The 54,883-nt window shown below is 67.7% G+C and carries 53 protein-coding genes and 6 pseudogenes (1 of these 59 cut by a window edge); 30 read left to right on the top strand and 29 right to left on the bottom strand.

The window, feature by feature from the left end; translation table 11 throughout:
• Positions 1–867: enoyl-CoA hydratase/isomerase family protein (locus CLG85_RS14990; protein WP_260349492.1), on the bottom strand; the 867-nt coding region annotated here is incomplete at its 3' end.
• Between the two features lie 190 nt (positions 868–1,057).
• On the bottom strand, positions 1,058–1,270 hold the full coding sequence (locus CLG85_RS14995; RefSeq protein WP_095883958.1) for a hypothetical protein: 213 nt from the start codon (positions 1,268–1,270) through the stop codon (positions 1,058–1,060).
• A gap of 375 nt (positions 1,271–1,645) precedes the next feature.
• On the opposite strand from CLG85_RS14995, the gene CLG85_RS15000 reads away from it, so the two are divergent.
• From CLG85_RS15000 to CLG85_RS15025, 6 genes are all read left to right on the top strand, one after another.
• Entirely contained in the window at positions 1,646–2,509 is an 864-nt protein-coding gene (locus tag CLG85_RS15000; protein WP_095883964.1) for an MBL fold metallo-hydrolase, read from the top strand.
• A 117-nt stretch (positions 2,510–2,626) separates the two neighbouring features.
• Positions 2,627–3,055: a YeeE/YedE family protein gene (locus CLG85_RS15005; protein ID WP_095883959.1), complete on the top strand. Its 429-nt coding sequence runs from the start codon at positions 2,627–2,629 to the stop codon at positions 3,053–3,055.
• Between the two features lies 1 nt (position 3,056).
• Complete coding sequence (locus CLG85_RS15010; RefSeq protein ID WP_095883960.1) at positions 3,057–3,509, top strand: DUF6691 family protein; 453 nt, start codon at positions 3,057–3,059, stop codon at positions 3,507–3,509.
• A 10-nt stretch (positions 3,510–3,519) separates the two neighbouring features.
• Positions 3,520–3,948, top strand: coding sequence for a protein tyrosine phosphatase family protein (locus CLG85_RS15015; protein WP_095883965.1), 429 nt, complete (start codon positions 3,520–3,522; stop codon positions 3,946–3,948).
• 112 nt (positions 3,949–4,060) lie between these two features.
• Complete coding sequence (locus CLG85_RS15020; protein ID WP_095883961.1) at positions 4,061–4,399, top strand: YciI family protein; 339 nt, start codon at positions 4,061–4,063, stop codon at positions 4,397–4,399.
• A 131-nt stretch (positions 4,400–4,530) separates the two neighbouring features.
• The gene (locus CLG85_RS15025) at positions 4,531–5,712 is read left to right on the top strand and encodes a GAK system CofD-like protein (RefSeq protein ID WP_095883962.1); all 1,182 of its coding nucleotides are present in this window, start codon (positions 4,531–4,533) and stop codon (positions 5,710–5,712) included.
• 12 nt (positions 5,713–5,724) lie between these two features.
• Here CLG85_RS15025 and CLG85_RS15030 read toward each other — a convergent pair whose 3' ends face one another.
• The gene (locus CLG85_RS15030) at positions 5,725–7,182 is read right to left on the bottom strand and encodes a DUF2252 domain-containing protein (protein WP_095883963.1); all 1,458 of its coding nucleotides are present in this window, start codon (positions 7,180–7,182) and stop codon (positions 5,725–5,727) included.
• A gap of 717 nt (positions 7,183–7,899) precedes the next feature.
• Between CLG85_RS15030 and CLG85_RS15035 the strand changes: the two genes are divergently transcribed.
• The 6 genes and pseudogenes from CLG85_RS15035 to CLG85_RS15060 all read left to right on the top strand — a co-directional run bounded on the left by CLG85_RS15035 (position 7,900) and on the right by CLG85_RS15060 (position 12,626).
• On the top strand, positions 7,900–8,064 hold the full coding sequence (locus CLG85_RS15035) for a GlsB/YeaQ/YmgE family stress response membrane protein (RefSeq protein ID WP_260349517.1): 165 nt from the start codon (positions 7,900–7,902) through the stop codon (positions 8,062–8,064).
• Between the two features lie 106 nt (positions 8,065–8,170).
• Complete coding sequence (locus CLG85_RS15040; protein ID WP_095884369.1) at positions 8,171–8,482, top strand: hypothetical protein; 312 nt, start codon at positions 8,171–8,173, stop codon at positions 8,480–8,482.
• A gap of 39 nt (positions 8,483–8,521) precedes the next feature.
• Positions 8,522–8,788, top strand: a complete 267-nt coding sequence (locus CLG85_RS15045) for a hypothetical protein (RefSeq protein ID WP_095884370.1) — start codon at positions 8,522–8,524, stop codon at positions 8,786–8,788.
• A gap of 151 nt (positions 8,789–8,939) precedes the next feature.
• Positions 8,940–9,908, top strand: a pseudogene (locus tag CLG85_RS15050) (L,D-transpeptidase); the annotation flags it as partial.
• A 127-nt stretch (positions 9,909–10,035) separates the two neighbouring features.
• The gene (locus CLG85_RS15055; protein WP_260349495.1) at positions 10,036–10,539 is read left to right on the top strand and encodes an SH3 domain-containing protein; all 504 of its coding nucleotides are present in this window, start codon (positions 10,036–10,038) and stop codon (positions 10,537–10,539) included.
• 128 nt (positions 10,540–10,667) lie between these two features.
• Positions 10,668–12,626 (top strand): multiheme c-type cytochrome, encoded by a 1,959-nt coding sequence (locus CLG85_RS15060; RefSeq protein ID WP_260349497.1) that lies wholly within the window; start codon positions 10,668–10,670, stop codon positions 12,624–12,626.
• A gap of 155 nt (positions 12,627–12,781) precedes the next feature.
• On the opposite strand, the gene kduD is transcribed toward CLG85_RS15060, so the two are convergent.
• Entirely contained in the window at positions 12,782–13,525 is a 744-nt protein-coding gene (gene kduD / locus CLG85_RS15065; RefSeq protein WP_095880586.1) for a 2-dehydro-3-deoxy-D-gluconate 5-dehydrogenase KduD, read from the bottom strand.
• Entirely contained in the window at positions 13,525–14,349 is an 825-nt protein-coding gene (gene kduI, locus CLG85_RS15070; protein WP_095880585.1) for a 5-dehydro-4-deoxy-D-glucuronate isomerase, read from the bottom strand. The genes kduD and kduI overlap by 1 nt, the downstream gene beginning before the upstream one ends.
• A 337-nt stretch (positions 14,350–14,686) precedes the next feature.
• On the opposite strand from kduI, the gene CLG85_RS15075 reads away from it, so the two are divergent.
• On the top strand, positions 14,687–15,427 hold the full coding sequence (locus CLG85_RS15075; RefSeq protein WP_224844572.1) for a FadR/GntR family transcriptional regulator: 741 nt from the start codon (positions 14,687–14,689) through the stop codon (positions 15,425–15,427).
• An 18-nt stretch (positions 15,428–15,445) separates the two neighbouring features.
• Complete coding sequence (locus CLG85_RS15080) at positions 15,446–15,754, top strand: cupin domain-containing protein (protein ID WP_095880583.1); 309 nt, start codon at positions 15,446–15,448, stop codon at positions 15,752–15,754.
• 17 nt (positions 15,755–15,771) lie between these two features.
• Here CLG85_RS15080 and CLG85_RS15085 read toward each other — a convergent pair whose 3' ends face one another.
• Positions 15,772–16,680 carry an AraC family transcriptional regulator gene (locus CLG85_RS15085; RefSeq protein ID WP_095880614.1) on the bottom strand — a complete coding sequence of 303 codons (909 nt, stop codon included), beginning with the start codon at positions 16,678–16,680 and terminating at the stop codon, positions 15,772–15,774.
• Positions 16,681–16,892: 212 nt separating this feature from the next.
• Between CLG85_RS15085 and CLG85_RS15090 the strand changes: the two genes are divergently transcribed.
• The 6 genes from CLG85_RS15090 to CLG85_RS15115 all read left to right on the top strand — a co-directional run bounded on the left by CLG85_RS15090 (position 16,893) and on the right by CLG85_RS15115 (position 23,821).
• Positions 16,893–17,774, top strand: coding sequence for a carbohydrate ABC transporter permease (locus CLG85_RS15090; protein ID WP_095880582.1), 882 nt, complete (start codon positions 16,893–16,895; stop codon positions 17,772–17,774).
• 2 nt (positions 17,775–17,776) lie between these two features.
• Positions 17,777–18,700: a carbohydrate ABC transporter permease gene (locus tag CLG85_RS15095; RefSeq protein ID WP_095880581.1), complete on the top strand. Its 924-nt coding sequence runs from the start codon at positions 17,777–17,779 to the stop codon at positions 18,698–18,700.
• 4 nt (positions 18,701–18,704) lie between these two features.
• Positions 18,705–19,811: an ABC transporter ATP-binding protein gene (locus CLG85_RS15100; RefSeq protein WP_095880580.1), complete on the top strand. Its 1,107-nt coding sequence runs from the start codon at positions 18,705–18,707 to the stop codon at positions 19,809–19,811.
• Between the two features lie 27 nt (positions 19,812–19,838).
• Positions 19,839–21,104 (top strand): ABC transporter substrate-binding protein, encoded by a 1,266-nt coding sequence (locus tag CLG85_RS15105; RefSeq protein ID WP_095880579.1) that lies wholly within the window; start codon positions 19,839–19,841, stop codon positions 21,102–21,104.
• Between the two features lie 84 nt (positions 21,105–21,188).
• Positions 21,189–22,745, top strand: a complete 1,557-nt coding sequence (gene pglA / locus CLG85_RS15110; RefSeq protein ID WP_260349500.1) for a polygalacturonase PglA — start codon at positions 21,189–21,191, stop codon at positions 22,743–22,745.
• A complete protein-coding gene (locus CLG85_RS15115) occupies positions 22,742–23,821 on the top strand; it encodes a glycoside hydrolase family 88/105 protein (protein ID WP_095881494.1) in 1,080 nt (359 codons plus the stop codon). The genes pglA and CLG85_RS15115 overlap by 4 nt, the downstream gene beginning before the upstream one ends.
• Positions 23,822–23,910: 89 nt before the next feature.
• Here the strand turns inward: CLG85_RS15115 and CLG85_RS15120 are convergent, their stop codons facing one another.
• The 7 genes and pseudogenes from CLG85_RS15120 to CLG85_RS15150 all read right to left on the bottom strand — a co-directional run bounded on the left by CLG85_RS15120 (position 23,911) and on the right by CLG85_RS15150 (position 30,636).
• Positions 23,911–24,774: an amidohydrolase family protein gene (locus CLG85_RS15120; RefSeq protein ID WP_095881493.1), complete on the bottom strand. Its 864-nt coding sequence runs from the start codon at positions 24,772–24,774 to the stop codon at positions 23,911–23,913.
• 119 nt (positions 24,775–24,893) lie between these two features.
• The gene (locus CLG85_RS15125) at positions 24,894–26,027 is read right to left on the bottom strand and encodes a mandelate racemase/muconate lactonizing enzyme family protein (protein WP_095881492.1); all 1,134 of its coding nucleotides are present in this window, start codon (positions 26,025–26,027) and stop codon (positions 24,894–24,896) included.
• Positions 26,028–26,043: 16 nt separating this feature from the next.
• A pseudogene (gene kdgD / locus CLG85_RS15130) lies at positions 26,044–26,947 on the bottom strand (5-dehydro-4-deoxyglucarate dehydratase).
• Between the two features lie 61 nt (positions 26,948–27,008).
• The gene (locus tag CLG85_RS15135) at positions 27,009–27,806 is read right to left on the bottom strand and encodes an NAD-dependent epimerase/dehydratase family protein (protein WP_095881490.1); all 798 of its coding nucleotides are present in this window, start codon (positions 27,804–27,806) and stop codon (positions 27,009–27,011) included.
• A 5-nt stretch (positions 27,807–27,811) separates the two neighbouring features.
• Positions 27,812–29,089, bottom strand: coding sequence for a TRAP transporter large permease (locus CLG85_RS15140; RefSeq protein ID WP_095881489.1), 1,278 nt, complete (start codon positions 29,087–29,089; stop codon positions 27,812–27,814).
• A gap of 1 nt (position 29,090) precedes the next feature.
• On the bottom strand, positions 29,091–29,594 hold the full coding sequence (locus tag CLG85_RS15145) for a TRAP transporter small permease (RefSeq protein ID WP_095881488.1): 504 nt from the start codon (positions 29,592–29,594) through the stop codon (positions 29,091–29,093).
• Between the two features lie 55 nt (positions 29,595–29,649).
• Positions 29,650–30,636 (bottom strand): TRAP transporter substrate-binding protein, encoded by a 987-nt coding sequence (locus CLG85_RS15150; RefSeq protein WP_095881487.1) that lies wholly within the window; start codon positions 30,634–30,636, stop codon positions 29,650–29,652.
• Positions 30,637–30,898: 262 nt separating this feature from the next.
• On the opposite strand from CLG85_RS15150, the gene CLG85_RS15155 reads away from it, so the two are divergent.
• Complete coding sequence (locus CLG85_RS15155) at positions 30,899–32,050, top strand: efflux RND transporter periplasmic adaptor subunit (protein WP_095881486.1); 1,152 nt, start codon at positions 30,899–30,901, stop codon at positions 32,048–32,050.
• 21 nt (positions 32,051–32,071) lie between these two features.
• On the top strand, positions 32,072–35,206 hold the full coding sequence (locus CLG85_RS15160; RefSeq protein ID WP_095881485.1) for an efflux RND transporter permease subunit: 3,135 nt from the start codon (positions 32,072–32,074) through the stop codon (positions 35,204–35,206).
• A 97-nt stretch (positions 35,207–35,303) separates the two neighbouring features.
• Here the strand turns inward: CLG85_RS15160 and arsJ are convergent, their stop codons facing one another.
• From arsJ to CLG85_RS15175, 3 genes and pseudogenes are all read right to left on the bottom strand, one after another.
• Positions 35,304–36,560: an organoarsenical effux MFS transporter ArsJ gene (arsJ, locus tag CLG85_RS15165; RefSeq protein WP_260349518.1), complete on the bottom strand. Its 1,257-nt coding sequence runs from the start codon at positions 36,558–36,560 to the stop codon at positions 35,304–35,306.
• Positions 36,561–36,590: 30 nt separating this feature from the next.
• Positions 36,591–37,577 (bottom strand): annotated as a pseudogene (locus CLG85_RS15170) (ArsJ-associated glyceraldehyde-3-phosphate dehydrogenase); the annotation flags it as partial.
• Complete coding sequence (locus CLG85_RS15175; protein ID WP_095881483.1) at positions 37,574–38,446, bottom strand: arsenate reductase/protein-tyrosine-phosphatase family protein; 873 nt, start codon at positions 38,444–38,446, stop codon at positions 37,574–37,576. The gene CLG85_RS15175 and the pseudogene CLG85_RS15170, both read right to left, overlap by 4 nt.
• 172 nt (positions 38,447–38,618) lie before the next feature.
• Here CLG85_RS15175 and CLG85_RS15180 point away from each other — a divergent pair, with 172 nt between their 5' ends.
• Both CLG85_RS15180 and CLG85_RS15185 read left to right on the top strand, forming a co-directional pair.
• Complete coding sequence (locus CLG85_RS15180) at positions 38,619–39,161, top strand: PadR family transcriptional regulator (RefSeq protein ID WP_095881482.1); 543 nt, start codon at positions 38,619–38,621, stop codon at positions 39,159–39,161.
• Positions 39,162–39,183: 22 nt separating this feature from the next.
• Complete coding sequence (locus CLG85_RS15185; RefSeq protein WP_095881481.1) at positions 39,184–39,930, top strand: siderophore-interacting protein; 747 nt, start codon at positions 39,184–39,186, stop codon at positions 39,928–39,930.
• Positions 39,931–40,021: 91 nt separating this feature from the next.
• Here the strand turns inward: CLG85_RS15185 and CLG85_RS15190 are convergent, their stop codons facing one another.
• From CLG85_RS15190 to CLG85_RS15205, 4 genes are all read right to left on the bottom strand, one after another.
• A complete protein-coding gene (locus CLG85_RS15190) occupies positions 40,022–40,198 on the bottom strand; it encodes a hypothetical protein (RefSeq protein ID WP_176476524.1) in 177 nt (58 codons plus the stop codon).
• A gap of 200 nt (positions 40,199–40,398) precedes the next feature.
• On the bottom strand, positions 40,399–41,937 hold the full coding sequence (locus tag CLG85_RS15195; RefSeq protein WP_095881480.1) for a tripartite tricarboxylate transporter permease: 1,539 nt from the start codon (positions 41,935–41,937) through the stop codon (positions 40,399–40,401).
• A 13-nt stretch (positions 41,938–41,950) separates the two neighbouring features.
• Positions 41,951–42,382, bottom strand: coding sequence for a tripartite tricarboxylate transporter TctB family protein (locus tag CLG85_RS15200; RefSeq protein WP_095881479.1), 432 nt, complete (start codon positions 42,380–42,382; stop codon positions 41,951–41,953).
• A gap of 89 nt (positions 42,383–42,471) precedes the next feature.
• Positions 42,472–43,461: a Bug family tripartite tricarboxylate transporter substrate binding protein gene (locus CLG85_RS15205; RefSeq protein ID WP_095881478.1), complete on the bottom strand. Its 990-nt coding sequence runs from the start codon at positions 43,459–43,461 to the stop codon at positions 42,472–42,474.
• Positions 43,462–43,667: 206 nt separating this feature from the next.
• Here CLG85_RS15205 and CLG85_RS15210 point away from each other — a divergent pair, with 206 nt between their 5' ends.
• From CLG85_RS15210 to CLG85_RS15235, 6 genes and pseudogenes are all read left to right on the top strand, one after another.
• Positions 43,668–44,339: a response regulator transcription factor gene (locus CLG85_RS15210; RefSeq protein WP_095881477.1), complete on the top strand. Its 672-nt coding sequence runs from the start codon at positions 43,668–43,670 to the stop codon at positions 44,337–44,339.
• Positions 44,332–44,637: pseudogene (locus CLG85_RS28085) on the top strand (sensor histidine kinase N-terminal domain-containing protein); the annotation flags it as partial. The gene CLG85_RS15210 and the pseudogene CLG85_RS28085, both read left to right, overlap by 8 nt.
• Positions 44,638–44,758: 121 nt before the next feature.
• A pseudogene (locus CLG85_RS28090) lies at positions 44,759–45,031 on the top strand (sensor histidine kinase); the annotation flags it as partial.
• A gap of 33 nt (positions 45,032–45,064) precedes the next feature.
• Positions 45,065–45,778 (top strand): sensor histidine kinase, encoded by a 714-nt coding sequence (locus tag CLG85_RS27765; protein ID WP_512699374.1) that lies wholly within the window; start codon positions 45,065–45,067, stop codon positions 45,776–45,778.
• Positions 45,779–45,969: 191 nt separating this feature from the next.
• Positions 45,970–46,818 (top strand): annotated as a pseudogene (locus CLG85_RS15230) (ABC transporter substrate-binding protein); the annotation flags it as partial.
• Positions 46,819–46,882: 64 nt separating this feature from the next.
• Positions 46,883–47,047 (top strand): hypothetical protein, encoded by a 165-nt coding sequence (locus tag CLG85_RS15235; protein WP_224844618.1) that lies wholly within the window; start codon positions 46,883–46,885, stop codon positions 47,045–47,047.
• A gap of 148 nt (positions 47,048–47,195) precedes the next feature.
• On the opposite strand, the gene CLG85_RS15240 is transcribed toward CLG85_RS15235, so the two are convergent.
• From CLG85_RS15240 to CLG85_RS28095, 9 genes are all read right to left on the bottom strand, one after another.
• Entirely contained in the window at positions 47,196–48,359 is a 1,164-nt protein-coding gene (locus CLG85_RS15240) for a M20 aminoacylase family protein (RefSeq protein ID WP_095883485.1), read from the bottom strand.
• A 137-nt stretch (positions 48,360–48,496) separates the two neighbouring features.
• The gene (locus tag CLG85_RS15245; protein WP_260349507.1) at positions 48,497–49,846 is read right to left on the bottom strand and encodes an NAD(P)/FAD-dependent oxidoreductase; all 1,350 of its coding nucleotides are present in this window, start codon (positions 49,844–49,846) and stop codon (positions 48,497–48,499) included.
• A complete protein-coding gene (gene argE / locus CLG85_RS15250; RefSeq protein WP_224917218.1) occupies positions 49,843–51,009 on the bottom strand; it encodes an acetylornithine deacetylase in 1,167 nt (388 codons plus the stop codon). Before argE ends, CLG85_RS15245 begins: the two co-directional genes overlap by 4 nt.
• A gap of 117 nt (positions 51,010–51,126) precedes the next feature.
• Positions 51,127–52,401 carry an Hsp70 family protein gene (locus CLG85_RS15255; RefSeq protein WP_224844622.1) on the bottom strand — a complete coding sequence of 425 codons (1,275 nt, stop codon included), beginning with the start codon at positions 52,399–52,401 and terminating at the stop codon, positions 51,127–51,129.
• A 249-nt stretch (positions 52,402–52,650) separates the two neighbouring features.
• Positions 52,651–52,956 carry a cell division topological specificity factor MinE gene (minE, locus tag CLG85_RS15260; protein WP_095882784.1) on the bottom strand — a complete coding sequence of 102 codons (306 nt, stop codon included), beginning with the start codon at positions 52,954–52,956 and terminating at the stop codon, positions 52,651–52,653.
• On the bottom strand, positions 52,953–53,771 hold the full coding sequence (minD, locus tag CLG85_RS15265; protein ID WP_095882785.1) for a septum site-determining protein MinD: 819 nt from the start codon (positions 53,769–53,771) through the stop codon (positions 52,953–52,955). The genes minE and minD overlap by 4 nt, the downstream gene beginning before the upstream one ends.
• 25 nt (positions 53,772–53,796) lie before the next feature.
• Positions 53,797–54,282 (bottom strand): septum site-determining protein MinC, encoded by a 486-nt coding sequence (gene minC / locus CLG85_RS27440; RefSeq protein ID WP_311735000.1) that lies wholly within the window; start codon positions 54,280–54,282, stop codon positions 53,797–53,799.
• Positions 54,283–54,287: 5 nt separating this feature from the next.
• The gene (locus tag CLG85_RS27445) at positions 54,288–54,623 is read right to left on the bottom strand and encodes a hypothetical protein (RefSeq protein ID WP_311735001.1); all 336 of its coding nucleotides are present in this window, start codon (positions 54,621–54,623) and stop codon (positions 54,288–54,290) included.
• Positions 54,624–54,774: 151 nt separating this feature from the next.
• Positions 54,775–54,883 carry the 3' end of an oligopeptide/dipeptide ABC transporter ATP-binding protein gene (locus CLG85_RS28095; protein WP_512699373.1) on the bottom strand. 140 nt of this gene lie beyond the right edge of the window, so 109 of the gene's 249 nt are visible here — the last part of the coding sequence; its start codon lies beyond the right edge, outside the window — the gene reads right to left on this strand; the stop codon is at positions 54,775–54,777.

Here is a 54,883-nt window from a genome sequence, read left to right on the forward strand (position 1 = left end):
GCGCGCCGGCGTCATCGCGGATGCGGCGGCGCGCTCAGCTTTGGCCACGGCGCGCAGCGCGGCGCTGGCCTCGGTCTCGCGGCAGGTCTCGTAGGCATCGGCCTCGAACTCGAGCCCGCCCGCGAAGGGCAGCAGCTGCGCCGCCTCGACCGCTGCGACGATCTCGAGCGGGGCGGGGTTGCCGCTGCCTGCGACCTCGGCACGGCGCGCCGCGGCGGTCTGCTGGTAGGCAAGCGGCTCGGCAAATCCCTCGCGGCGCTGCGCGGCGGGACGCGGCCCCAGCCCCTCGGCACGCAGCTCCGCGCAGAAGGCGCGGGTCTCTTCCTCGAGCGGGCCCTGCGCGAGATGGTCCAGCAACCCCGCGGGCGCCGCTTCGAGCGCGAGGACCTGTCCCGAGAGCATCAGCTCCAGCGCCACCCCTGCCCCGGTCAGCCGCGGCAGCCGCTGGCTGGCCCCGGCGGCGGGCGTCAGCCCCAGCGCGACGTTGGGCAGCCCGAAGCGCGCGCCCGGCGCGGCAATCCGGTAGTGCGCCGCCAGCGCCAGCTCGGCGCCGGTGCCAAGTGCGGACCCGTGCAGCGCAGCGATCACCGGCTTGGCGCAGGCCTCGACCCGGCGGCAGAGAGTGGCGGGATCGGGAATGGCGTGCGGGCCTTCGAGTTCGGCGGGGTCGTCGCCCTCGGAGAAACAGAGCCCGGCGCCCTGCAGCACGATGCAGGCGACGGCGGGGTCGGCCTCGGCCCGGGAAAGCTCGGTCAGAAGCGCATCGCGCAGTGCGGGTGTCAGCCGGTTGGCCGCATCACCGGACATGATCAGCCAGGCGATCCCCTCGCCGATCCGCACCTCAACCGCGCCTGCCGCCTGCGCCATCTGCCCGCCTTTCCACTTGCCTGCGGGCGCAGACGCAAGCGCCCGGCAACCCGTTTCTTTCCTCATGCCTTGCGGCATCCCCGCGAGCTAGTGGGTTCCGAAAGGCGCGGCAAGACGAGAATCCGCCGCGCCGCCCCTTCCGGCCGCGCGGCGGTGGCGCCTGCAAGTGCAGCAGGCAGGGAACTGCCGATCAGATCGGCATGTTGTCGAAGCGCGCCTCGAGCTCGGCGTCGACCTCGCAGCGTAGCCGGTCGCGGACGTGGGAGGGCAATGCCACTCCCCGAACCCGCGCCTCGACCGCGAGGCGTTCAAGCTCTGCCAAGAGCGCGGCGTGTTCGGCGCCCTGCGCCTCGGCCAGAGCGCGTTCGACCGTATCGATGCGGCGTTTCAGTCTGTCGTCCATCACACGTCTCCTCCGTGTCGGGGTGCCCAGCCGGAGAGGCTCTCGGCAAGGGCCATGCCTGTGCCGGAACCGCAGAGCGGCTCCGGCCGCTGTCTTCCGATCCCGCCGAGTCGCGCCCGAAGGCGGCACACGACACGATCGCAGCCCCGCGGGAAACGGCGGCGCTCCCCGCGGAAGCCTTGAATTCGCTTGCAGTCCTCCCGCGTCGGCGCGTGTGGAAGACCCGGTCGGGGGGGCCACGACGGACCATGCCCGAACCTTGGGAATCCTGCACCAACACGCCGATGATGACCATGATATGCGTCAATCGCAACGAATCCTTGAACACACATTCAGTTTTATCTATATGAATGCCAAACGGAGGATCGTTCCATGATGACACCTGAGGTCACCGCCTTCTTTGACGAGGCCACCAACACCATCTCCTATGTCGTGCGTGACCCCGCCGGCAGCGCCTGCGCGATCGTCGACAGCGTGCTCGATTTCGACTACGCCTCGGGCCGCACCGACACCCGCTCGGCCGATGCCATCATCTCCTTCGTCAAGGAGAAGGGTTACAAGGTCGAGTGGCTGCTCGAGAGCCATGTGCATGCCGACCACCTTTCGGCCGCGCCCTACATCCAGCGCGAGCTGGGCGGCAAGATCGGCATCGGCGAGCGCATCACCGTGGTGCAGGACACCTTCGGCAAGGTGTTCAACGAGGGCACCGAGTTCCAGCGCGACGGCTCGCAGTTCGACCAGCTCTTCGAGGAGGGCGACAGCTTCCACATCGGACAGTTGCGCGGCGACGTGCTGCACACCCCGGGCCATACGCCGGCCTGCCTGACCTATGTGGTCGGCGATGCCGCCTTCGTCGGCGACACGCTCTTCATGCCCGACTTCGGCACCGCCCGCTGCGACTTCCCCGGCGGCTCGTCGGAAACGCTCTTCGCCTCGATCCAGAAGATCCTGGCGCTGCCGGACGAGACTCGCATCTTCGTCGGCCACGACTACAAGGCCCCCGGCCGTGACGACTATGCTTGGGAGACCACCGTGGGCGAGCAAAAGGCGCTCAACATCCATGTCGGCAGCGGCAAGTCCGCCGAGGAGTTCGTCAAGATGCGCGATGCGCGCGACGCGACCCTCGCCATGCCCAAGCTGATCATCCCGTCGCTGCAGGTGAACATGCGCGCCGGCCAGATGCCGCCCGCCGACGAGAAGGGCGACGTTTTCCTGAAGGTCCCGGTCAACAAGCTCTGACCCCGAAAGACCACCACTCACCCACAACAGCGCGTTCCGCTTCCGGGCGGGGCGCGTCCCTCTCATTCAGGACAGCGGCCACATTCAAGGACGGCCGCGCGACAAAGGAACGGGCAAATGCCAATTGATTGGATTTGGGGCCTGATCGGCGGGTTGCTGATCGGCACCGGCGGGGCGGTCTACCTGCTCATCAACGGGCGGATCATGGGGGCCTCGGGCATCATCGGCGCGCTGGTCGACGGCTCGGCCGGCGACAGCAAGTGGGAGCGTCTGAGCTTCCTTGCGGGGGTGATCCTGCTGCCGATCCTGCTGCTGCCGCTCTATGGCGGCGCGGTCGACACCCATATCACCGACAACATTCCCGTGCTGGTCGCCGCCGGCCTGCTGGTCGGCCTCGGCACGCGGCTGGCCAACGGCTGCACCTCGGGCCACGGTGTCTGCGGCATGTCGCGCCTGTCGCTGCGCGGCTTCGTCGCCACCTGCTGCTACATCCTCGCCGGCGGTGTCGGCGTGGTGATCTTCCGTCACCTGCTGGGAGTGATCTGACATGGGCAATTCCTCTCCGGCCCGCCTCTTCTTCGCCCTCGTCGCCGGCGGCTTCTTCGGTGCGGGCCTGTTCATCTCGGGCATGACCGATACCGCCAAGGTGCAGGGCTGGCTCGACGTCTTCGGCGCCTGGGATCCGACGCTGGCCTTCGTCATGGGCGGCGCGATGATTCCGATGGCGCTGGCCTGGCTCTTTGCCCGCGGCAGGACCCGCGCCGCGCTCGGCACGCCGCTGCCGCCGCAGCCGGGCACGCAGATCGACCGCAAGCTGGTGATCGGCTCGGTGCTTTTCGGCATCGGCTGGGGTCTCGCTGGGCTCTGCCCCGGCCCATCCATCGCTTCGCTGAGCTATGGCGGCACCGGGCTCTATGTCTTCGTCGCGGCGATGCTCACCGGCATGGTCGTGGCCCCGGCCCTGCGCAGGAGACTCGACAAGCCAGTGGCGGCGGAATAACCGTTTGGCCATGGATCTGAACCGCATCACCCCCCGCTACACCGTCTCGCCGCAGATTGCGGTGGAGGATGTTCCCGCCCTCGCCGAGGCCGGCTTCACCCTGGTCATCTGCAACCGGCCCGACGGCGAAGTGCCGCCCGAGCTGCAGGCCGAGACCATCGGCGCCGCAGTGCGCGCCGCCGGCATGGAGTTCGCCGTGCTGCCGGTCACCCACGACGGGCTGACGCTCGACCTCGTGGCCGAGCAGGCCGCGCTGATCGAGAACGCCCCCGGTCCGGTCTTCGCCTACTGCCGCTCGGGCACCCGCTGCGCCACGGTCTGGGCCATGGGCCAGGCGGGCAAGATGCCGACCGACGACATCCTGCTGGCCACCGCCAAGGCGGGCTACGCGCTCGACGGGATGCGCCCGACGCTGAACGCCATCGCCGAGCGCGGCTGACCCCTGGCCGACATGACCCGAAGGGCCGTCCCATGGGCGGCCTTTTGCGTATCCGCGCCTCGCGCCCAAGCCCGGCGCTTGCCAGCCCGCGGGCGCCAAGGCACCCTGCCTCATGACCAAGTTCCTGATCTCCTTCCCGGCCGAAGCCATGCAGATCACCGACGAGGAGTTCCCCGAGGTGGTGGCCGCCTCCCATGCGGTGATCGAGGCGGCCAAGGCGGCCGGGGTCTACGTCTTCGGCGGCGGCCTCGATGAGAGCGTCCCGCCGGTGCTGGTCTCCGCCGACGGCAGCGTGTCGCCCGAGATCTACCGGGGCAGCTTCCTGAACGGCGGCTTCACCGTGCTCGAGGTGCCGACGCGGTTGGAAGCGCTGGACTGGGCACGCAGGATCGCGCAGGCCTGCCGCTGCCCACAGGAGCTGCGCGAATTCATGTACGACCCGGCAAGCTGACCCCTCCGCAAACATCGACACCGGCAGGAAAAAATCCGCCGCCGCCGCCCGAAGGGCCTTCGCAGCGGCCTCGGGCTCTGGCAAGGTTCGCGGCGACGCGCGACAGGGCGGAGACCAGAGCGAGTGGCCGGATGACCAAGATCACCCTCCAGCGCAGCGCCGAGCTGCCGGATGACCTGCGCGTCGCGCGCTCACTCAGCGCACCGCACCTTGGCCCACGGCTGCTGTTCTTCAGTGGCGGCAGCGCGCTCAACAAGATCTCGCGGGCGCTGAAGCGCTATACCTACAACTCGGCGCATCTGATCACCCCCTTCGACAGCGGCGGCAGCAGCCAAGTCCTGCGCGAGGCCTTCGACATGCCCGCGGTGGGCGATCTGCGCAGCCGGCTCATGGCGCTGGCGGACGAGAGCGAGCTTGGCCAGCCCGACATCTACGCGCTCTTCAGCCACCGGATGCCCAAGGCAGTGCCGAACGCCCCGCTGCGCGCCGAGGTCGAGGCGATGGTCGCCGGAACCCACCCGCTGGTGAAGGCGGTCTCCAGCCCCATCGGCCTTCTGATCCGCGACTTCCTGCGCGCCTTCCTCGTCGCAGCGCCGATGGATTTCGACTTCCGCAATGCCAGCATCGGCAACCTCATCCTCGCCGGAGGCTACCTCGCCCACGGGCGGCTGCTGGAGCCGGTGCTGTTCCTCATGTCGAAGATGGTTGACGTGCGCGGCACGGTGCGCGGCGTGGTCGATTGCAACCTGCAGCTCGGCGTCGAATTGGCCGACGGCCGACAAATCCACGGCCAGCGCCAGATCAGCGGCAAGGAGGCACCGCCGATCGAAAGCCCCATCGTGCGGCTCTTTCTCAGCGAACACGGCAAGGAAGTGGTCTCGGGCTCGGTGCCCCTGCCCAAGCGCAATCGCAAGCTGATCCGGCAGGCCGACCTCATCTGCTACCCGCCGGGGAGCCTCTTTTCCTCGGTGATCGCCAACCTGCTGCCCGCTGGCGTCGGGCGCACTGTCGCGCGTTGCGAAGTGCCCAAGGTCTATGTTCCCAGCCTCGGCACGGACCCAGAAGCGCTGGGGCTCGGCCTTGCCGACCGGGTCGCCGCGCTCCTTGCGCCGCTGCGCGCCGATGCGGGTATGGAGGTGCCGAGCACGCGGCTGATGACCCATGTACTCTGCGACACCTCAGAGGATCCCGTTGCCTGCGCAGAAGTCACCGCGCGCCATGGCATCCCCTGCCACCGGCTGCCGCTGGTCAGCGACGAGCCCGAGCGCTACGACCGCGAGCTGGTCTGCGCCGCGCTGGTGTCGATGGTCTGAGGGTCTGTAGCCTCAGCGGTACCGCTTCTCGGTGACCTCGAAGGCCCCCAGCTTCAGGTCGCGCCGGAACATCGCGTGGTCGCGCCGCAAGCGCTCCACAGCTTCCTCGGCGAAGCAGAGGATGTCGTCGATGAAGAGCTTCGCCGGTTCCATCGCCTGAAGGATCGCCGGCTCGATGTCGTAATCGAGCTGGCCCAGATCGTCCGAGCGCGCATGCGCCTGCGCCAGCGCGTGCCCGCAGGCATAGGCGTAACGCTTCCACTCCTTCTTCGACAGATCATCGAGATCGGCGTCGTTGCGGAAGGGCGCGCGCTCGCGCGACATGAAACTTTCCCCCTCGATTTCGACGTTGCCGTAGAAGACGTCGCCCTGCGCAAGATGCACCGACTGACCATGGGCGATCCGGTCACCCTGATCCCCGGCATCGAAGTCATGCGCCGGCACCAGCCCCTCGAGCGCCGAGCGACGCGCTTTCTTGAACTCGATGATGATATCGTCCCGCGCATCGCCGGATGGCCCCTCGAGCAGCACGTAAAAGCGCGGCAGCCCCAGCGAGGCAGTCCCCTGCCCGTGCCGCATCGCCACGTCCTTGACCTTCAGCGGGCCGTGCCGTCCGCCTGCCTCGATGCCGTTCTGCCCGGCGAGCGCCTTGACCAGCTTCTGGAACTCCTCGGTGCGGCTGCTCACAGGGGTCAGCTCGTCATTGGCGCGAAAGCCGCGGCCGGTCTCGTCGAGGTAGCGCTTCCCGAGCCAACGCTCGCGCGAGCGCCCGGCCTTGCCGAAAAGCGGGCGGATGATGTCCGGACAATTGTCCTCGCGCATCTCGACATGCCGCTCGGTGTTGTGCTCGGCGAAGAAGGACATCCCGGCGCGGTAGCCTTTGAGGAAATGCCGGGCGATCTTGCGCTGCTTCTTGCGACTGAGCCCGCCTTCGACCTCGGCGGCGATCATGAAGCCCGCGGTGCCGCGCTTCAGATCCCAGACGAAGGGCCCATAGATCACGTCGTCGAAATCGTTGACCCCGAAGATCGGCACGTTGTCGGCATTGGGCATGACGCCGAAGTTACCCGGGTGCACGTCGCCGAGGCAGAGCACGGTGGGCATGCGGGCATCCTCCCCGGCCATGTCGCGGTGAAACAGCAGCGACGTGCCGCGGAAGAACGAGAAAAAGGACTCCGAGAGCACTCGGAATTTCTCGTCCGCCCCCGCCGCCTTCTGGTCAATGCGCACCATGTGATCCTCGATGATCGTGCTGCGCACGTGCAGCCGCCGCGCCTGCCCCGTCAGGTCGCGCGGGCGGAACACCGCGGCCTCGGCATCAGCGCGGCGCGCGAGCCGGGCGTAATCCTCGGTGCGCTGGCGCATCTCGCCAACTGGCTCCGCCGCGCCCGACTTCGGGGCCCCGCCTGATGCGGTCTTGGGTGTCTTCTTCGCAACGTCCTGCGGCTCGGTCTTCTGCGTCGTGGTCATCCTGCCCTCCGTGCGGCCTGGCTGAGCTTCCAACATGAAGCGCGCCGTCCGGGTTCCGAGCCGATCGGCCCGGCAGAGTTCCGCCGGAAAAAGATATTTCTCGAATGTATGATATCATTCCGGGCATTTCCGCTAACCTGATCCCGTTATCCGGTGTGAATTTCTTTCGAATCAAACGTTTTACCCAGTTGCCCGTTGCCGCAGCGCCCCAAGCCCGTGACCGATCCAGCCGTTTCCCCGCGCCGCTCCGGCACTGCCTCTAGAGTGCATGATTTCAAGGGTGGACTATGTTGACTGCAGCCCGATCCGACCTTTCCTGCCGCGCCCGGACGCGCCGTCCCGCGACTGCAGGGGTGTCGCCTGCCTTGGCAGCCGCCCGACCCGGCCCGCAGCCGGGCGTCCCTCCCCTCGCTCCTCTCCATGACCTTCGCCCCCGCCGGGGTCCGTCGCGCCGCGACCGGCCCCGAGGGCAGCCCCCGCGCAGCCCGCGCGCTCTCACGCAAGGAGACGACACCATGAGAAAATTCCACATCCTCGCCGCCGCCGCCCTGGCCGCGCCGCCTGCATGGGCACAGGAGACCACCGGCACCGCGACCGGAGACGCCATGGCCAGCGGCGGCAACGCACTGGTCGGGCTGCTCACCACCCTGATCATCGGCGCCATCGTCGGCTGGCTGGCCAGCGTCATCATGAAGGGGGGGCGGATCGGGCATCGTGATGGACATCATCCTCGGCATCGGCGGCGCACTTGTCGCGGGATGGCTCTTCCCGATGATCGGCGTCTCCTTCGGCGCCGGGCTGATCCCCTCGATCATCGCTGCGGTGATCGGCGCGATTATCCTCATCTTGATCGTCCGCCTGCTGCGCGGCGCGGCACGGTGAGACCTGCGGCCTTCCGCCCGCCGCGCGCGGGCGGGAGCGCTGTACCGCCCAGCCTCGGCCCAGGCAGCAGAGGCAGGGTCCTCGACACCAAGGGAGACTGACCGACATGAGACACCTCGACAGATTTGCCAGGGCCGCCTTCGGTATTGCCGTGCTCGCGGCGCTTGGCGCCTGCGGCGGCTCGGAGGAGCCTCCCGCCGGCATGCGTCCGGCAACCGAGGCCGAATCCGCCTGCCTGCGCGACATCGCCAAGGCCGCCGGGACCACGGACATCGCGCTGATCAGCTCCGAGAGCTCCGAGACCGGCACCATGGTGAAGGCCCGCGTCGGCGACGACCGCACCCATTGGGACTGCATCGCCTATCCCGACGGCACGACCGGCGAGATCATGGCCGAGCCCCATATGACCGAGGGCTGACCCGGCCGGCCGAGACAGTCGCAGCCGGAGAACTGAGCGATGCGGGCGCTGACGGGCGGTCTCTTCTGGGCCCTGGTGCTGGCGTACGTGGTGGCCCTCGGGGCCTACCTGCTCGGCCAGTTCGGCCTCTTCGGAACCCCGAAGGACCCGCTTGCCGGCGTCTTCCTCATTCCGCTCGGCCTGCCATGGAACCGGATGATCGATGTCTTCCCCGAGACGTCCTGGCCCTGGCTCGCGGCCCTTGCGCCGCTTCTCAACATCCTGCTCGTGGCGCTGCTGCGCCGCGGGCTCTCCCGATCCCGCTGACACCCCCATCCGCCCCCTACGAGTCCCCAGCCGATTGATGCCATACCGCCCGACGCCCTCCCCGCCTCCTCCGACGCCCCGCCGAGTTCCCCCATGCTGACCCGCCGCAGCCTGCTGCGCGCCGGGGGGCGCGGCGCTTGCGCTCGCCTCCCCGGCGCGGGCCCAGGAACTGCCGCTCGAGATCGACCGCATGGTTCCCGGCGAGTTCACCTGGCACCCCGAGCGGGCCCCGCAAGGGCCGGTGGCGGTGATCGTCTCGCTGCCCGAGCAGCGGGTGCACGTCTATCGCAACGGCCTTCGCATCGCGGTCTCGACCTGCACCACCGGCATGGCGGGGCACGAGACCCCGACCGGCGTCTTCACCATCCTGCAAAAGGACGTCGACCACCGCTCCTCGCTCTACAACGACGCGCCCATGCCCAACATGCAGCGGCTCACCTGGGACGGCATCGCGCTGCATGCGGGCAACCTGCCGGGCTACCCGGCCTCGCATGGCTGCGTGCGGCTGCCCACCGAATTTTCCCGACGGCTTTTCGAGGTCACCCATCTCGGCACGCCGGTCATCGTCTCGGGTCACAGCAGCGACCCGTGGGAGCTGATCCACCCCGGGTTCGTGCTGGCGCGGCTGAGCGAGGCCGAGCTTGACGGCGCGGTGCGCGATCTGGAAGTCCACCACCGCCCCTCGGACTGGCCGGAGGAGTGGGATCCGTCCGATCCCTTTCCGATCACCACCGCGCTCGTCACCTCCCCCGACCGGCGCATCACCCTGCTGCGCGACGGGCGCGAGGTGCTGACCGAGAGCTTCCTGCTCGAGGACGACCGCCCGCTCGGAGAACACGTGCTGGTGTTGAGCGCCGCCGAGCAGGGCCGGCTGCGCTGGCTCGGCGTCACCCACCAGCCCGACCCAGAGCGCCCTCTGCAACCCGAGACGAGCATCCTTGACCGGTTGGTGCTGACCTCGGTGACCCGCGAGCGGCTGCTGAGCTATGCTCACCCAGGGCTGACGCTGGTGATCTCCGACATCGCCGCCACCCCCGACCGCCGCTCGGAGCGCGGCTTCGTCATCATGGAAAGCGGGCTCCTGCGCTCGCCGGAACCAGAGGAAGCCCCCCGCCCATGAACCCCGCCTGCCCCCTGCGCGCCGCCCTGCTCCTCGTCCTGCCGCTGGCCGGCCCGCTGCAGGCGCAACCCACCCCGCCGCTGCCGCAGAGCGCCTTCGTCTATGTCACCGCGACGGCAGCCTGCGGATGCGCGGCGCCCCCACGACCGAGGCCCCGGTAGTCACCGAGCTCGACCCCGGCGCGCTTCTGCGCAACCTCGGCTGCGTCGCGGACCCGCAGCCCTGGTGCCAGTTGCAGAGCCTCGATGGGGCGCGCGCGGGCTGGGTCTCGGCGGTCTATCTCGCGCCCTTCGCCGGTGCCGATCCGGCGGCGCTGAGCAGCCCCTCCGTGGCCGCGACCGAGACAATGCAGCTCGAGCTGCGCGGTGGCCTCACCCAGGGCACGCTTGGCGCGGGCGGCATCCTCGACCTGATCACCAGCGCCCCGCCGGACCAGGCGGTGACGCTCTCGCTCGACGCGCCAGGCAACATCGGCATTGCCGCCTTCGTGCGCCCTGCCACGCTGCTCGCCCGCGGCGATGCAGGAGCCCCGATCACCCTGGTCCTGCCTGAGGGCGGAGACCTGCTGATCCGCCTCGCCGATCGCAGCGGCGCCGGCGGCAACTGGCAGCTCCTGATCAGCCTCGACTGACGCACATGACATCCCGAGAACCTCACCAAGGGTTGACGCCGCGACATCCCTCGGAAAGGATCGTCCGAGCGTCGCCGCGCGCCGCAAGTTGTTTTTCTGCCAGAAATTTTTGCTCCGGATTGCCCTCCATGCCGCACTGCCTCGCCGCCCTCCTGATGTCCCTCGCACTGGCCTTGAGCGCCTCGGCCGCGCTCGCGCAGGACTACCTCGGCTCAGAGCGCTGCATCACCTGCCACGAGGCCGCCGGGGAGGCCTGGGAGGGCTCGCATCACGCCCTCGCCTGGACCAAGCCGACCGCGGACAACATCCGCGCGAATTTCGACGGCACCGAGTTTACCCTCGGCGACATGCAGGCGCGCTTCAGCCTGAAGGAGGGCGGCACCCCGCATGTCAGCGTCACCGAGCGCGACGGGGTGACAACCGAGTACGACGTGCATTCGGTGATCGGCGTCGAGCCGCTGCAGCAATACATCCTCGAGACCGAGCCGGGCCGGCTGCAGAGCTTCGACGTGGTCTGGGACACCGAGAAGGGCGGCTGGTTCCACCTCTATCCGCAGCAGAACTACGCCCCCGACGACGGTCTGCACTGGACCGGCCCCTACAAGACCTGGAACAGCCGCTGCGCCGCCTGCCATGCGACGGGCTTCGAGGCCAATTACGATCCGCAGACCCGCAGCTTCGCCTCTAGCGAGGTCGAGATCGGTGTTGGCTGCGAAGCCTGCCACGGCCCCGGCTCGGCGCATGTGGACTGGGCGGAAACCTACAAGACCACGCAGGAGGCACCGCCACCCGCCCATGGTTTCACCGTCGACATGTCCGAGCCCGCGCAGATGATCGCGCAATGCGCCTCCTGCCACTCCCGCCGCGAGCCCTATACCGACGGCAACCCGGTCCCGGGCACGCCCTATCACGACACCTACAACCTCTCGCTACTGCGCGAGGGCGCTTATGAGGCCGACGGTCAGATCCTCGACGAGGTCTACGTCTACGGCTCTTTCCTGCAATCGAAGATGTACGCCAAGGGCGTAAGCTGCTCGAACTGCCACCTGCCGCATGAGGCCGAGCTGATCGCCGAAGGCAATGCCGTCTGCGCCCAATGCCACAGCCCGGCGGGCAACCCCGAGTTCCCCTCGCTGCCGCTCAAGGTCTTCGACGGGCCCGAGCACACCCACCATCCCGAGGGCTCGGCCGGGGCCGAGTGCAAGAATTGCCACATGGTCGAGCGCGTCTACATGGGCAACGACTGGCGGGCGGACCATTCCTTCCGCGTGCCGCGACCGGACCTCGATGCCGTGACCGGGGCCCCCGACGCCTGTACCACCTGCCACGAGGACGAAAGCCCCGAGTGGGCCGCCGCCAAGCTCGAGGACTGGTTCCCCGAAAGCACCCACCGCGGCCCCCATTACGGCGAGGTCCTCGCCCACGGCCGCCGCGACCCGCTCCGCGCCGCGCCCGAGCTGCGCAGCCTCTCGCAGGACAGCGACATGGCCGGCATCGTGCGCGCCACGGCGATCTACCTGCTGGAGCAGGCAGGCGACCCGGCCGAGGCCGCGGCGCTGGAGACGCTGCTCAAGGACCCCGACCCGCTGGTCCGCAGCGCCGCGGTGCGGCTGCAGCGCGCCGCCCCCGCCATGGAGCGCGCGCCGCGCATCATGAATTCGCTCAGCGATCCCTCGCGCTCGGTGCGCATGGCGGCGGCGCAGTCGATGCTCGACGCGCAGATCGCCCATATGCCCGGCCGCTACGAGCGGGCGCTGCGCGAGGCCTTCGGCGAATGGCAGGCTTCGATGGCCAGCCGCCTCGATTTCCCGGAAACCCACCTGCAGATGGGCGGCATGGCGCTGGTGATGCGCAACCTGCCCGCCGCCGCCAATGCCTTTGCCGAGGCGACGCGGCTCGACCCGCAGCTCGCCGACGCCTGGATCATGCAAGTCCGCATTGCCTTCGCCGCGGGCGACGAGACCGGCGGCCGCGCGGTGCTGGACGAGGCGCTCCAGAAGAACCCCGACAACGTGACCCTGCAGATGATGCGCCGCGAGCTGACCGGCGAGGAGATGGATTTGATGCCGCCGCCCTCGGCGGACTAGGCCGACCGTCGGGCAGAAGGGGGGGCTCCGCCCCCGCCGCTGCGCGGCTCCCCCGGGATATTTGGACCTAGAAGAAAGGGCGGGCGCAATCGGCGAAGGGGAGAGCGATGCCCTCCCCTTCTTCTCTTTCCAGATACGCCGGACGGAGGCCGCCCTCAGCGGGCCAGCCAGCCGCCGTCGACGTTGAGCACCGCGCCCGTCACGTAGCGCGCCGCGCGCGAGCAGAGGTAGGCGGCGGTGCCGCCGATGTCCTCGGGATCACCCCAGCGCCCGGCGGGAATGCGCTCGAGGATGGCCTTCGAGCGCTCGGCATCCTCGCGCAGTGCCTCGGTGTTGTTCGTGGCGATATAGCCCGGCGCGATGGCGTTGACCGTGATGCCGTGCCGCGCCCATTCGTTGGCGAGGATCTTGGTGATCCCCGCGACCCCATGCTTGGACGCGGTGTAGGCCGGCACCCTGATGCCGCCCTGGAAGGAGAGCAGCGAGGCGATGTTGACCACCGCGCCTTCCTGCCCCTTGGCGATCAACTCGCGGCCGAAAGCCTGGCAGGTGAAGAACAGCGCCTTCATGTTGACGTCGACCACCGCGTCCCAGTCTTCTTCGGAATAGTCGACGCTGTCGGCCCGGCGGATGATCCCGGCGTTGTTGACCAGAAGCGTGTAGCCGGCGCCCTTGAAGACCTCCTTCGCGGCCATCGGGTCGGCGAAGTCGAGCAGCAGGCTGTCCGCCGTGCCGCCCGCCGCCTCGATCCTCTCCACGGTCTCGTCGCAGGCCCGCCGTCCGACACAGGTGACCGCGGCCCCCTGCCCGGCGAGCGCCACGGCGATGGCCTGGCCGATGCCGGTGTTGGCGCCGGTGACCAGCGCGCGCTTGCTCGCGAGCGAGAAGAGCCCGGACATCAGCGCAGGTCCTTGGGCTGGATGAAATCCATGTCGGTGTAATCTACGTTGTCGCCCGCCATCGCCCAGATGAAGGTGTACTTGCCGATGCCCGCGCCCGAGTGGATCGACCAGCTGGGGCTGACCACGCCCTCCTCGTTGGCAACGAAGAGATGGCGGGTCTCGTCGGGCTCGCCCATCAGGTGCAGCACGCGGCTCTCCTCGTCCATGCCCCAGTAGAGATAGGCCTCCATCCGGCGGTCGTGGATGTGGCTGGGGATGGTGTTCCAGACCGAGCCTTCCTCGAGCGCCGTGTAGCCGAGGATCAGCTGGCAGCTCTCCATCACCTGCGGGTGGATGAACTGCTTGATGGTGCGCTTGTTGGAGGTCTCGGGCGCGCCCATCGTCACCTCCTTGCAATCCGCCAGGGTGACCAGCTTCGACGGATAGCTCTTATGCGCCGGGCAGGAGGTGATGTAGAAGCGCCCCGGCCCCGAGAAGGTCACCGCGCCTGTGCCCATGCCGAGGTAGAGCACGTCGCCGCGGCCCATCTCGTAGGTCTCGCCGCCGGCCTCGACGGTGCCCGCCGCGCCGATGTTGACGATGCCCATCTCGCGGCGATCGAGGAAGTTCGGGGTCCGGGTCTCTTCCACCACGTCGAGCGTCAGAGTCCCCGCGCCGGGCACCGCCCCACCCATGACGAAACGGTCGTAATGGGTGTAGACGAGGCGGATCTCGCCGTCGCGGAACATGCCCTGGGTGAGGAAATGCTCGCGCAGTTCCTCGGTCCACATGTCGCGGGCCTGGGTCGGGTGGATGGCGTGGCGGGTTTCGACGGTCAGCATGTGCTCTCTCCCAGAATCTCTCAGAATCTCTGCCTGCACGGCCGGGACCGGCCGGGCTGTCGCGGCCAAGGAACCACGGATGGGCCTCGCCTTCAAGATGTTATCATACAACATTGCAAGGCAGTCAGACTTCAGGGCACGATCGGGACCGGGGATCGTCGGCAGGCAGAAGGACTTCTATCTTCTTGAGGCAATTCGGCGAAAACCCTTGCCTAACGCGTGTCACACCCCGGCGGTGGCGCCGAAGACGGCGGATCTTCCGGCCGCCGGACATGGACAGCCCCGGGGAAACCTGTATTATATGTATGGCCAAGCCAGGAACGAGAAGATCAAACACGTGACCGAGCAGAAAGTCAGGACGGCCCGCCCCTCGCGCAGCAGCGGCAAGACCCTCGTCGAACAGGTGCGTGACCGCCTGCGGGCTCAGATCGAGAGCGGGCAATACGCGCCCGGCAGCCGCCTGCCGAGCGAGGCGAAGATGACCGAGGAATTCGCGGTCAGCCGCACGGTGGTGCGCGAGGCGGTGGCCTCGCTGCGCTACGACGGGCTGGTGGAGCCACGGCAGGGCGCCGGGGTCTTCGTGCTCGACCAGCGCCCCGAGCTCGACCTGCCGTTCCAGAACATCGACTTCGTGCGCATCTCGTCGATGATCGAGATGCTCGAGCTGCGCACCGCGGTCGAGGTCGAGGCAGCGGGGCTCGCCGCGCTGCGCCGCTCGCCCGCGCAGGAAGAGTTGATCCTGCAGGCACTGGCCGAGCTGCGCGCCAAGGCCGCCTCGGGTGAGCCGACGGCGCTGGCGGATTTCGAGCTGCATCTCGCCATCGCGGATGCCACCAACAACCCGCGGTTCCGCGACTTCCTGTCGATGATCGGCGCCAGCGTGATCCCGCGCCATGCGCTGAGCGACACCAAGGACGCCGCCACCGCCCCCTACCTGCAGGCCATCGACGCCGAGCACGAGGCCATCGTCACCGCGATCCTCGACGGCAACGAGGATGCCGCTCGGCTGGCCATGCGCCTGCACCTCAAGGGCGCGCAGTCGCGCTATCGCAACCTGCTGCGCAAGTCCGCCCAATAGGCCCAACAGGAGGCTTCCATGAGCAATTTCCCCGTCGTCTTCCCCGACACCGGCGTCGCCCGGCAGGTGCTGGCCGACAGCCCCGAGCTGATGGTCGTCTCCTTCCGCTTCGAGACCGGGGCCAAGGGCGCGATGCATCACCACCCACACGTGCAGTCGACCTATTGCGAGAGCGGGCGCTTCACCTTTTTCCTCGGCGACGAGAGCTTCGAGGTGAAGCCGGGCGACAGCTTCGTCATCCCCTCCAATGCCAAGCACGGCTGCGAGTGCCATGATGCCGGGCGGCTGATCGACTGCTTCACCCCGCGCCGCGACGATTTTCTCTGACGCGGCGAGGCGGGCCGCTACGCCTGCCCCAGCGCCTTGGCCTGATCAGCCTCGTCCATCCCCAAGATCTGACCATCCTGCGCGCGCTTCACCCTTTGCTGGTGCGCGCGCGGGCTGAGGCCCATCTGCCGCTTGAAGGCGCGGCTGAAGTAATAGGGGTCGGCATAGCCGATCTCTCCGGCCACCTGCGAAGGGCTCATGCCGCGCTCGAGCAGCGACATCGCCCGCTCCATCCGGCAATATTCCTGATACTGGCGCGGCGTGCGGCCGAGCCGGTCTCGGAAGGCGCGGTGGAAGTAGTCGTCGTTGTAGGGCGCCGCCTCGACCGCCTGCGCCGCGACCTCGGGATCGAGCGGCGCGGTGGAGATCTGCGCCGCCGCCTTCATCACCGCGAGATCGATCGCCGCGGCCCCGTCGATGGGCACCGCCCCGCCCTGCCGCCAGCCGAGGAAGGCGTCATCCACGAAGGCGATCAGGAAGACCATGAAAAGGTGGTGCTGCATCAGCGTCACCGAGTTCGGCGGCGCGCTCTCGCGGTAGCTGCGAATGAGCGGCGCCAGCTCATCCCACCGCGACAGCCGCACCTTCCGCCGCAGGTCCATCTGCGCGATGAGATCGGTGTCGCCGTAAATCCCCAGCGTGAAATGCTGCGCCAGCCCGGTGTAGAGCCCCGCGCCTTCGTTCCAGCCGCAGAAGGTCTCGCCCCGCCGCAGCAGCATGGCCTCGCCCGGCGCCAGCGCAAAGCGCTCCGCGCCCACGATATATTCACCGCGCCCCTCGAGCGCGATCACCAGGTCCTCGACCGGGTTTTCCTTCTCGATCCGCCAGAGTTTAGAATGCTGCATGCGGATCGCCGAGCGGGTCAGCGTCAGCGTCAGCGCCGAGGCGGGCACCCGGTCGAGAATTGAACCTCCGATTTCGTCCATCTTTTTCGCCATCTTGGTGAATTCAATCCACGCTCGCCATCTGTCATGAATTCATCATACAACTGTGGAGGGCCGCCTGTCACCCGCCAGCCCCGAGGAGAGGGCCAGCTGAGGTCACGGGACGGGCGAATTCCGCACAGTTCGGGAGGACACATGCATATTTCGCCGAAGTCGGCCGCCACTCCGGCGGGCCGCGGCACGGGAGGCCGACCATGACGCGCAAGCGCATGCTGGGGCTTGGCTACCTGTCGCCCTACATCATCGGACTTCTGGTCTTCACGATGATCCCCTTCGGGGCGTCGCTCTATCTCAGCTTCACCGATTACAACCTCATGTCGGCGCCAAGATGGACGGGACTGGAGAATTACATCGATCTGTTCACCAAGGACCGGACGTTCCGCCGCTCGCTGACGGTGACGCTGATCTATGTATTCACCACGGTGCCGCTGAAGCTCGCCTTCGCGCTCTTCATCGCCTACATCCTCAATTACAAGCTGAAGTTCATCAACTTCTTCCGCACCGCCTTCTACGTGCCCTCGATCCTTGGCGGGTCGATCGCCATCGCGGTGCTCTGGCGCTACATCTTTGCCTCCGAGGGGCTGGTGAACATGCTGCTCACCGGGCTCGGCTTCGAGGCGGTGAACTGGTTCGGTGATCCGCAGAACGCGCTTTTCACCATCACCCTGCTGCGCTGCTGGCAGTTCGGCTCGGCCATGGTGATCTTCCTCGCAGCACTCCAGTCGATCGACAAGTCGCTCTACGAGGCGGCCGAAATCGACGGCGCGAGCAAGGCGCACTGCTTCATCTTCATCACCATCCCCCTCATCACTCCGGTGATTTTCTTCAACCTGATCATGCAGATGGTCCAGGCGTTCCAAGAGTTCAACGGCCCCTACATCATCACCCAGGGCGGCCCGCTGAAGTCCACCTACCTGCTGCCGATGTACATCTACGACGAGGCCTTCCGCCGCTTCGACATGGGCTATGCCTCGGCCATCGCCTGGGTGCTCTTCGTGATCATCATGGTGCTCACCCTCGCGGCCTTCTGGTCCTCGAAGAAGTGGGTCTATTACGCCGGCGACAAGCGGAGCTGAACATGACCGATATCTCACACGCTTCAGATGTCCTGAGTTCCGGCGCCGATGGCCTCGCCGAGGCCCGCGCCGCCAACGCCCGGCAGATCCGCAATGCCAAGATCTCGGCCGCGGTGCGCTACATCATCCTCTTCGGTGTCGGGCTGCTGATGCTCTACCCGCTGATCTGGCTGGTGGGCGCGTCCTTCAAGACCAACGCCGAGATCTTCGCCAACCCCGGCTTCATTCCTCAGGAACCCACCACCGAGGGCTACGTGAAGGGCTGGGAGACCTCGACCCCCTACACCTTCGGGCGGTTCTTCCTGAACTCCTTCCTGATCATCATCCCCAAGGTGATCGGCACGGCGATCAGCTGCACCATGGTGGCCTATGGCTTCGCCCGCTTCGACTTCCCGCTGAAGAAGCTGCTGTTCGGCTCGGTCATCGCCATCCTGCTGCTGCCCAACGTCGTGACACGCATCCCGCAGTACCTGCTGTTCCGCGACCTCGGCTGGCTCGACAGCTTCCTGCCGCTCTGGGTGCCCTCCGCCTTTGCCGGCGACGCCTTCTTCGTCTTCATGCTGGTGCAGTTCCTGCGTGCCATCCCCGGCGACATGGAAGAGGCGGCGCGGGTCGACGGCGCGAACAGCTGGCAGACGCTGGTGTTCATCGTGGTGCCGATGCTGGCCCCGGCGCTGATCTCGGTGTGCCTTTTCCAGTTCATGTGGACGATGAACGACTTCCTCGGCCCGCTCATCTACATCAGCTCGGTCGACAAGTACCCGGTCAGCCTGGCGCTGAAACTCTCGATCGACACGACCGAGGCGTTCGAATGGAACCGCATCCTCGCGATGTCCGTGCTCACCATCACGCCCGCGCTCATCGTGTTCTTCATGGCTCAGAAATACTTCATCGAAGGCCTCTCCGCCGGTGGGGTGAAAGGATAATCCAATGGCACGTCTGCAACTCAGCAAGCTCGAAAAGGTCTATGGCGGCGGCTTCAAGGCGGTGCACGGGATCGACCTCGACGTCGAGGAAGGCGAGTTCATGGTGCTGGTCGGCCCCTCGGGCTGCGCCAAATCCACCACGCTGCGGATGATCGCCGGGCTCGAAGAGGTCACTTCCGGCGAGATCCGCATCGGCGACCGCATCGTCAACGCCCTGCCCCCGGGCAAGCGCCGCATCGCCATGGTGTTCCAGAACTACGCGCTCTACCCGCACATGAAGGTGCGCTCCAACCTCGCCTTTGGCCTGCGCCTCGCGCATGTGCCGAAGGCCGAGCGCGAGGCCGCCGTGCAGGAGGTCGCCCGCATCCTCGAGATCGAGCCCCTGCTCGACCGGCTGCCGAAGCAGCTGTCGGGTGGTCAGGCGCAGCGCGTGGCCTTGGGCCGGGCGCTGATCAAGAAGCCCGAGGTGTTCCTCTTCGACGAGCCGCTCTCGAACCTCGACGCCAAGCTGCGCGCCTCGATGCGGGTGCGGATCACCGACCTGCACAAGCGCCTGAAGGCCGAGGGCCGCCCCTCGACCGTGGTCTACGTCACCCACGACCAGACCGAGGCGATGACCATGGGCGACCGCATCTGCGTTATGAAGGACGGCCACATCATGCAGGTCGCCACTCCCAAGGAGCTGTACGACCGCCCCGCAAACCTCTTCGTCGCGGGTTTCATCGGCTCGCCCGAGATGAACGTGATCGACGGCCAGATCGAGGGCACCGACTTCCGTCTCGGCGGGCAGGTGATCGCGCTCGACGAGGCCGTGCTGAACCGCATGCACAGCAAGCCGCAGGAGGCCGCGCTCGGCATCCGCCCGCAGCACATGAAGCTCTCGGCGGGCAACGGGCTGACGGCCCGGCTGCGCTCGGCCGAGTTCATGGGCCACGAGGTCTACCTGCACGCCATGCTTGAGGGCAAGGAGATCACCACCGTCGCCGGCGCCGCGGAATATGACGCGCTCGACCGCTCGGACGAGCGCATCCGCCTGACGCCCGATCTTGGCCACGCACATATCTTCGACCGCCAGAGCGGCCGGAACGTATCCCTGCCCCTCGCGGGCTGAACCGAAACCTAGGAGGAGGTTTTCACAATGAAGTCGACGATCAAGAAGGCGCTGCTCGCCAGCGCGCTGGTGCCCTGCGCCCTGTCTTCCGCAAACGCGGCCGATTTGCGGATGAGCTGGTGGGGCGGCGACTCGCGACACATCGCCACGCAGGAGGCGCTGAAGGTCTGTGGCGAGAAATACGGCCACACCATCGCCCCCGAGTTCACCGGCTTCGCCGGTTACCTCGAGAAGCTCACCACCCAGATGGCGGGCGGCACCGAGGCCGACCTCATGCAGGTGAACTGGCCCTGGCTGCCGCTCTTCTCGCGCGATGGCACCGGCTTTGCCGACCTGCAGGAGCTGGGCGCGGTGGACCTGTCGCAATACCCGCAGACCGACCTCGATGGCGTCACCGTCAAGGACCACGTTCAGGGCATCCCCGTTTCGACCACCGGCCGCGTCTTCTTCTTCAACACCACCACGCTTGAAGAGGCCGGCCTGAGCGCGCCAACCACCTGGGAAGAATTCTTCGGCGCCGCCGAGGCGCTGCGCGACAAGGAAGGCGACGACTACCGCCTGTTCAACGCCGTGTCGGAAAGCGCCCAGCTGCTGGTCTCGCTCGCCGTCACCCAGAAGACCGGCAAGGACATGGTCGACCCGGCCACCAACCGCGTCGCATGGACCCCGGAAGAGCTGACCGCGGGCATCGAGTTCTACCAGCGCATGGTCGACACCGGTGCCATCCAGTCGCGCCAGGACGAGGCCGCCGAGGGCAACGTGAAGCTCTACGAAAAGACCGCCTGGGCCGAGGGCAAAATCGCCGGCTCCTACGAGTGGGACAGCACCTACTTCAAGTTCTCCGACCCGCTGCAGGACGGAGAAGTGCTGACCGCCGTGCCGATGGTAACATTCGAGGACGCGGTGACCGAGGGCGTCTACCGAAAGCCCTCGATGCTCTTTGCCATCTCGAAGCACTCGAAGAACCCCGAAGCGGCGGCCGAGATCCTCAACTGCCTGGTCAACGAACCCGAGGGCATCGACGCGCTTGGCGACACCCGCGGCCTGCCGGCCTCGAAGGTTGCGCTGGAGCGGCTGCAGGCCGCTGGCCAGATCAAGCCCGAGCTGCTCAAGGCGCATGAGATCATGATGGCCTCCGAGGGCCCCGCCGTCTCGCCGTTTAACGAGCACCCCGAGCTGCGCGCCACCTTCGTCGATACACTCGAGGAGTTCGCCTATGACCAGGTCAGCGCCGAGGAAGCCGCCGAGTACATCATCGAAGGCGCCAACGACGTGCTGAGCCAGTTCGACTGACCTGAGACCTCCCTCAGGTCTTCCAAGGGGGCGGCCCCACCGCTCGGGGCCGCCCCGCTCCCCACCCAGACGAAAGTCCGTTCCATGACCCTCCGTTGCGCCGCGGTGACCCCGCGCATGGCCGTGCTGTGCCTCGCACCGCCGCCCGCCCGCTTCACGCTCGCGCCGGCCCGCCCCTGGCGCCTGAGCCGCGCTGGCGTGACCGTGGCCGAAGGCGCGGCCTCTCGTGTGGTGCTGCCGCTCGGCCCACTTGAGCCGGACACCGAGTACCGCTTTGACTGCGGCGGCGAGGCGCTCGGCTTCACCACCGCCCCCTGCCCCGGCGCGCTGGACGTCACCGATTTCGGCGCCCGCCCCGGTCTGCCCGACACGCCCCTTGCTGCCGCCGGCAATGCCGCCGCCTTTGCCCAGGCCATCGCCAGGCTGCCAAAGGGCGGCACGCTGATCGTCCCACCGGGCCATTGGATCTGCGCCCCGGTCGAGCTGCGTTCGGACATGATCCTGCATCTCTCGGAAGGTGCCACCCTCGCCGCCCCCTCCGACCGCAGCGGCTGGCCGATCCTGCCCGCGCGCAACCCCGATGGCACGATGCTCGGCTCGTGGGAGGGTCTGCCGGAGCCCTGCTTCCGCGCCCCGCTGCACGCCATCCGCACCGAACGGCTCACCATCGAGGGCCTCGGCACGCTCGACGGCGGCGGCGACCGCGGCGACTGGTGGACCTGGGCGAAGGAACGCCGCGATGGCGCCCGCCGCCCGCGCGGGCTGCACCTCATCGACGCCGAGGCCACCCGGCTCATCGGTTTCACCATCCGCAATGCCCCGAGCTGGACCATCCACCCGCAGGGCTGCCGCGATCTCTTTGCCGTGGGCCTCAGCATTCAGGCGCCGCATGACAGCCCCAACACCGACGGCTTCGATCCCGACATGTGCGAGGATGTGATCATCCTCGGCACCCATTTCTCTGTCGGCGACGACTGCATCGCGATCAAGGCCGGCAAGCGCGGCGACAAGGGCGAGGAAGACCACCTGCGCCCCACCCGCCGCGTCACCGTCCAGCACTGCCTGATGGAGCGCGGCCACGGCGGCTGTGTCATCGGCTCGGAAATGTCGGGCAGCGTCACCGACGTGACCGTCTCCGATTGCGAGATGGTCGGCACCGACCGCGGGTTGCGGCTGAAGACCCGGCGCGGCCGCGGCGGCGAGATCGCCCGCATCGCCATGCGCAACGTCACCATGGACGGGGTGCTCACCGCCTTCTCGGCCAACGCCCATTACTACTGCGACCACGACGGCCACGCGGGCTGGGTGCAGTCCCGCGAGCCCGCCGCGATCAGCCACCTGACGCCGCACATCGGCGAGATCATCGCCGAGGATGTAGAGGTCCGGGGCCTTGCCCATGCGCTCGGCGCCTTCCTCGGCCTGCCCGAGGCCCCGATCGGTCCGATCCGGCTCTCGAAGGTCACGCTGGTCTCTCATGACCCCGCCGCCCGCCCCGAGCCACCGCTCATGGCCGACGGCGTGCGCGCCCTGCGCCACGCAGGCGTGCTCGCCGAACACGCCGTGGTCGTCGGAGAGATCTCTGCCGACACCGCCCCGCTCAGCACCGATGACTTCCTCAACCGGAGCCCCGCCCAGCCATGACCCTTCCCGATGTTCTGGATTATTTCGATGCCTTTGCGGCCCGCTACAGCCACTACAAGGACGGCAGCTGGTGCTACGAGGACGGCTGCGTCTACCGCGGCCTTGCCCTTCTGCACGAGGCCACCGGCGAGGCGCGCTGGTGGGATCACCTAAAGCGTCTGACCGACGCGCAAATCGCCCCCGACGGCAGGCTCGCAGGTTACCGGATCGACGAGTTCAACATCGACCATATCCTCGCCGGGCGTTGCCTCTTCCACCTCGCGGATGAGACGGGAGATCCGCGCTACATGGCCGCCGCCGGGCTCCTCGCCGAGCAGCTCTCGGACCACCCGCGGACGGCGGCGGGCAACTACTGGCACAAGCAACGCTACCCCCAGCAGGTCTGGCTCGACGGGCTCTACATGGGCCTGCCCTTCCAGATCGAATACGGGCTGCGCAGCAAGCAGCCGGCGCTGGTCGAGGACGCGCTGGCGCAGCTTTCGCGCGCGCTCGAGTTGACCCGTGGCCCGGCGGGGCTCTACGTGCATGGCTACGACGCGGCCAAGGCACAGGGCTGGGCAGACCCCGAGACCGGCCAGTCGGCTGCCGTCTGGGCGCGGGCGGTGGGCTGGCTGGCCATGGCGCTGGTCGACATCTGCGCGCTGGTCCCCGACCGCGCGCCGAAGCGCCAGACCCTCGAGCTGCTCAATGCCGTGGTGCGCCAGCAGGCGGCGTCGGGCCTCTGGCCGCAAGTGCTCGACGCGCAGGAACTGCCGGGCAACTACGAGGAAAGCTCGGCCTCGGCCATGTTCGCCTACGCGCTGATGCGCGGCACCGAGCTGGGGCTCGGCGAGTGGTTCGACGCCGGGCAACGCGCCTATGACGCGCTGGTCGAGACCCGGCTGGAGACCAAGGGCGGCGTGACCCGCCTCACCCGAATTTGCCACGTGGCGGGCCTCGGCGGCTTCGACGGCAAGATGCGCGACGGCTCGCGCGAGTATTACCTCAGCGAGGACATCGTCGAAGATGACGCCAAGGGGGTCGGCCCGCTGATGATGGCGGCGGCGCAAAGGCTCACCGCCCGCACCCCCGCCTAACGGTCGGAATTTCGGAAGCGCGCGCCGGCTCAGCCGGTGTGCCGCGCCGATGGCCGCGGGGCTCGCCCCCGCGGCGCCAGGCTGTCTCGCTATCCCAGATGCGGAAAACCATAGAGCTGCTGCGGGGTCTCCACCAACACCAGCCGTTGCGCCGCCGTGTCCGGCAGCCAGCTCATGGCGAGGTCCAGCAAATGCGCGTCGTCGGGATAGTCCTCGGTGCGGCTGGCGGCATTGTGCGGCCAGTTGGTCCCCCAGACGATGCGCTCGGGCGCATGGGCGCAGATCTCGCGGCTGAGCGCGGCGATGTCGGGATAGTCGGGGCCCGAGGTGGTGGTCGCCTCGTAGCAGCCAGCGAGCTTGAACCAGCAATTGCCGGTGTCGATGAGGCGCTTGATGGTGGCGACATGCTCGGGGGTGATGCCGCCGAAGATCTTGCCGTGGTGGTCGAGCACCCATCTGGATTTCAGCTTGGCGAGGCGCGGCTCCAGCTCCGGCAGCGCGGTGCCGTCGAACTGCACCGCCATCATCCAGCCCGCCTGCGCCGCGCGCGCGTCGACCTCCTCGAGCCGATCGAGCCCCACCGCCCCACCGGGCAGGTCCATGATGCGTGCGCCCACGATACCGCCTTCGGCAAGCCGCGCCATCTCGGCATCCGAGGTCTCGCCGGTGATCACCGCCACGCCGCGCGCGCAGTCGCCCATCTCGGCGACGCAGGCGAGCAGGCTGGAATTGTCCATGTGGTGGCCGTTGCCCTGGGTGATCACCACCCGGTCGATGCCGAGCCATCCCATCGTCTTGCGGTACATCTCGGGCGTGGGCAGGGGCTCGGCGGGCACGCCCTTGCCGTCCTCGCGCCAGCTGTAGCCCGGCAGGTACATGTGCATCTGCGTGTCGCAGGTGCCTGCGGGCATCCGGGTCTTCGGCTTCGCGCCGGTGAGCTTTCGGTCGATCATGGAAACCTCCTCATATTGTGCGCCTACGCTGATGCGCTGATCCACCCGGGGCGAAGGACGATGCCCGCCGGGCGAGCGCCTTCCCGTCCTGGCGGGCTGGCGCTCCCCGGGGCCTCGCTTCACCCCTTCGGCGCAAATTCCTTTAGCGCGTCCCGGTCGATCTCGATGCCCAGCCCGGGCGCGTCGGGGATGCTGACCCAACCGTTCTCGTGCTCGATCGGCCGCGTTACCACCGCCTGCCGGAACGGGTTGTGCGTACGGTCGAATTCGAGGATCGGCTCGATGGGGCCCCGCCGCACCGGGTCGGGCACCATTGCCGCCATGAACTGCAAAGCCGCGGCGATCTGCACCGCCGTGCCCCAGACATGCGGCACCACGCGCACCCCGTGCAACGTGGCAAGATCGGCCACGCGTTTCGCCTCGGTGAAGCCGCCGACCCCGCAGAGATCGGGCTGGGCGATGTCGATCACCCGCCGGCGCAGCGGCTCGGCAAAGCCCCAGCGGGTGTGCCATGTCTCGCCGCCCGCCACCGGGATCGGCTGGCGCGCGCGGACCTCGGCATAGGCATCGAGCTGCTCGGGGATCACCGGCTCCTCGAACCAGTCGATGTCATACTCGGCGGCCGCATTGCCGACGCGCACTGCCTCGATCACGTCGTAGCCGTGGTTGCCATCGATCATCAGCCGGGTATCCGGGCCGATCGCCTCGCGCACCGCCTTGATCACCTGCAGGTCCTCGGCGGGGTCGAAGCCGATCTTGATCTTCACCGCGTGGAAACCGGCCGCCGCATGGCCGCCCATCTCCTCGGCGTTGTCCGCCACCCGGTCCACCCCGTCGCGCTTGAAGGAGCCCGTCGCGTAGCAGCGCAGCTTCTCGCGGAAGCGCCCGCCGAGCAGCGTCGAGACCGGCACGCCGAAATGCTTGCCCTTGATGTCCCAGAGCGCGATGTCGATGCCGGACAGGGCGCAGACGGAAATCCCCCGCTGCCCCTGGTCGCGCAGCGCGTTGTAGAGCACCGCCCAGTGCTTCTCGGTCTCCAGCGGGTCCTTGCCCAGCAGCCAGGGGGTGTAGGCCTCGACCATGGCACGGTTCGGGCCCGCCGGGCCGAGGCATTCGCCCCAGCCCGTGGTACCGTCGTCGCAGATCACCTCGACCAGCAGATGCACCCGCCGGTCGAAGCGCATCGAGGCGCTCTCGAAGGCGGTCTCCAGCTTGTGTTCCAGAAGGTGGGTGCGGATCTCGGTGATCTTCATGGGTCTTGCCTTCGTCTTACTGGTGAGCGTCGATCAGGGCCTTGAGGATCTCTTCCTCCTCGCCGGTGAGATCCGACAGCGGCGCCCGCACCGGGCCCGCATCGAAGCCGACCAGACGCACGCCCGCCTTGACCGCCGAAACCGCGTAGCCCTTGCGGCGCGAGCGCAACTCCATGAACGGGTAGAAGAAGCTCTTGAGGATGTCTTCGCAAGTGGCGCGATCCCCGGCCCGAAGCGCGGCGTAGAACCTGTTGGCCAGCGCCGGGACGAAGTTGAACACCGCCGAACTGTAGGTGGTGAAGCCCGCGCCGAGATAGGCCTCGGCAAAAAGCTCCGCCGTCGGCATGCCGCCGAGGTAGATCAGCCGATCGCCCATCTTGGCGGTGATCTGCCGGACGAGGCCGATGTCGCCGGTGCCGTCCTTGAAGCCGACGAGGTTCGGGCAGGCGTCGCAAAGCCGGGCCAGCGTGTCGGCCTGCAGCACGGCGTTGTCGCGGTTGTAGACCATGACCCCCATGCCGGTGGCGTCGCAGACCGCCTTTACGTGCTCGTAGAGACCTTCCTGGGGGGGCGTCGATCAGGTAGTGCGGCAGCAGCAGGATGCCATCGGCCCCCGCCGCCTCGACCGAGCGGGCGATGCCCTTGGCGATCTCGGTGCCATAGCCGCAGCCCGAGACGATCGCGGTCTTGCCGGCGCTTTCCTTGGCGGCCTTGACGATGGCCGGGATCTCGTCCGGGGTCAGCGAGAAGAACTCGCCCGTGCCGCCCGCGGCGAAGAGCACCGGCGCGTCGAAGCCCGAGAGCCATTCGACGTGTTTCTGGTAGGGATCGGCGGCGAACTTGTTCTCGGCGTCAAACGGGGTGACCGGGAAGGAAAGCAGGCCGGAGCCGAGCGCTTCTTTGATCTGTTGCGGGTCCATGCGTGGGTCCTCTTGTTTGGGGGCGCGCGCCTGCGGGCCTTGGGGAATGGGGTTTGAAAGGTCAGCTCTGGTGGATGGGCTCGTCGGTGAAGACGCCGCCTTGATATTTCGCCACCGAATCCTCGGGGCCGGGGCGCGGCACGGTCCGGCGGATTTCCTCGGCGAAGTCCTGGGAATTGTCCTGCGGCACCCAGCCGAGGAAGGCGGCGTGGGAATTGTCCCACCAGCCCATGTCGTTGGCCGACTGTCCCCAGACCACCGTGCAACCGAGCCGCGGCGCAGTGAAGGCGGCCATGATCAGCGAGGTGAAGTCGCGCGGGCTGAGCCATGTGGACAGCATCCGCCAGTTCTCGGGCTTCGGGGTGCAGGAGCCGATGCGCACCAATGCGCTCTCCTGCCCGAACTTGTCGTGGTAGAGGCTGGCCACCGCCTCGCCGAAGATCTTCGACACGCCGTAGAGTCCGTCGGGCTTGAACGGGTCGGTATGCTTCAGCCGCTCGTCCTGCCGGTAGTAGCCGATGGTGTGGTTGGAGCTGGCGAAGATGATCCGGGGCTGACCATGCTGCCGCGCCGCCTCATAGAGGTTGTAGACGCCGCGCAGGTTGGCCGCCTCGATCAGGTCGAAATTCTTCTCGACCGAGATGCCGCCGAGATGCACCACCCCGTCGCAGCCCTCGACCAGCGATTTCACCGCCGCGCCGTCGGCGATGTCGCATTGCACGAAGGTCTCGTTCGGGCCAAGGTCGGTGATCTCGGTGATGTCCGACAGGCGCAGCTCTTTGGCGTGGGGTTTCAGCGTCTCGCGCAGGATGGTGCCAAGCTGGCCCGCCGCGCCGGTGATCAGGATACGTTTCATCATGTCTCTCACTCCATCAGGCTCGGCAGGAACATGGAGAAGGCGGGCACGTAAGTCACCAGCATCAGCGCCACGAAGATCGCCGCGTAGAACGGCAGGATCGTCTTCACCGCATGTTCGATCCTGACGCCGCCGACGACACAGCCGACAAAGAGGCAGGCGCCCACCGGCGGGGTGCAGAGACCGAGGCCGAGGTTCATCATCATGATCACGCCGAACTGCACCGGGTCCATGCCGAGCCCCACCGCGACGGGCAGGAAGATCGGGGTGCAGATCAGGATCAGCGCCGCCATGTCCATGATCATGCCGAGCACCAGCAGGATGAGGTTGAGCAGCAGCAGGATCACGAAAGGGTTGTCCGAGATGCCGGTGACCGCATGGGCCAGCAGATCAGGCACCCGGTAGAGCGTCAGCAGGTAGGAAAAGGCCGAGGCCGTCGCCACCAGCATCATCACCAGCGCCGTGGTGCGCACCGAGCTGACGACGGCAGTCTTGAAACCCGCCCAGCTCAGTTCGCGGTAGACGAAGGTGGTCACGAGGATGGCCCAGATCGCGCCGAAGGCCCCGGACTCGGTCACCGTCATCACGCCCGACAGCACCCCGCCCACCACGATGATCGCAGTCATCAGCCCCGGCAGGGCGACGATGAACGACAAGCCCAGGGCCTTCCAGCCGGGAAAGGTTTCGGAAGGGTAACCGCGGCGCACGGCCACGAGGTAGGCGACGATGCCGAGGCAGAGGCACATCAGGATGCCCGGGATGACGCCGGCGATGAACAGTTTCGAGACCGACACGCCCCCCGCCGCCACCGCAAAGAGGATCATGTTGTGCGAGGGCGGGATCACCACGCCGGCCACCGAGGAGGTCACCGTGACGTTCACCGCGTAGTCGGGATCATAGCCCTTTTCCTTCATCACCGGGATGAGGATCGAGCCCAGCGCCGAGGTGTCGGCCACCGCCGAACCCGAGATACCGCCGAAGAGCATGGACGAGGCGACGTTGACCACGCCGAGCCCGCCCTTCATCGAGCCCACCGCCGAAGAGGCCAGCCGCACCAGCCGGCCGGCGATGCCACCGTGCATCATCAGCTCGCCAGCGAAGATGAAGAACGGAATGGCCAGCAGCGAAAAGACCGAGATGCCCGAGAGCACCCGCTGGAAGGCGATGAAGAGCGGCAAGCCCTCGTAGACGAAGCCGCCGACCGCAGCGAGGCCCAGCGCGAAGGCCACCGGCATGCCGCAGATGAGGCCAAAGCCGAACGTGCCGAAAAGAATGATCAAACCCATGTCAGTACCCGCGGCCCTTCGCCAGTTCGGCCATTTGATAGAGGGTGAAGAGCGCGCTCAGCGCGCCGCAGATGGCCATGGGCACGGCGCGCATACCCTCGGAGATGCCGAGCATCGGCACGGTGCGCGCCCAGGTGTTTTCGGCCAGGATGAACCCCTGCCATCCGAGGCAGAGCGCGAAGACCAGCACGCCGATGAGTGCCAGCCATTTCATCACCATGGCGACCGGGCCGGGGAAGGCATCGCGCAGGAAGTCCACCGACAGGTGGGTTCGGCCCCAGACACCCGCGGCAGCCCCAAGAAAGGTGATCCAGACCACCAACAGCAGCGCCAGCTGCTCGACCCATGTGGGGGTGTCGTTCATCACGTAGCGGCCCCAGACCAGCCAGCCGAAGATGGCGATGAGGACGACGAGGCCGGTTCCGGCCACCGTCACGCAGACCCGCGCCAGCAGGTCGAGCAGGCGATAGACGGCCCCTGCCCCGGCCACGTGGCTCTGTGCCATGGTCTCTCCCGGAATGGGCGTGTCCCCGCGGGGACACGCCTGAGCCTGCCTCAGATCACTTGATCGCCTGGATGTCGCGGATCAGGCCTTCGAGATCCGGATTGCTCTCGATGAACTTGGCGTAGACCGGCTCCATCGCCGCCTGGAACGCCGCGGGGTCGGTGACCTCGTTGACCGCCACGCCGCTGTCGATCACCTTCTGCTTCGAGGCGCCCTCGCGCTCGGCCCAGAGCTCGCGCTGGGTTTCCGCCGCCGAGACTGCCGCCGCGGTGACAATCGCCTTGTCCTCGTCCGAGACCTTGTCCCAGACCTTGGTCGAGACGCAGATGCACTCGGGGATGATCAGGTGGTTGGTGATCGAGTAGTACTTCGCGACCTCGTAGTGGTTCGAGCTCTCGAAGGACGGGTAGTTGTTCTCGGCCCCGTCGATCACCCCGGTCTTTAGCGATTGGTAAACCTCGCCATAAGCCATGGGCGTGGCGTTGCCGCCGAGCTGGTCGACCATCTGCACGTAGAGATCGTTGCTCATAACCCGGAACTTCATGCCGTCCATGTCGGCCGGAGTCTCGATCGGGTGCTTGGTGTTGTAGAAGGAGCGCGAACCGCTGTCGAACCACGACAGGGCGACAAGGCCCTCGCCGGACAGCGCATCCGAGAAGCGCTGGCCGATCTCGCCATCCATCGCCTTGTGCATGTGATCCACGTCGCGGAAGATGAAGGGCAGCGACAGCACGTTGGTCGCCGGGACGATCTCGCCCATCGGGCCCATGTTGAAATTCCCCACCGCGATGGCGCCGGCACGGACCTGTTCGATCGCATCGGGCTGCGCGCCCAGCACGCCGTTGGCGTAGACCGTCGGCTCAATCCGGCCCTCGGTTTTCTCGGTCACCTCGTCGGCGAACTGCTGCATCGCGACGACGTTCGGATAATCCTCGGGGTGAATCGCCCAGGCGCGCCAGGTCTCTGCCTGCGCCGCCCCTGCCAGCAGGCCGCAGAGCGCGGTGGCCGCAACCAGTGCCGTCTTGGTCTTGGTGAAGTACATCATCATCTCCTCCCATAGATGCGTATGACGTTACGCGGCGTTTATGGCCGACTTGTATGATGACTGTCAATCTTTTCGTATGACAAGAAAGCGCGGGTTGCGCGGCAGCGAAAACTGCCCTTCATGCGGGGTCCTGCAAAAACTCAATCGCGAAATCTTGGCTATGCGCGGAAGCTCGCGCCCCGGGTGCGGAGGTTGTCGCTATTTCATCCAAATCGTGTAAACTCAGACGCATAGATCCGTCCTTGGAAGGACCATTGATATGTTCATTAGACTGATTGAGTCGTTTTCGGCTGTATCTCTGTGCGCGTTTATCCTTGCTTCCATTCCCGCCGCCCCCTCCCTGGCGCAGGACAATGCCGAGGCGCCCGGCCCCACGGTTCTTGTGCAGACCGTGGAAACCCAGAGCATCCGTCCCTCCTTCTCCCATCCGGCCCGCATCGAGGCGCTGAACACCGCATCGATCCGGCCCCCGATCCAGGCGCAGATCACCGCGCTGCACATCACCGCCGGCAGCTACGTCGAAGAGGGTGAGCTTCTGGTCGAGATGGACGAGACCGATTTCCGCATCGCCCTAGCCCAGGCGCACGCGGCGCTGAAGCAGGCCGAGGCCTCCGCGATCAAGGCTGACCTCGATCTCGACCGCGCGACGCAACTGTCGCGGAGCAACACCGTCTCGCAGCGCGAAGTGGAATATGCGCAGGCCCAGGCCGACGTGGCGCAGGCCCAGGTCGACGTGGCCAGTGCTCAGATCGCCCAGGCAGAGGAAAACCTCGCCGACACCAAGGTCTACGCCCCTTTCAGCGGCCGTATTTCGGCGCCGCAGTTTGCGGTCGGTGACCTCTTCGCCCCCGGGGACCCGACCCAGCCAGGCTTCATTGCAACGCTGGTCTCGCTCGATCCGATCTACGCGGTCGGGCTGGTCGACCAGTCCAACTACTTCGGCTTCCTCGCCAAGCGGCTTGAAATCCAGGAGGCCGGCGGTTCGATCCCTCCGCTGGAACTCGAGGCGATCCTGCCCGGCGGTGAAGTCTACCCCGAGAAGGGCACCTTCGAGAACTGGGACAACACCGGCGCCGCCAGCACCGGCACCATCGCCGCCCGCGTGCTTTTTCCCAATCCCGACGGCGTGCTGCTGCCGGGCCAGAACGTGACCATCCGCGGCCAGGTGCTGGAGCCGATCCAGGCGCCGCTGGTGCCACAGAGGGCGGTGAGCCTCGACCAGCAGGGCCATTTCGTCTGGGTGGTCGGCGAAGACAATACCGTCGAGCGCCGCAACATCACCGTCGGCGTCCGCAGCGACGCAAACTGGACAGTCACCGAAGGTCTCGCGGACGGCGAGCAGGTGGTCGTCGAAGGGCTGCAGAGCATGCGCCCCGGCCTCACCGTCACGCCGAAACCCTACGACAGCTGAGCCCCGGCAGCGGAGAATTTCATGGGACCTTTATTTTTCATCAGGCGGCCAAAGTTCGCCTTCGTCATTTCCATGCTCATCACGCTGTTCGGCCTTCTGACGCTGACCGTGATGCCCATCGACCAGTATCCCGACATCACCTCGCCCAAGGTCGTGGTCCGCGCCAATTACCCCGGTGCCGATGCCGCCACCCTGCTGCAGGCCGTCGCCGCGCCCATCGAGGACGAGGTGAACGGCGCCGAGGGCATGGCCTACATGGAATCCAAGGCCGCTTCCGACGGCTCCTACACGCTGACCGTGACCTTCGAGACCGGCGTCGATGCCGATCTGGCGCAGGTCGACGTGCAGAACCGCGTGGCGCTGGCCGAGCCGTCGCTGCCCGCCGAGGTGCGCCAGCGCGGCATCCGGGTGCGCAAGCGCAACCCCGACATCCTGATGGTGGTCGACATCATCTCGCCCGACGGTCGCTTTGACGGGCTCTTCCTGTCGAACTACGCCTCGATCAACGTCGAGGGCGAGCTGGCCCGCATCGCCGGTGTCGGTGCAGCCGAGAACATCGGCGCGCTGGACTACGGCATGCGCGCCTGGCTCGACCCGGTGAAGATGGCCAACCACAATCTCACGGTGAACGAGATCGTGCTGGCGGTGAAGGAGCAGAACGTGCAGGCCGCGGTTGGCTCGCTCGGCGCCGCCCCCGCCGCGGAGGACACGCAGTTCCAATACGTGCTGACCACCAAGGGCCGGCTCGAGTCCGAGGAGGAATTCGGCGACATCATCCTGTCGGCCAATGACGCGGGCTCGGTGGTGCGCCTGCGCGACGTGGCGCGGATCGAGCTCGGCGCCTTTGCCTACAAGGGCTACGGCGAGTTCAACAACAAGCCCGGCGTGCTGCTGGCGGTCTACAAATTGAGCGAGGCGAACTCGCTCGACGTGGCCGAGGCGGTGCGCGAGAAGATGGAGGAACTGAAGCAGTACTTCCCCGAAGGCGTCGATTACGTCATCGGCCATGACACCACGCTGTTCATCGAGGCCTCGCTCGAGGAGACGGTGATCACCATGATCTTCACCATCCTGCTGGTGGTGGCGGTGACCTACATCTTCCTCGGCTCAGTCCGCGCGACACTCATTCCGACCATCGCGGTGCCGGTGTCGATCATCGGCACATTGGCGGTGCTCTACGCCTTCGGCATGACGATCAACACGGTGACGCTCTTTGCCCTCATCCTTGCCATCGCGCTGGTGGTCGACGATGCGATCATCGTGGTGGAGAACGTCGAGCGCATCCTGCACGAGAACCCCGAGATCGGCTCGGTCGAGGCGACGAAACGTGCCATGGCCGAGGTGACCGGGCCGATCGTCGCGACCTCGCTGGTGCTGGCGGCGGTCTTCGGACCGACGCTGCTGCTGCCGGGGATCACCGGGCGGATGTTCAGCCAGTTCGGCGCGACGCTCACCGTCTCGGTGCTGATCTCGATGGTCAACGCGCTGACGCTCAGTCCGGCGCTGGCCTCGGTGCTGATGAAGCCGGGGATGCACCCGAACTTCGTCATCCGGGGCTTCAACAAGGGCTTTGACTGGGTGACGCGGGTCTATGCGGGGATCGTCGACTTCCTTGCAAGGAACGCGATCATCGCCATCGCCATCGTCGCCGCGCTGTTCTTCGCCATGTACTCGCTCTTCACCACCACCCCGACCAGCTTCATCCCGACCGAGGACAAGGGCTTCTTCATGGTCGACGTGCAGCTGCCCTCGGGCGCTTCGCTGAACCGGACCGAGGTGATCATGGACCGGCTCACCGATGCGCTCGGCGAGGATGAGGCGGTCGAGAACGTGCTTTCGGTGAACGGCTACTCGATCCTCAACTCGGCGCTGCAGTCCAACGCCGGGATGATCATCGTCAAGCTCAAGGAATGGAAGGAGCGCACGACAGTCGAGAGCAGTCAGGCCTTCCTGCAGCAGAAGTTCACCAAGATGTTCTCCGACATGCCCGAGGCCAAGACGATCATCTTCGGCGCCCCCGCCCTGCCGGGCATCGGCGCGGTCGAGGGGCTTTCGTTCGTGCTCGAGGATACGCAGGGGCGCGGGCCGGACGAGATGACGGCCGCGCTGCAGAGCTTCCTCGTCTCGGCCAATGGCGCGGATGAGATCGCGCTGGCCTATTCCACCTTCAAGGCCGATGCGCCTCAGCTCTTCCTCGACATCGACCGGGTGCGCGCGAAGACGCTGGGGGTGCAGATCTCGGACATCTTCCTGGCCCTGCAGGCCCAGCTCGGCGCGCTCTACATCAACGACTTCAACGTCTTCGGCCAATCCTACAAGGTGATGATCCAGGCCGACGCCGAATTCCGCCAGAACGAGCGCGCCTTCGACACGCTCTACGTGCGCAACCGCGAGGGCGGCATGGTGCCGCTCTCGACCGTGATCACCCCGGTGCCCACCACCGGGCCGGACGTGCTCTATCGCTACAACACCTACAACTCGGCCACGGTCACCGGCATTCCGAACAGCGCCAGCGGCTTCAGCACCGGCAACGCGATGGACAGCTTCGAGACCGTTGCCGGGACCGCCCTGCCCGAAGGCTTCCGCTACGAGTGGACCGGTTCCTCGCGCGAGGAACGGGCCTCGGGCAACGCGGTGCCGATCGCGCTGGGGCTGAGCCTTGTGTTCACCTTCCTCTTCCTCGCGGCACTCTACGAGAGCTTCCTGACGCCGGTCGCCGTGCTGCTCACGGTGCCCTTCGCGGTTCTGGGAGCGCTGATCTCGTTGAGGATCGCCGGGGAGCCGCTCAGTCTCTACGGGCAGATCGGTCTTCTGATGCTGATCGCGCTGGCGGCGAAGACGGCGATCCTGATCGTCGAGTTCGGCAAGCAGCAACGCGAGGCGGCGGAGCTCGACCTGCACGAGGCGGCGATGCAATCGGCCAAGCTGCGCTTCCGCCCGGTGATGATGACGGTGCTGGCTTTCGCGGTCGGGGTCTACCCGCTGGTCATCGCCTCGGGCGCGGGCTCGGCGAGCCGGGTGTCGCTGGGCCTCGCGGTGTTCGGCGGCGCCATCGCCTCGGCGGTGCTGGGGGCGATCTTCGGGCCGGTGTTCTTCAAGATCATCCAGGGCCTGCGCGAGAAGATCCACCGGGGCCGCACGCCGCCGGTGGTCTGAGGCGTTCTCACCAACAGGACAAGGCCCGGGCACTGCGCCCGGCCCTTGTCTTTTCAAGATTTCGATCTGAACTTGCCCGGACCGGCTCTCTTTCCGCCTAGACGGCCAGATCCTGCGGCTCGGCGCTCAGCCGCCCCGAGATCAGCGCCGCCAGCGCCACCATCGCCGCCGCCGTGCCCAGCACCAGCGGCAGGCCTCCGAGTTGATAGGTCAGCCCCGACAGCACCGTCCCGATGAGCCGCCCCGCGGCGTTCGCCATGTAGTAGAAGCCGACGTCCATGGTCACCCGCTCGGACTTGCTGAAGGCGAGGATCAGGTAGGAATGCAGCGAGGAGTTCACCGCGAAGATCGCGCCGAAAACCAGCAGCCCCAGCACCAGCACCACGGTCAGCCACATCTGCGGTACCGGCGAGAGCAGCACCGCCACGGTCAGCGCCGCCGGGACCACGAAGAGCGCCGCCGCCCAACTGCGTGCGGCGTGGATCAGCTCGGCCTCGGGGCGGGTCTCGGCGCGCAGGATGCGCGGCGCCGCCGCCTGGACCGCACCGTAAAGGATGATCCAGACCGCCATGAAGGTGCCGATCATGAAGAAGGCCGCCCGGTTGCCCTCTTCGCTTCCGTCCGAGAGCACCGCGTAGAAGTAGATCGGGATGCCGACCACGAACCACACGTCGCGCGCCCCGAACAGGAACACCCGCGCCGCCGACAGCCAGTTGACGTTGGCCGACTTCGAAAAGACCTCGGAGAATTTCGCTCCCTTGCGGCCCTTCGGCAAGCCGCCGGGCATGAAAACGCAGACCGCCATGAGGATCACCGCAAGCACCAGCGCCATCGCCAGCACCGCCCATTTGAAGCCGAGCGTGGCCAGCAGCGCCGCCCCCAGCAGGAAGCCCAAGCCCTTCACCGCGTTCTTCGAGCCGGTGAGCACGGCGACCCAGCGGAAAAGCCCGCCGCCCTCGGAGGGCGCCAGCAGCTTGACCGCCGACTTCGAGGACATCTTGGCCAGGTCCTTGGCGACACCTGAGGCCCCCTGCACGCACATCACGAAGGCGACCGAGGCGCCGATGCTCCACGCCGGGTCGAGCTGGGTCAGCGCCAGCAGCGCCGCCACCTGCAGCCCGAGCCCCGCGAAGAGCGTCGAGGTGAGCCCGAAGCGCGCTGCGATCCAGCCCGCCGAGAGGTTGGTGACCATGCCGGCGATCTCGTAGAGCACGAAGAGATAGGCCAGCTGCACCGCCGAGAAGCCGAGACTGTGGAAATGCAGCAGCACCAGCATCCGCAGCGCGCCGTCGGTGAGCATGAAGGCCCAATAGGCGGCGGTGACCGCGACATAGGCCGAGAGACCCTCGGGCATGCCTTCGGCCTGCGCGCTCACAGCCGCCCCCCCGACCATCATCGCCACGTCCACCAGCCGGTGCGCGTAGCCCATCTCGTTGTCGTACCAGGCGTAGACCTTCACCTGCGTCCCGTTCACCACCATGGTCGAGGGGGCGTCGATGATCGAGCTGCGCGTGTCGTTGGTGTAATCCGACGAGACCAGCGGGCGCTCCTCGTACCCGAGGATGCCCTTCAGCGCGCCTTTCGACGCCGCCTCGAAAAGCGCGTTCACCTCCTCGGCGCTGGTCGCGCGCTCCACCTCGAAGACACAGTCGGTCAGCGAGGCATTGAGCAGCGGCACGCGCACCGCATGGCCGTTCAGGCGCCCCTTCAGCTCGGGGTAGATCAGCGTGATCGCCGTAGCCGAGCCGGTGGTGGTGGGGATCAGCGAGTTCAGCGCCGACCGGGCCCGCCGCAGGTCCTTGGCGGGCCGGTCGACGATGGTCTGCGTGTTGGTCACGTCGTGGATTGTCGTGATCGACCCGTGCCTTATGCCAAGGTTCTCATGGATCACCTTGACCACCGGCGCGAGGCAGTTGGTGGTGCAGGAGGCCGCGGTGACGATGCTGTGCCGCCCCGGATCATAGATGCCGTCATTGACGCCGTAGACGATGTTGGCGGCGCCGCCGTCCTTGACCGGGGCCGAGACCACGACCTTCTTCACCCCCGCCGCGAAGTAGGGCGCGAGCGCCGCCTCGGACTTGAAGACGCCGGTGCAGTCGATGACCACGTCCACCCCCTCGAGCGGCAGAGCCGAGAGATCACGGGTGCCGATGAACGGCAGCCGCGTGCCGTCCACGGTCACGCTCTCATCGTCGTGGTGGAACTCGGTGTTCCAGCGCCCGTGCACCGTGTCGAACTCCAGCAGGTGCGCGTGCATCGCCGGATCGCCCACGGCGTCGTTGATCCAGGCGATCCGGGCGCCCTTCTCGAGCAGCGGCTTCAGGGCGAGCTTTCCGATGCGGCCGAGGCCGTTCAGGGCATAGGTGGTCATGTGGTCTCTTTCCGGGAGGCTTTGGGAGTGTCGAATTGCGCGATCTCATCGACCGCGGCCTGCAGCGAGATGCGGTTCAGTTGCGCGATGGGCAGCGCGGCGAAGGCCTCGATCCGGTGCTTGAGCGCGCCGTAGGCCTGTTGGAAGGCGAGCATCTTCTCGGCCTCGGTGCCGGTGACGCGCGCCGGGTCGGGCATGCCCCAGTGGCCCGAGATCGGCTGGCCGTCCCAGGCGGGGCAGTCCTCGTTGGCGGCCTGGTTGCAGACGGTGAAGACGAAATCGAGATCGGGCGCGCCCTCACCCGAGAATTCCGCGATGGTCTTGGCGCGCAGCGGCGCGATGTCGTGGCCCTTCTGGCGCAGCAGCTCGACCGCGATCGGGTTCAGTTCGGAGCTGGGCTTGGTCCCCGCCGAATAGACGGTGAACCTGTCTCCGGCGATCTCGCGCAGCAGCGTTTCGGCAAAGATCGACCGGGCGGAATTGCCGGTGCAGATGAACAGGACGTTGTACTTGCGGCCTTGATCTTGGGGAGACATCGGCGCGGTTCCTTCTGGTGCGTTGAAAGGGCTCGGGGAGCAGATCTCCGGGCGCCCGCGACAGCAGTCGCGCAGCAGGTAGTCGAAGGTCTCTTGCACCTCTCTCATGTCGACTGCGTAAAGCAGCGAGGTTCCTGCCCGCTCCTGCGTCACAAGCCCGGCGCGCATCAGCGCGGCAAGATAGGTCGAGAGCGTGCTGGCTTTCACCTCCAGCACCTCGGCGATCTCACCGGCCGGAAGGCGGTCCGGATAGCGGCGCATGAGCAGCCGGAAGAGCGCCAGCCGCTGCGGGTGGCCGAGGGTCATGAGGCGGTCGGGAATCTCTTTTTCCATATTTCATGAATATGTGAATTATCGACCCTGAGGAAGTGACGGTTTCATGACAGCCCGCCACCCTTCTCGCAGCACTGCCGTTTCATTGCAGCGTGACGCAGGCGCCCCTTGTGTATTTTTCGATATATCTTATTTTACGATATATCTAGATTCTCCAGATGGAGGAAGGGCAATGCGACACGGCAAGGACATGCGCCATGAGGGCCGGGGGCACCGCAGCGGCGGCCCGCGCGGCAAGCGCTTCTTCGAATATGGCGAGCTGCGGCTTCTGGTGCTGACGCTGATCGCCGAGCAGTCGCGCCACGGCTACGAGCTGATCAAGGCCATCGAGGAGCGCTTCGACGGTGCCTACACCCCGAGCCCCGGCGTCATCTACCCGACCCTGTCCTGGCTCGACGACATGGGCTATGCACAGGTCGAGCCCGACGAGAGCGGCCGCAAGCGCGCCCGGCTGACCGCCGAGGGCGCGGCCTTTCTCGAGGCCAACCGCGCCGCCGCGGACGATTTGCTGACCCGCAAGCCCCCGGCCTGGCACCGGGGCAATGCACCCAGGGAAATCGTTGCCGCCATGGACGAGATCAAGATTGCCCTGCGCCGCCGGATGACGGCGGAGGGCGCCGACGACACGCTCATCGCCACGCTTGCCGCGCAGCTACGAGACACCGCCCGGGCCATCGCAGGCGATACGCCGGATGCGCCCTCAGACGACAGCTGACAGCTGACAGCAAGGACATCACATGGAAAACGTCATCACACGGCACAAGCACGAGCTGAAGCGCCGCACCCTCACGGTGCGCGAGACCGAACGGCTCACGCCGCACATGATCCGCATCACCCTCGAGGACGAGTCACTGGCCGATTTCGCCAGCCTCGGCGCGGATGACCACGTGAAGCTCTTCCTCGACACCGGAGCCGAGGCGCCAGTGGCCCGCGAGTACACCCCGCGCGCCTTTGATCCCGAGGCGCGCACGCTGGTGCTCGATTTCGCCATCCACCAGGCTGGCCCCGCTACCGCCTGGGCCGAGAGTGCGGCGCCCGGTGACACGCTCAACATCGGCGGGCCGCGCGGCTCGGCGGTGATCGCGCCGGTGTTCGACTGGTACCTGCTGATCGGCGACGAGACCGCCCTGCCCGCCATCGGCCGCCGGGTCGAAGAGCTGCCCGAGGGGGTCACCGCGGTCACCCTCGCCGCCGTGCCTGGGCCGGAAGACGAGCAGCGCTTCGACAGCGCCGCCACGCAGGAGGCTCACTGGCTTCACCGCCCTGTGGCGCAGGCGCATGAGGCCGGAGCGCTGCTCGACGCGACACGCAGGCTGACCCTGCCCGAGGGGCCTGGCTTTGTCTGGATCGCCGCCGAGGCGCAGGTCGCCCGCGCCCTCAAGCTGCACTTCCTGAACGAGCGGCAGCATCCGCCGCATTGGCTCAAGGCCGCAGGCTACTGGGTCAAGGGAGATGCTGGCACCAGCGACAAGGCGCTGGACTGACGCCGGGCCAGCCAAGAGCCGGCCGCGCGAAAATAAGAGGCCGGGCGCTGGCTGCGCCCGGCCTCTTGTTGTTCAGAGATCGTGATCCGGCTCAGGGCTTGGCGTAGCGGGCCGCGAACCCCTGCAGGCTTACCCGCGCACGGGCGCCGCCCGACGGCGGTGTCCGGCTCTCTCCCTTGCGGGTGACGATGCCGGCGAACAGGATCAGCGCGATCACCGGGGACATGATGAGAAGGCCAATGGCCAAGCCAATCAGATAAAGTTCCATGATAGTTCCTCCCTTGGAATCAACGCTATCACGGATCCGTGGCGACACAATGCCGCATTTTCATTTTCGACATCGCCTTCGCAGCAGCAGCATTTGACGCTGCGCCGCGGCATCCAGCGCCGTTCAATGCCGCAACGGAAAGCGCCGGCCCGTGGGAACGGGCCGGCGCTGTGCTGGCAAGCAAGGGGTGGCGCGGCGGCTCAGTCGGCGATCGAGCCTTCTTCGTCTCCGCGCTCGTGCATCTTGGCACGCACCAACCGGCCGACGATCAGCGGCATGATGAAGCCGATGATGGCGATCGCCCAGAGCGTCAGCGACAGCGGGCTGTCGAAGAGGGTGAACCAGTTGCCGTTGTCGATGGTGATCGCGCGGCGCAGGTTGTTCTCCATGGTGTTGCCGAGCAGCGTGCCGAGGATGATCGGCACCAGCGGCACGTCGAACTTGCGCAGCAGCCAGCCCATGACGCCGAAGCCGATCATCACCAGCAGGTCGAAGCTCGAGCCCGAGATGCCGTAGATGCCGACGAAGCTGACCATGGCGACCACCGGCATCAGGATGCGCGGCGGCACCATCAGCACGCGGGTGAAGATGCCGACCATCGGGATGTTCAGCGCCAGCAGCATGAAGTTGGCGATGAAGAGCGCGGCGATCAGGCCCCAGACCACGTCGGGGTTGTTGGCAAAGAGCAGCGGGCCGGGGGTGATGTTCAGCGACAGCAGCACCGCCAGCAGCACCGCCGTGGTGCCCGAACCCGGCACGCCGAGCGCCAGCATCGGCACGAGCGCCCCACCGGCGGCGGCGTTGTTGCCCGCCTCAGGAGCCGCGACGCCGCGCGGGTCGCCCTTGCCGAAGGTGCCCTCCTTGTCGACCAGGCGCTTTTCCATCGAGTAGGAAATGAACGAGCCCAGCGACGCGCCCGCGCCCGGCAGAACGCCGGCGATGAAGCCGAGGATCGAGGTGCGCAGCATGGTCGGGGTGCACTGCTTGATCATCGACATCGGCGGAGTGAGACGGCCGACCTTCAGCTCGCTGGCCGAGGCATCGGCATCGCCGTGACGGTGCTCGAGGAAGATGAACACTTCCGACAGCGCGAAGAGGCCGACGATGGCGACGAGGAAGTCGAGACCGTCATAGAGGTGCACTTCGCCGAAGGTGAAGCGCGGCACGCCGGTCTGGGTGTCGACGCCGATCATCGCGAGGCCGAGGCCGAGCATGGCGGCAAAGGCCGATTTCGCCTGGTTGGTCGAGGAGACCCCGCCCAGCGTCGCGAAGGCCAGCGCGAAGAGCGCGAAATATTCCGCCGGTCCGAAGAGCAGCGCGATCTTCACCAACTGCGGAGCCAGCAGGATCAGGCCCCAGGTGGCGATGAAGGCCCCCACGAAGGAGGCGATGCCGGAAAGCGAGAGCGCCTCGCCGGCCATGCCCTTCTTGGCCATCGGGTGGCCGTCGAGCACAGTCATCATGGCGGGCTCGTCCCCGGGAATACCCAGAAGGATCGAGCTGATCCGCCCGCCGTACATGGCGCCGTAATAGACCGAGGTCAGCAAGATCAGCGAGGGCGTCGGGCCCAGACCCAGCGTGAAGGCCAGCGGGATCAGAATGGCGACACCGTTCGACGGGCCGAGGCCCGGCAGCGCGCCCATGATGGTGCCGAGGAAGCAGCCCAGCAGCGCGAGGCCGAGGTTCTGCAGGGTGAAGGCGACGGCGAAGCCGTCTCCGAGATTGGCAAGAACGTCCATTGCGGCCTCCTCCTCAGAAACCCAGCGGGCCGCGGGCGAGCGACAGGCCCAGCAGCAGATGGAAGACCACGTAGATGCCGACCGAGGTCAGCACGCCGATCAGCAGCGACGAGAGCACCGGGCTGCCGAGGCGCCAGGTCAGGTAGGCCGCGGCCACGGCGGTGGCGATGACAAAGCCCGCGATGGGCAGGAATTCGGCGTAGAGGATCATCACGACGACCGCCGCGAGGATCTCGACGAGCCGCCCCAGAGAGGGCCACTCGGGATCGGCGTCGGGCTTGAGCGCGATGAAGATCGACGAAATGCCAAGGATGCCGGCGATGATCAGCGGGAAGGCCTTGGGACCCACCTCGTCAGAGAGGAAGCTCTCCTCGATCTGCAGCGCGGCCCAGGCGAAGAAGATGGCGAGCGCCAGGCCGACAAGGCCGAAGATGCGGTCACTCATGGTGTCCCCCGAAATTTGCGTGGAAAGGTAATTCTGCCCGGCGGGCCCCCGGAGTGACAGGGGCCCGCCGTTCATTGCGTGGGATCAGGTCACTTGATGATGCCGATCTCGCGCGAGATGCCCTGGATCTCGCTCACGCTGTTCTGGACGAACTGCTCGAAGTCGGCACCCTGCAGGTCGAGCGGAGCAAGACCGTTGTTGGCCATGATTTCCTTCCACTCGTCCGACGCGTAGAGCTCGCCGATCTTCTTGACCCAGGCGTCATAGGCCGCATCGCTCATGCCGCCCGGTGCGTAGAAGCCGCGCCAGTTCGCGCCGATGGCGTCGACGCCCTGCTCCTTTGCGGTCGGGAACTCGGCGAAATCGCCTTCGAGGCGCTCGGGTGCGAGCACAGCGATCACCTTGATGTCTCCCGAGTCGACGAAGCCCTTGGCTTCCGATGCGTCACCGGTGAAGGCTTGCACCGAGCCTGCGAGCAGCTGGGTCACCGCCTCGCCGCCGCCGTCGAAGGCGACGTATTTGACCGAGCGCACGTCCTCGATGCCATAGGCGGAAGCGGCGATCAGCACCTTGAGGTGGTCCCAGCCGCCAACGGCCGAGCCGCCCGCGACAGAGACCGAGCGCGGGTCGTTCTTGATCATGTCGAGCAGCTGCGGCAGCGTCTCGATCTCGCTGTCCGCCGAGACCGCGATCACGCCGTAGTCGGCGCCGATCGATGCCAGCCAGCGCACCTGGTCGGTGGTGTTGCCCGGGTAGGCGCCCTGCGCCAGGCGGGTCGCGGTGGCCGAGCTGGCCGCGACGATCAGGTCATTGTCGTCCGCGCGCTTGTTGACCACTTCCGCAAAGGCCACGCCGCCGCCGCCACCGGCGAGGTTGACGACCTGCATGGTCTTGCCGATCAGCCCGAGATCCTGAAGCTCCTTGCCGACCTGACGGCAGGTGAAGTCCCAGCCGCCGCCCGGGTTGGCGGGCGCGATGCACTCGGGGTTCTCGGGGGTGAAGTCCTGAGCCTGTGCGGCAAGAGCCGAGACGCCGAGAACGGTCGCGGCAATCAGGCCGCGGGTTGCATTGATAAACATGGTATCCTCCTCATGGTCGGCCACCGAACCGATACGCGCCGGCGCCGTCGTCTCCCCGCGGAACCTGACTGCGCTTTGCAGCCTCCCCGGTTGCGGGTTAAGACGTGTCTCTAAGCCACGAAGCTGTCGCGAACCTGTCAGATGCCTGCGCGTGCATGTGTACGTTCCGTCAGCCGGTGAAGGGCCAAGGGAAAGGTACGAGTGTCATGCGTGTACTGATGGTCGAGGATGCCAGCGATCTTGCCGAGGGCGTCGCCGCGCGGCTGGCGCAGTCGGGCATCGTCTGCGATGTCGCGGACTGCCTCGAGGCGGCGCGCGACTTCCTCGCCGTGCAGGCCTATGACGCCATCGTGCTGGACATCAACCTGCCCGACGGCTCCGGCCTGCGCTTCCTGCGCGAGCTGCGCGCTTCGGGCGCGCGCACGCCGGTGCTGATGCTGACCGCGCTGGTCTCGGTGGACGACCGGGTGAGCGCGCTCGACCTCGGCGCCGACGACTACCTCGGCAAACCCTTTGACCAGCGCGAGCTCGAGGCCCGGCTGCGGGCGCTGATCCGCCGCGAGGCCGACCAGAAGGGCGCCGAGATCGTGCTCGGCCCGCTCGCCTTCTCGCCCGCCGGGCAGAGCGCCACGCTGGAGGGAAATCGGCTCGAACTCACCGCCCGCGAGGCGGCGCTGCTTGGCGTGCTGCTGCGCCATCAGGGCCAGTACCTGAGCAAGGCGCGGCTCTACGACTCGCTCTACGGCTTCGGCGATGCTGACGTCGGGGTGAACGCCATCGAGCTCTACATCGCCCGGCTGCGCAAGAAGCTCGCGGGCAGCCCCGTCGGCATCGCCACCCAGCGCGGCATCGGCTACCGGATCGACCTCGATGGCTGAGAGCGCCCCTCCGCCCGCCGGCCTTCCGCCCAGGGTGCCGCCAAGCCTTCCGCCCAGCCTCGCCTCGCGGGTCCTCAAGGCGGTGCTGCTGATCCTTCTGGCTGGCGGGCTGCTGGTGGCGGGCGCGACGCTCTACAACTGCCGGCTGGCGGCGCGGCAATCCTACGACCGCATCCTGCTGGGCGCCGCGCAGGACATCGCCGGTTCGATCCGCATCCAGTCCGGGCGGCCCATCGTCGATCTGCCGGTCTCGGCCTTCGAGCTTTTGGCACAGGCCCCCGAGGACCGCATCCACTACGCGGTGCGCGGCCCCGGCAACACGCTGATCACCGGGCTCGACGAGACCGACATCGCGCCCCCCCGCCCGCCGCCTCGGCACCACTTCCGGCCCCGAGTTCTTCGACTCGCGGCTCAACGGCGAGCCCGCGCGTTTCGTCCGGGTGACCCGACGCTTTGCCGAACGCGACTTCTCGGGCGGCATCTCGGTCACCATCGGCCAGACCCTGCGCGCACGGCAGGCGATGGCGCTTGGCCTCACCCGCGACACCGTCCTGCCGATGCTGCTGGCCGGGCTGGCGCTGCTGGTCATGTCCTGGGTGGTCACCCGCTCGGCGCTGCGCCCGCTCGAGGCGATGTCCGAGGATCTCGCCGCGCGCGATCCCTACGACCTCACGCCGGTGCCCACCGAGGGGCTGCCGCGCGAACTGACGGTGATGCTGGAGGCGATGAACCGCTTCATGGGCCGGCTCGACCGGCAAATGGAAGGCATGCGGCACCTGATCTCCGACGCTGCCCACCAGCTGCGCACCCCGGTGGCGGCAATCCGGGTGCAGGCCGAGGCGATGCAGGACCAGCCCGACGACGCGCTGCGCGACCGCGCGCTGGCCCGGCTGCTGACCCGCACCCGCTCGCTCGGATCGCTGCTCGACCAGCTCCTGTCGCGCGCCCTTGTCAGCCACCGCAGCGAAAGCGCCCCGCGCGCGCCGCTCGACCTGCGCGAGGTGGCGCTGGAGGTCGTGGAGCGCGGCGATCACGAGTTGCTCGCGCCGGACGCCGAGCTACGGCTCGAGATCGGCGAAGAGGCGGTGATGGTTCGCGCCGATGCCTTCTCGGTCGGCGAGGCCGCCAAGAACCTGCTAGTCAACGCGCTGAAGCACGGCACCCCGCCGATCGCCATCGGCGCCGAGCGGCGCGGCACCGAGGCGGCGCTCTGGGTGACGGACGCGGGCCCCGGCCCCGCTCCCGAGATCGCCGCCCGCCTCGGCCAGCGCTTCGAGCGCAGCGCCGCCTCGCGCGAGGACAGCGCCGGGCTCGGGCTCGCCATCGTCGCCTCGGTGGCCGCCGCCTTCGGCGGGCGGGTCGCGCTGGAATACCCCGAGGGCGGCTTTCGCATCGCCCTGTTGCTGCCCGCCGCCCCGCAGGAGGACGCACCCGAATGAAGACCCGCCTGCTGCCGCTCTTGTTGCTCGCCCTCGGCCTCGCCCTGCCCCGCGCCGCACCCGCGCAGGAGCGCGTCGAGAGCTTCGGCGCCGGCGCCACCGAGCTCACCCTGCGTTCGACAACCGACATCGACATCATCCAGCCGGTGATCGAACGCTTCGCCGAGCTGAACCCGGACCTGTCGTTGCGCTACGAGCAATGGGGCTCGAACAACCTCTACACCAGCAGCCGCGCCGCCTGCGCCGGGCGCGCCGCCCCCGCCGATGCGCTGCTCTCCTCGGGGGCGCACCACATGCTCGCGCTGGTCAACGCCGCCTGCGCCCACCCCTACCGCTCGCCCGCCAGCGCCGCGCTGCCCGACGAGCGGCGCTGGCGCGACGAGCTCTGGGGGATCACCGAGGAGCCGGCGGTGATCATCTACAACACCGAGGCGCTCGCGGCCGGGGACGTGCCGCGCACCCGCTTCGCCTTGCTCGACCTGATGCGCAAGAAGCCCGAGCTGCTGCGCAGCCGCATCGCCACCTACGACATCGAGGACTCGGGCCTCGGCTATCTCTTCGCCCATGCCGACAGCCTCGAGGCCACCACCTTCGGCGCCATGCTCGAGGCCTTCTCGCGGATTGGGGCGATCGCCACCTGCTGCTCGCTGTCGATCATCGACGGGGTTTCGGAGGGGCGCTACTACATTGCCTACAACGTGCTTGGCTCCTACGCCGAGGCCCGCGCCGCGCCCAACGTCGGCATCATCCTGCCCGAGGATTACACTCTGATGATGTCCCGGGCATTCATGATCCCCAAGGGCGCCCCCCACCCCGAGGCGGCGCAGCGGCTGCTCGACTTCCTGCTCTCGCCCGAGGCGCAGGGCATGCTGGCCGACCTCGGGCTTGTCGCCGCCACCGATCCCTCCGAGACTGGCCTGCTGCCGAGCGCCCGGCGGCTGATCGCCCTCGCGCCGCCGCTGCTGCTGGCGCTGGACCGCAGCACCCGCGAGCGACTGTTCCGGCTCTGGGACGAGGCCTTTTCGGCGGACGCGGGATGAGGTACCACGGGCGCTTGCAATGCAGCCCGCAGTCGGGCTTCATGGAAACAACAAGGACAGGGCCATGATGCGACTTGCCATCCTCGGCGCCGCGCTGCTGGCGCTGGCGGCCTGCGCCGCGAAACAACCGACCGAGGCCGAGGTGCTCTCGGTGGCCTGCTCGGCGGGCATCAACGAGGCCTGCGGCTATCTCTCGCGCGGCATGTCGGTCACCGGCCAGCCGCTCTGAGCCTCGACCGGAAGAGCGGCGCGCCCGCTCCCCCGACTTCTTCTAGGCAAAAATATCCCGGGGGAGTCCGCACAGCGGACGGGGGCGGAGCCCCCTCTATCAGCATGACGACAAGCGCGGGGCGGCCGAAGCCGCCCCTGCAGGCCGGTCAGGCCGCCGGCATCCGCCGCTCGATGATCTCCGCCCACCACGAGCAACCCGCCGGGATGGCCTCGTCGTTGAAGTTGTACTTGGGATGGTGCACCGCTGCCGTGTCGCCGTTGCCGACGAGGATATAGGCGCCCGGGCGCTCCTCGAGCATGAAGGCGAAATCCTCGCCGCCCATGACCAGCGGCGCATCGGCGCAATCGCCCGACACGGCGCGGGCGACTTCGGCGGCGAATTCGGTCTGCTCCTCGGAGTTGACCATCACCGGGTAGTTGCGGGTGTAATCCACCGTCGCCACGCAGCCGAGCGCTGCGGCCATGCCGGTGCAGATCTCGGTGATGCGGGTTTCGGCGAGGTCGCGGTTCTCGGGTGCCAGCGTGCGCACCGTGCCGCGCAGGGTCACCCGCTGCGGGATCACGTTGAAGGCCTTCGAAGAGGTCTCGAAGCTGGTCACCGAGACCACGATCTCGGTCACCGGGTTGGCGTTGCGCGCCGCGATGGTCTGCAGCGCGGTGACGATCTGCGCCGAGGCGACGGTCGGATCGATGGTCTCATGCGGCTTGGCGGCGTGACCGCCCTTGCCCTCGATGGTGACCTCGAAGACGTCGGTGGCGGCAAAGAAGGCACCCGGGCGGATCGAGAAGCTGCCGGTGGGCAGGCCCGGCCAGTTGTGCATGCCGTAGACCTCCTGGATGTTCCAGCGGTCCATCATACCGTCGTCGCACATCTCCTTGCCACCGCCGCCGCCTTCCTCGGCGGGCTGGAAGATCACCACGGCGGTGCCGTCGAAGTTGCGGGTCTCGGCAAGGTATTTGGCAGCGCCCAGCAGCATGGCGGTGTGGCCGTCATGGCCGCAGGCATGCATCGCGCCGGGGGTCTTGGAGGCATAGTCGAGCCCGGTGTCCTCGAGGATCGGCAGCGCGTCCATGTCGGCGCGCAGGCCGATGACCTTGCCCGAGGCATCGGTCTTGCCCTTGATCACGCCGACGACGCCGGTGCGGCCGATCCCCTCGACCACCTCGTCGCAGCCGAACGCGCGCAGCTTCTCCGCCACCAGCGCCGAGGTGCGGTGAGTTTCGAAGAGGATCTCGGGGTTCTCGTGGAGGTCGCGGCGCCAGTCGGTGATCTCGGACTGGAGCTCGGCGAAGCGGTTCTTGACGGGCATGGAAGTGCGTCCCTGTTGTTTGATCATATTTCGCGCGGAGCCTGCCATCGGCGCCGGGGCGTGGCAAGCGGAGCCGCGATGTGACCCTGGGGAAGACGGGGTGCTCTGCCGTGTTGCTCAGCGCCCCGTGTCTCCCGTCAGAGGTTCGGCCCCGGCACCAGCTTGCTGCCATCGCTGAAACGCGACAGGCGAAAGCGTGTCAGGTCATGACCCGGGTCCCTGCCCTGCGCCATGTCCGCAACCACCCGCCCGAAGCCCGGCCCGATGCCGAAACCGTGCCCGCACATGCCCGTCGCCACGATCAAACCGGGGATCTGCGCCACGTGATCGACCACCGGGACCACATCGGGCATCACGTCGATCATCCCCGCCCAGCTCGCCTGCAGCGGCACCTCGCCCATCTCGGGGAAATGCCGCGCGAATTGCGCGCGGGTCGCGGCGACCTTGCCGGCGTTGGGCTCGGGCGAGAGGATGCGCATCCGCTCGAAGGGGCTCTGCTCGTCGTCGCGCCAGCTGCGCGGCGTGCCCCAGGCGTCGGGGTAGCCCGCCGGAGCCTTGACCCGGAAGCGCACGTCGAAGCTGCCCTGCCGCGCAAGCGCGACATAGGGCCCTGCATGGCGCAGCGCGTCCGGCCCGAGGAAGAGCTCGGAAAAGGCCGAGGGCGCCAGCGTGTAGCCGCCGTCGGCGCGCGGGCGGAACGCCAGAACGTCATCCACCGCCGCCTTGTTGGCCACCTGTGGCAGCGGCGCGGTGGCCATGGCGGTCGAGCGCACGGAAAGCTGCGGGATCGTCACCCCGTGGCGCCTGAGGAAGAGACCCGACCACGCCCCGCCCGCAAGCACCACCTGCGCACAGCGAAGGGTGCCAGCCTCGGTGACCACGCCGGTGACCCGGCCGCCGCTGCGCTCGAGCCCGCGCACCGCGCAGCGCTCGCGCACGATGACCCCTTCCGAGGCGGCGAGCCGCGCCAGCTCGGGCACCGCCTGCCAAGGCTCGCCCTTCATGTCGGTGGGCGTGTGCAACATGCCGACCCAGGGGCTGCCCGTCGCCCCGATTTGCGCCTTGGTCTGCGCTGCGTCCAGCAGCTCGGAGCTGACGCCGAGCGGCCGCGCCTCCTCGAGCCAGCCGGCGAAATTCTCCATCTCGGCGCGGCTCTTGGCAAGATAGCCGACACCCACGGTGCGGGTGCCGAGCCGCCCTTCGCAGAGCGCGTCGAGCTCCTGCCAAAGCCGGTGCGCCTCGAGCGCCACCGGGATCTCGGCCATGTCTCGGCCCTGCACCCGGATCCAGCCCCAGTTGCGCGAGCTCTGTTCGGCGGCAATGCGGCCTTTTTCCAGCAGCACCACCTTCAGCCCGGCGCGGTTGGCGAAGAGCGCCGTGCAGGTGCCGATGACGCCGCCACCGATGACCACCAGGTCGGCGGCCTCGGGCAGCGGGCCATCATGGGTGACAGGACCCTCGTCGCGGAACGGAAAGACCACGCTCATGCCAGCCGCTCCAGCAGCTTCTCCATGAAGGCCTGCCCGGCCTCGAGCTGCGAGACCTCGATATATTCGTCCGGCTGGTGCGCGATGCCGATGTCGCCCGGCCCGCAGACCACCACGTCGTAACCGCCATTCTGGAAATGGCTGGCCTCGGTGCCGTAGCTGACGTGGCGCTTGGCGTTGTCGCCGGTGATCTGGCGCACCATCTCCTCGGCGCGGTTGTCCTCGGTCGGCGCGAAGGGCGGCAGGTGGAAGGCCGCTTTCACCTCGATCCAAGCCTCGGGCCGCACCGCCTGCATCTGCGCGTTGAGCTCGGCCACCTTGTCCATGAGCCGCCCGCGCCAGTAATCCGGGTCCTCGCCCGGCACCACGCGGAAGCCGAGCGGGAAGCAGCAGTCCTTGGCGGTGATGTTCTGCGCCGTGCCGCCGCGGATCTGCCCGACGTGGACGTTGGTATAGGGCGGCGTGAAAAGCGCGGCCACCGGCCCCGGCGCGGCCGCGGCGTTCTCGGCGTTGACGTCGTTGCACCAGTCGATGAGCTTCGCCCCCCACATGATCGCCGAGACCCCGGTCTCGAGGATCGAGCTGTGCACCTCGACGCCATGCACGTGTACGTCGAAGCTGATGCCGCCCTTGTGGCCGGTCACCGGCTTCAGCATGGTCGGCTCGCCGACGATCACCGCGCTGGCTTTCGGCACCACGCCCTGCATCGCCGCGACCAGATCGATCGCCCCCTCGCAGCCGATTTCCTCGTCATAGCTGAACGCAAGTTGCAGCGGACGCGTCACGCCCCGGTGCCTGGCCTCGACCAGCGCCCAAATCGCCAGCGCGTCGAAAGCCTTCATGTCCGTAGCGCCGCGCCCATAGAGCCGCCCGTCCCGCTCGGTGAGCACGAAAGGATCCGAGCTCCAGTCCTGGCCTTCGACCGGCACCACGTCGGTGTGCCCGGAGAGCACCACGCCGCCCTCGGCCGCGGGGCCGACATGGGCAAAAAGCGCCGCCTTGAGCTCGGGCTCGGAAGGTTTGGCGTGGCGGTGGCTCTCGATGCCGTGGCTGGCGAGATAGTCCTCGGTCCAGCCGATCAGGTCGAGGTTGCTGCCGGTGCTGACGGTGGGAAAGGAAACGAGCTTCTCCAGAAGCGCGCGCGGGGGTAGCCGGGAAGTCATGGGGCGTCCTTGGTCTGTCTTCGGGGCAGACCTAAACGCGCCTTGCGCCCGACCACAAGGGGGCGGCATGGCCCCGCCCCGGCATTCGCGCCGCCGACCGGCGCATCTGCCCGTTCTTCAGCCGCGCGCCACGCCCCGGCCCGAGGCCGCCCAGGCCAGCCCGTCGACCACCGCGGTAAACGCCTCGGAGCGGCGCAGCGCGGCGCCCGGGCAGACCGCCCGCGCCTCGCCCTCGACCAGCGCCATGAGGCTCGAGCCGCCGACCAGCACCACGCTGTCCACTTGCGCGGGCGAAACCTGCGCCAGCATCAGCGTCTCGTAAATCGCCATGCGCAGCGCCTCGCGCGCCTCCGAAAGCGCCGCGTTGAGCGTGCCCGGCGTGACCCGCGCGCCGAGCCCCGGCTCGATCATTCCCATGGCGATCTGCGCCCCCGCCGTGCCGGAGTTGGCCTCGATCTTGCCGCGCTCCACGGCGAAGGCCAGCTCGTGCCCCAGCTCGTCCACGATCACCCTTTGCAGGCGCTTCATTGCTTGCGGCTCGACCGCGTGGCGCAGCATGTCCTCCACGGCCCGCTCGGTGTCGCGATTGTAGAGGAAGGGGATCTTCGCCCAAGTCGAGAGGTCCACGTAGAGCGCATTCGGCACCGGCAGCAGCCCCTCGCCGAAATCGCGCCGCAGCTCGCCCCCCAGCCCCAGCAGCGGCATGGCATGGCGCATCGAGACCGCATGGTCGAAATCCGTGCCGCCGAGGCGGATGCCGTGGCTGGCGGTGATGGCGATGCCGTCGCCCTCGCTGCGGAAGACCGTGAAATCCGAGGTGCCGCCGCCGATGTCGACGATCAGCCCGGTGCCGCCGGTGCCCTCGGCGATGCGGCTCGCCAGCGCCGCCGCCTCGGGCTCGAACATCATCTCGACGCTCTCGAAGCCGGCGGCGAGATAGCAGCCGCGCAGGTCTTCCTCGGCCCGGGCGTCACGTTCGGCGTCGCTGGTGTGGAAATGCACCGGCCGACCCGAGAGCGCCCGGGGGAAGCTGCGCCCGGCCTGCGCCTCGGCCCGGGTCTTCATCTCGACGAGGAAGGCGGTGACGATCTCGGCCAACGTCCGCCGCTTGCCGCCGATCAGCCGCTTTTCATGAAAGAGCGTGGTCCCGAGCACGCTTTTCAGGGCGCGCATGTAGCGCCCCTCCTCGCCGGCGATCAGCGCCTCCGAGGCCGCGGCGCCGATGCGCATGCCACCCTCCTCGGGAAAGAACACGGCGGTGGGCAGGGTCTCGGCCCCGGCCTCGATCTGCAACAGGCGCACCGCGCCGCCTTCGACGATCGCTGCCGCCGAGTTCGACGTCCCGAAATCGATCGCAAGGCAGTCGCCGCCCGAATAGCCCGCATCAGCCATGACATGCTCCCCGAAGATGGAAAGCCGACCGGCTACCGAAAACCCGAACCGGGGGCAAGGCCGAAACGCCCGCCCCTTCTTCTAGGCAACAATATCCCGGGGAGTCCGCGCAGCGGACGGGGGCAGAGCCCCCGATCATCGGACAAGCCACGCTCGGCGCGGCGGAGGGCAGCGCCCCCGATCATAGGACAAGCCACGCTTGGCGCGGCGGAGGGCAGAGCCTCTGTCAACGGCCTTGCGGCGAGGGGTTCAGCCCTTCGCCGCGGCTTTCTTGTCGGTCTTGTCGGCCTTGGCAGCCTCTTTCTGGTCTGCCGGCAGCTCGATGTTGATCTCGAGGCTGGAGACGTCGCCGATGGAATCCATCCGGATTCCAACGGCATCGTCACTCACCTGCACGTAGCGCTTGATCGCCTCGACGATGTCGCGCTGCAGCAGCGGCAGGAAATCGGCGCTGGGACCCGACCCGCGCTCGTGCGCGAGAAGGATCTGCAGCCGCTCCTTGGCCTGGGCCGAGGACTTGGGCTTGCGGTTGAAGGTGAACCCGAAAAGATTCATGCGCTCCTCCCGAAGAGACGGGACATCAGGCCCGGGACCTTCTCGCCTTCGATCTTCATCGGGATGTCCTCGCCGTCGAGGCGCGCGACGGCCTCCTCGTAGGCGGTGGCGGCGCGGGACTTCTCGTTGAGGATCACCGGCACGCCGACGTTCGAGGCACGCAGCACCGCGGGGCTTTCCGGGATCACCCCGAGCAGCGGGATCGCGAGGATCTCCAGCACGTCCTCCACCGACATCATCTCGCCGTCGCCCGAGCGTTTCGGGTCGAAGCGGGTGAGCAGCAGGTGGCTCTTGATCTGGTCTTCCTCGCCGCGCTCGGCGCGGGCGGTCTTGGAGCTCAGGAGGCCGAGCATCCGGTCGCTGTCGCGCACCGAGGAGACCTCGGGGTTGGTCACCACCACCGCCTCGTCGGCGTAGTACATGGCCAGTTGCGCGCCGCGCTCGATGCCCGCCGGGCTGTCGCAGATGATGTAGTCGAACTCCTCGCGCAGCTCGTTCAGCACCTTCTCGACGCCTTCCTGCGTGAGCGCGTCCTTGTCGCGGGTCTGCGAGGTCGGCAGCACGTAGAGATTGTCGAGCCGGCGATCGCGGATCAGCGCCTGGTTCAGCTTGGCGTCGCCCTGGATCACGTTGATGAAATCGAACACGACCCGGCGCTCGCAGCCCATGATCATGTCGAGGTTGCGTAGACCCACGTCGAAGTCGATCACGACGGTGCGGTGCCCGCGCGAGGCGAGACCGGCGCTGATGGCAGCCGAGGACGTGGTCTTGCCCACGCCACCCTTGCCCGAGGTCACAACGATTACTTTGCTCACTGGCGGCTCCTGTTGAATGCCGAGGTTATCCGAACGGCGCGACGATCAGCCGCTCGTCCTCGAGGTAAATCTGCACCATCTTGTGGCGGACATCGGCGCCGAGGCTGTCCGAGGTCCGGTAGAGACCGGCGATCGCCAGCAGCTCGGCGTCGAGCGACTGGCAGAAGATCCGGGCGTTCTCATCGCCGTCGATGCCGGCGAAGGCGCGGCCGCGCATCCGGCCGTAGACGTGGATGTTGCCGGCGGCGAAAAGCTCGGCACCCGAGCTGACCGGGCCGACCACGGTCAGATCACCCTTGTCGGCGATCACCGTCTGGCCCGACCGCACCGGCATGGTGACGATCTTGTTCTCTGGCGCGACGCGCTGCGGGATCGGTGCGGGTTCGGGCTCGGCCGCGGGGGCCGGCTGCGCCTCGGGTGCGGGGGCACGGTCCTGGAACACCCGCTGCGGGCGCTTCTGCTCGGAGCTGGGCCAGCGCCCCGCGCGCGCGCGTCGCGTCCGCCGGTCCACGACGATCAGCCCCAGCCCGGCCGCGGCGGCGCGCAGCGCCTCCGTCCCCGCCCTGCACCGCCGAAGACCGCGAGCTCGCGGCGGGCGCAGGTCGCGACCAGCTCGGTCAGCGCCTCGGGTGTCACCTCGGCCTGGGATTGTTCAAGGTCGATGATCACCGGTGCGTCGGTGAAGAAGTTCGGTGTCTTCTCCAGCCGGTCGGCCAGCATCTCGTAGAAGCGGGCGTCCGGGGCCGTGCTCAGGCGCAGGGCCAGAGCGGTCAGGAACCGCCCCCGGAACTGGAAGGGTTTCAGTGTCGTCCCGACACCATCGATGTTGCCGCTGGCGACGTCTGTCTGCACGCTTGTTCTTAGCCTTCTGCTCTCGGGCCTGGCACAGATTCGTGTCTGTGCTTCGTTGCATCGTGCATAATCATCCCACGTTCCGGGATCCACCTCCAAGCCAAAATTTTCTCGTCATCGGCAGAGAAATGCCGTGATGAGACCACAACCCTTAGTAGCCGGACGCCGAAGTAAGCACGAAATGATCCGGTCCGACTTCCTGATACACGTTCGGCTCCGGCTCGTATCCGACCGGGTGAATGGGGGACGGGATGGGCTTG

The organism is Alloyangia mangrovi (assembly GCF_002300555.2).
Classification (GTDB): Bacteria; Pseudomonadota; Alphaproteobacteria; order Rhodobacterales; family Rhodobacteraceae; genus Salipiger; species Salipiger mangrovi.

Excerpts from the sequence above, each read along its gene's own strand:
- CLG85_RS14995 (WP_095883958.1), bottom strand. The coding sequence starts at position 1,270 with ATGGACGACAGACTGAAACGCCGCATCGATACGGTCGAACGCGCTCTG.
- CLG85_RS15000 (WP_095883964.1), top strand. The coding sequence starts at position 1,646 with ATGACACCTGAGGTCACCGCCTTCTTTGACGAGGCCACCAACACCATC.
- CLG85_RS15005 (WP_095883959.1), top strand. The coding sequence starts at position 2,627 with ATGCCAATTGATTGGATTTGGGGCCTGATCGGCGGGTTGCTGATCGGC.
- CLG85_RS15010 (WP_095883960.1), top strand. The coding sequence starts at position 3,057 with ATGGGCAATTCCTCTCCGGCCCGCCTCTTCTTCGCCCTCGTCGCCGGC.
- CLG85_RS15015 (WP_095883965.1), top strand. The coding sequence starts at position 3,520 with ATGGATCTGAACCGCATCACCCCCCGCTACACCGTCTCGCCGCAGATT.
- CLG85_RS15020 (WP_095883961.1), top strand. The coding sequence starts at position 4,061 with ATGACCAAGTTCCTGATCTCCTTCCCGGCCGAAGCCATGCAGATCACC.
- CLG85_RS15025 (WP_095883962.1), top strand. The coding sequence starts at position 4,531 with ATGACCAAGATCACCCTCCAGCGCAGCGCCGAGCTGCCGGATGACCTG.
- CLG85_RS15030 (WP_095883963.1), bottom strand. The coding sequence starts at position 7,182 with ATGACCACGACGCAGAAGACCGAGCCGCAGGACGTTGCGAAGAAGACA.
- CLG85_RS15035 (WP_260349517.1), top strand. The coding sequence starts at position 7,900 with ATGGACATCATCCTCGGCATCGGCGGCGCACTTGTCGCGGGATGGCTC.
- CLG85_RS15040 (WP_095884369.1), top strand. The coding sequence starts at position 8,171 with ATGAGACACCTCGACAGATTTGCCAGGGCCGCCTTCGGTATTGCCGTG.
- CLG85_RS15045 (WP_095884370.1), top strand. The coding sequence starts at position 8,522 with ATGCGGGCGCTGACGGGCGGTCTCTTCTGGGCCCTGGTGCTGGCGTAC.
- CLG85_RS15055 (WP_260349495.1), top strand. The coding sequence starts at position 10,036 with ATGCGCGGCGCCCCCACGACCGAGGCCCCGGTAGTCACCGAGCTCGAC.
- CLG85_RS15060 (WP_260349497.1), top strand. The coding sequence starts at position 10,668 with ATGCCGCACTGCCTCGCCGCCCTCCTGATGTCCCTCGCACTGGCCTTG.
- kduD (WP_095880586.1), bottom strand. The coding sequence starts at position 13,525 with ATGTCCGGGCTCTTCTCGCTCGCGAGCAAGCGCGCGCTGGTCACCGGC.
- kduI (WP_095880585.1), bottom strand. The coding sequence starts at position 14,349 with ATGCTGACCGTCGAAACCCGCCACGCCATCCACCCGACCCAGGCCCGC.
- CLG85_RS15080 (WP_095880583.1), top strand. The coding sequence starts at position 15,446 with ATGAGCAATTTCCCCGTCGTCTTCCCCGACACCGGCGTCGCCCGGCAG.
- CLG85_RS15085 (WP_095880614.1), bottom strand. The coding sequence starts at position 16,680 with ATGGACGAAATCGGAGGTTCAATTCTCGACCGGGTGCCCGCCTCGGCG.
- CLG85_RS15090 (WP_095880582.1), top strand. The coding sequence starts at position 16,893 with ATGACGCGCAAGCGCATGCTGGGGCTTGGCTACCTGTCGCCCTACATC.
- CLG85_RS15095 (WP_095880581.1), top strand. The coding sequence starts at position 17,777 with ATGACCGATATCTCACACGCTTCAGATGTCCTGAGTTCCGGCGCCGAT.
- CLG85_RS15100 (WP_095880580.1), top strand. The coding sequence starts at position 18,705 with ATGGCACGTCTGCAACTCAGCAAGCTCGAAAAGGTCTATGGCGGCGGC.
- CLG85_RS15105 (WP_095880579.1), top strand. The coding sequence starts at position 19,839 with ATGAAGTCGACGATCAAGAAGGCGCTGCTCGCCAGCGCGCTGGTGCCC.
- pglA (WP_260349500.1), top strand. The coding sequence starts at position 21,189 with ATGACCCTCCGTTGCGCCGCGGTGACCCCGCGCATGGCCGTGCTGTGC.
- CLG85_RS15115 (WP_095881494.1), top strand. The coding sequence starts at position 22,742 with ATGACCCTTCCCGATGTTCTGGATTATTTCGATGCCTTTGCGGCCCGC.
- CLG85_RS15120 (WP_095881493.1), bottom strand. The coding sequence starts at position 24,774 with ATGATCGACCGAAAGCTCACCGGCGCGAAGCCGAAGACCCGGATGCCC.
- CLG85_RS15125 (WP_095881492.1), bottom strand. The coding sequence starts at position 26,027 with ATGAAGATCACCGAGATCCGCACCCACCTTCTGGAACACAAGCTGGAG.
- CLG85_RS15135 (WP_095881490.1), bottom strand. The coding sequence starts at position 27,806 with ATGATGAAACGTATCCTGATCACCGGCGCGGCGGGCCAGCTTGGCACC.
- CLG85_RS15140 (WP_095881489.1), bottom strand. The coding sequence starts at position 29,089 with ATGGGTTTGATCATTCTTTTCGGCACGTTCGGCTTTGGCCTCATCTGC.
- CLG85_RS15145 (WP_095881488.1), bottom strand. The coding sequence starts at position 29,594 with ATGGCACAGAGCCACGTGGCCGGGGCAGGGGCCGTCTATCGCCTGCTC.
- CLG85_RS15150 (WP_095881487.1), bottom strand. The coding sequence starts at position 30,636 with ATGTACTTCACCAAGACCAAGACGGCACTGGTTGCGGCCACCGCGCTC.
- CLG85_RS15155 (WP_095881486.1), top strand. The coding sequence starts at position 30,899 with ATGTTCATTAGACTGATTGAGTCGTTTTCGGCTGTATCTCTGTGCGCG.
- CLG85_RS15160 (WP_095881485.1), top strand. The coding sequence starts at position 32,072 with ATGGGACCTTTATTTTTCATCAGGCGGCCAAAGTTCGCCTTCGTCATT.
- arsJ (WP_260349518.1), bottom strand. The coding sequence starts at position 36,560 with ATGCCCGAGGGTCTCTCGGCCTATGTCGCGGTCACCGCCGCCTATTGG.
- CLG85_RS15175 (WP_095881483.1), bottom strand. The coding sequence starts at position 38,446 with ATGGAAAAAGAGATTCCCGACCGCCTCATGACCCTCGGCCACCCGCAG.
- CLG85_RS15180 (WP_095881482.1), top strand. The coding sequence starts at position 38,619 with ATGCGACACGGCAAGGACATGCGCCATGAGGGCCGGGGGCACCGCAGC.
- CLG85_RS15185 (WP_095881481.1), top strand. The coding sequence starts at position 39,184 with ATGGAAAACGTCATCACACGGCACAAGCACGAGCTGAAGCGCCGCACC.
- CLG85_RS15190 (WP_176476524.1), bottom strand. The coding sequence starts at position 40,198 with ATGGAACTTTATCTGATTGGCTTGGCCATTGGCCTTCTCATCATGTCC.
- CLG85_RS15195 (WP_095881480.1), bottom strand. The coding sequence starts at position 41,937 with ATGGACGTTCTTGCCAATCTCGGAGACGGCTTCGCCGTCGCCTTCACC.
- CLG85_RS15200 (WP_095881479.1), bottom strand. The coding sequence starts at position 42,382 with ATGAGTGACCGCATCTTCGGCCTTGTCGGCCTGGCGCTCGCCATCTTC.
- CLG85_RS15205 (WP_095881478.1), bottom strand. The coding sequence starts at position 43,461 with ATGTTTATCAATGCAACCCGCGGCCTGATTGCCGCGACCGTTCTCGGC.
- CLG85_RS15210 (WP_095881477.1), top strand. The coding sequence starts at position 43,668 with ATGCGTGTACTGATGGTCGAGGATGCCAGCGATCTTGCCGAGGGCGTC.
- CLG85_RS27765 (WP_512699374.1), top strand. The coding sequence starts at position 45,065 with ATGAACCGCTTCATGGGCCGGCTCGACCGGCAAATGGAAGGCATGCGG.
- CLG85_RS15235 (WP_224844618.1), top strand. The coding sequence starts at position 46,883 with ATGATGCGACTTGCCATCCTCGGCGCCGCGCTGCTGGCGCTGGCGGCC.
- CLG85_RS15240 (WP_095883485.1), bottom strand. The coding sequence starts at position 48,359 with ATGCCCGTCAAGAACCGCTTCGCCGAGCTCCAGTCCGAGATCACCGAC.
- CLG85_RS15245 (WP_260349507.1), bottom strand. The coding sequence starts at position 49,846 with ATGAGCGTGGTCTTTCCGTTCCGCGACGAGGGTCCTGTCACCCATGAT.
- argE (WP_224917218.1), bottom strand. The coding sequence starts at position 51,009 with ATGACTTCCCGGCTACCCCCGCGCGCGCTTCTGGAGAAGCTCGTTTCC.
- CLG85_RS15255 (WP_224844622.1), bottom strand. The coding sequence starts at position 52,401 with ATGGCTGATGCGGGCTATTCGGGCGGCGACTGCCTTGCGATCGATTTC.
- minE (WP_095882784.1), bottom strand. The coding sequence starts at position 52,956 with ATGAATCTTTTCGGGTTCACCTTCAACCGCAAGCCCAAGTCCTCGGCC.